Below are 53,670 nucleotides of genomic sequence, written 5' to 3'. Positions count from 1 at the left end.
CTCCCAGTACGTCCTCGCCGAGTCCCAGCGGGTCCAGCGCGACATCGCCGTCGAGATCGCCCAGGCCGAGATCCACGAGCGCGTGGAAGCCATCCACCGCGCCGCCGCGACCTTCCACAAGCTGTCCATGGCCGTCCGGGACCGGACGGCCGAGGTCGAGGGCATCACCGGCCTGGAGGCCAGCCTCGCCCGCTACGACCAGCGCGCAGCCGCCCCCAAGGTCATCAGCGGCATGTCGCTGGGGATCCTCGCCGTCGACGAGCACTGCCTGGGCATCCACGACGGCGAGATCTGCACCTGGGCCGCCCCGCCCAAGGGCGCCAAGTCCTGGACCTCCACCCACGTCGCCCACACCGAGTGGAAGCGCGACCGCGTCACCGTCCTCTACACGCTGGAGAACAGCGTGACCATGAGCTACGACCGGCTCGCCTGCCAGATCTGCTGCGTCGACTACCGCGAGTACCAGAAGGGCACCTGCAGCCCCGAGGAGATCGACCGCGTCCGCGAGTGGCTCGCCGTCAACGCGGCCGACCTCCGCGACGGCCTGCACATCCTGTCCCCGGACGCCGGACGGCGCACCCCGGCCGCCCTGATCCGCCAGGCCCAGTCCTACGGCGCGAAGTCGATCATCATCGACCAGCTCAGCCACATCGAGCACCCCAGCCCCGACCCCCGCCGGGCGCAGCACCAGAAGATCGCCGAGATCATGGCCGAGCTGTCCACGATCATCACCACCGGCCGCCAGCAGGTACCGATCTTCCTGAACGCCCAGATCAATCGCGAGGGCGTCGCGGCGGCCAGCAAGGCCGGACGCCTGGAGCTGCAGCACCTCGCCGAGTCGGCCGCCATCGAGCGCTACAGCTCCTGGGTGTTCGGCCTGATGCGCTCCGAGACCGAGATCGCCGCCGGGATGGCCACCCTGCAGATGCTCGCCTCCCGACGCATGGACCTCAAGAACTGGCGCATGGCCTGGGAGCCCTGGTACGGCACCCAGCACTCCCTCGGAGAGGTGACCCTGTGACCGACCCGATCCAGCACGAGCTGACGACGGTGGCCATGATCTCTGGCGACGAGTTCTTCGACGTCGGGGAGTTCATGAGGCGCGACCTCGTCCGGCGGCTCCTGCACGACGCCCCCTGCCTGGGAGGCCGCAAGGAAGCAGTCAAGGTCACCTCGGAGCCGTGTCCCGAGGCCTTCGCTGCAGACAGTTACCCCCACTCACGCCTTCTGCGCGCGAAGGCCCTCTGCCCCACCCCCGACACCTGCTCACTCCTGCGAAAGGCGGACCGGTGACCACTTTCCCCTGCACCACCGCACCGGCGCTCTTCGACACCATGGGCGGCCCCGACCACCCCACCGTCCGCGAGGCCAAGTCCCTCTGCCTGACCTGCCCGGCCATCTTCATGTGCCGCCAGCAGGGCCGCGACGGCCGCGAGTGGGGCGTCTGGGGCGGCGAATCCCAGGTCGAGCGCAACCAGGCCATCGGTCAGGTTGAAGACGACGATCGGCCGGAGTGCGGCACCTACCCCGCCCTGATGCTCCACCGGGCCCTCGGCGAGAAGTGCGAGATCTGCCTGGAGGCCCGCCGCGAACGCGAGCGCGCCTACGACGCCAAGCGCCGCGAGGGAAGGAAGCTCGTCCAGCCCGTGAAGAAGCGCGGCGGCGCCCGGGTCAAGTCCAAGTGCCCCTCGTACGGCTCCTACAAGCGGCACATCAAGCTCAGGGAGGACCCCGGCCCCTGCGGCTGCCGCGAGGCCTACCGCGTCGCCCGGGCGGCCGAGCGCGCCGCCAAGCCGAAGAAGGAGCGGGCCCACGCCGAATGCCCATCCCCTGCCGCCTACCGGCGCCACCGGCGCCAGGGAGAGTCCGGGATCGAGTGCGGCTGCCTGGAGGCGAACCGCAAGGCCAACAGCGAGCAAAAGAGGGCCAAGAAGGAGGGATCGGCCGCATGACCGACCGCTTCTGGCTCCGCCCCTTCGGCGGAGAACCCGAGGGCCGCTGCCCCAAATGCCTGGTCAGGCCCACCATCACCGAGTACCACGACACGGTCGTCGCGGGCATGTGCCAGGACAAGCGCGCCGTCGCCGTCGCGATGGCCGACGACCCCGCAGACATCCCCGACGAGACCACCGAGCACCTCTGCCGGGCCTGCACCTCGTGCGGCTTCGAGTGGTGCGAACGCCCGGCCACCGCCGAGGACATGGCCCGGGTCAAAGCCGGACTGGTGATCCATGCCGAATGACCTCGACCAGCTCACCGCCCTGCCCGAGGCCCACAAGGCCAAGCTCGCCCGCGACGCCCTGGCCTCCATCGGCATCGACGTCCTGCGCGAGCAGGGCGACGAGCTGATCATCGCCTGCCCCGTCGGCGGCTACCACAACGACCAGCAGCGCAACCCCACCGGCGCCCTGAACGCCTCCAAGCTGCTCTTCAACTGCCTGGGCTGCCAGGCCCGGGGAACCCTGCTGTGGCTGATCGCCACGGTGCGCGGCGACGAGGACATCGAGCAGGCCCGCCAGTGGCTCTCCGGCGAGGCCGGACTCACCCGGGCCATGGACCTCCCGGTCCTCCTCGACCTCTTCGACTCGCTGTACACCGAGAAGACCCGAGCCCCCCTGCCGGTCTACAGCCCGCGCATGCTGGAGCGCTGGCTCAAGGAGGGCATCCCGGACTACATCCTCGACGAGCGCAAGGTCTGCATCACCACGGCCGTCCACATGGGCATCTGCACGGACCCCGACGGCTTCATGGGCCCGCCGGAGGCCCGCGTGCGCACCGGCCCCCGCGCGGTCATCCCGCACTGGTGGAAGGACCAGCTCGTCGGCTGGCAGTCCCGGCGCCTGCCGGGAGCCGACCCGGACGGCCCGAAGTACCTGAGCACCCCTGCCTTCCCCCGCGACGAGACGATCTACGACCACCGGCCCTACCGCCGGGACGTCATCGTCGTCGAGTCGCCCATGAGCAACCTGCGCCACCAGCACCACGCGGACATCGAGGCCACCTTCGGCAGCGTCGTCACCGACCTGCAGATCCGCCACCTCGGCGAGGGCCGCCGAAAACTGATCTGGTGGATGGACAATGACGAGGCCGGATGGCGCACGATCGAGGGCTACCAGCCCGAAGGCAGCCGCGTCCGGTCGCCCGGAGCCCCGCAACGCGCCAGCGCCTTCTGCGACAACTGGGTCGTCCAGAGCCCCTTCGCCTGCGACCCGGCCGACCTGAGCGACGACGTCTTCGACCTCGTCCTGGAGACCGCCGTGCCCTGGCCGGTCTGGACCCGGCCGGAGCAGCTCTTCTGCCACCGCTGCCTCAACGCCGCCCACCGGGGAGCCTGTCGGGCCTGACTGCGAGAGCCCAAGGGGTGACCCGAAGGAGACTCGCATGCTCAAGAAGCACGGCACAGGCACTCTGATTACGGACGACACCGAGGAAGGCCGTATCGTCCGTACGGCCGTCTCGCTCACCGAGGCGCAGCGCGCAGGCATCCTCGTCGAGGGCGAAGAGACGGACACCGAGGGGGAGTAGGCGTGGCCGAGCAGCCGCCTCTCCAGCTCGTCGGCCGCCCGGACACCGCCATCGTGTCCACGAGCACCGCCCTGGTGCCCGTACGGGCGGCCGTGGTGTGCCACGACGTCAACGGCTACTACCGGGCCCTCGGCGTGACGCCAGGGGCCACCAGACGCGAGCTGCTGGCCGCCTACACCGCCCGCGACGGCCAGAGCGACGCCCGGCTGACCTACGTCTTCCACCAGCTCCTGAACGCCGACACACGGGCCCGCTACGACGCCGCACCCCTCGGCCAGCCCTTCCCGGACCGGTACGTACACGCCGAACTCCTGCGCCGGGCCAGTCGGTTCGCCTCCGCGCACAACGCCGTCCACGGCACCCGGGACACCGCCGCAGACATTCTTAAATCTCACGGACTGGGGCCCGAAGAACCGAAGAACGAATTTCTTGATTCCACCCCCGGGGACCGCTTTAGTGATGACGGGACGAGGGACCGCCAACCCTCTCCCAGCTCCTCGGAAACCCGGCCGTACTCCTACCTGCTCCTGGCCTCCACCTGCGACGACGTGTCGAGGATGGACCAGTGGAGGGAAGGGCTCGGCAGGGCCCTGGCGGCCAGGAACTGCCCGCGATTCGCGGTCGGATTCCACGGCATTCCAGGGCAGCCGTTTTTCGTGGCGAAGGACCTCGGGACCCCCGTGTTCTTTCTCCACGAAGGCCAGCCCGTGACGGAGGAGTTGATCGCGGCAGCCGCCACTGCCGCAGTCGGATAACCGACATCACCCGCCATCAGAACATCAGGAGCATTCGTGACCGCCAACACGAGCCCCGTCATGACCTTCCGCAAGGGCGGCAGCGCCGCCCAGGAAGCCGAGAAGGAGTCCAACGCCAGCGGCGGACGCCGCGACAAGAGCCCGGACTACTTCTCCCTCAAGGAGGACCAGGCCTCCACCGTCATCCGCCTGCTGACGGACCACGACGACTGGATCTACGTCGAGCAGCACTCCTTCGTGCCGACCAAGGCGGCCCCCAAGGGGGTCGAGAAGTGGCCCAAGGCCATGACCAGCGTCTGCCGCAAGGACCCGGCCTTCGACGGCCACTACGGGGACTGCTACATCTGCGACAGCAAGGCCAAGAACTCCTTCGGCAAGGTCGCCTCCTCCCGCATCCGCGTCTGGGCCCTCGCGGTCGAGCGTGAACTGGTGCGCGGCGACGGCTCCGACGCCCTCGGCGGCCCGTCCAAGAACGGCGTCGTCATCGGCGTCCGGGACAAGATCGACGAAGTCGACGAGCTGAACGCCGAAGGCAAGCCGACCGGGAACAAGGTCAACTATCCGCGCCTGCTGGTCATCAACCAGCCCATGAAGGGGTTCTTCGCCAACCTCAAGGCGCTGCACGGCCTCTACGGCACCGTCTCCGACCGCGACTTCGCGGTCACCCGCGACGGCACCGGCACGGACACGAACTACAAGATCGTGCCCATCGACCCGATCCCGGACCTCAAGCCCGGCACCCCGGCCTGGGAGCTGTACACCCGGACCGTCTCCGAGCGCCAGGTCGTCCTCGAAGCGATCGTCGCCGAGAAGGCCTCGGACGAGTACTACGCCCGGTTCTTCGACCCCTCCAAGGAGGTCGACAAGGACGGCAACGTCACCGACACCGGTGCCGCTGCAGCGACGGCAACGGGAGCCGTCGCAGTCGGAGGAATGATGAACCTCCAGAGCCCCGTATCTGACGCGGGCCTCTCGCCGGACATGCGCGACAAGATCCGCAACCTCGGCGCCCCGACCGGCGGCTGATCCAGCCCCGGTCCCCTCGTCCGGCCTGCCTCGGGTGTCTGTCCTGTCCACCCCCGAGGCGGGCCGGTCCATCAACCCTTCCTCGCGCAAGGACCCACCACCGTGCTGCGCCTCGTCACCTCCTACGCCTCCGAGCGTTTTCCAGGAGCCGAACACAGAGTCGGCGGCCTGACCCTCCACCTGCCCGCCCTCGTCGAGCACGACGAAGACGGCACCCGCTGGCTCCTCGTCGCGGGCCACACCCCCCTTGACGTCACGACGTCAACCTGGCGCCGTGCGCTGACCGACGGCGCGGCCGGGATGCTCTTCCCCCTGCAGGACGGCATCTGCGCCGCCCCCTCCCACCTGGTCGACGAGCACGCCCGCGACCTGGGCAACGGCCACCTGCGCATGAACCACGCCCACACCGCGATCTTCTCCGACGCGGACGGCATCCCGACCTACCACGAGGTCCTCGACCAGCTCGAAGCCTGGGGCAGCACCCGGCCCGAGCGCCCGGCCGGATTCGTCCACCTGCACGTCCACAGCGAGTACAGCCCCCTCGACGGCCTCTCCCGCCTGGACGAGATCGTCACCGAGGTCACCCGCCACGGCCAGACCGCGATCGGCCTGACCGACCACGGCAACTGCTCCGGGCACCCGGCCCTGCAGCGCGCGGCCGACGCCGCCGGGATCAAGCCGATCTTCGGGATCGAGGCCAACCTCACCGACGACCGGCTCATGCGCGGCGACACGATCCCCGACGACGACCCCCGCTTCCACGGCCACACCAAGACGGACGACGACGGCAACGAGAAGCCCGTCCCGCCCGCCCGGGCGCTCCAGAACCACTACTGGCACCTGTGCCTGTTCGCCGAGAACAACACCGGCCTGCGCAACATCTGGGCCGCGAGCACCGAGAGCTTCCGCGACGGCTTCTACGGCCGCCCCCGCATGGACTGGGACACCCTGGCCCGCCACAGCGAGGGCGTCATCGCCTCCACCGGCTGCCTGCGCGGCCCCGTGGCCGTCGCCCTCAAGGCCGGGGACACCGAGCTGGCCCGCGAGCGCCTGACCCGCCTCATGGACATCTACCCCGGCCGCCTCTATGTCGAGCTGCAGCCCAACGACATGCCCGAGCAGGTCCTGGTCAACAACGCGATGGTCGAGCTGGCCCGTGAGTTCAAGCTGCCGCTGCTGGCCACCGTCGACAGTCACTTCCCGACGGCCGACGACGCCCACGCCCACCAGGTATGGATCGCCTGCCAGACCCAGAAGGACGTCCAGGACGAGGCCGACCTCTTCGCAGAGGACCTCGGCCTCTACATCACGGACGAGGACCACGTCCGCTCCGGCCTGGCCTACCTCGGCGCGGCCGTCGCCAACGAGGCCATCGCCAACACCGTGGTTCTGGCCGACCGCTGTACCGCCCGCATCGAAGGCGACCAGGTAACCCCGAGCTTCACCGGCGACCCGAAGAAGGACGTCGAGCGCCTGCGCGAGCTGTGCCGGACCAACTGGGACCGCCTGCCCATCTACAACGACGAGCAGCACCGCGTCTACAAGGACCGCTTCTACCGCGAGATGGACCTGCTGGTTGAGAAGGGGTTCTGCGGCTACTACCTGATGGTCGCGGACTACGTCGGCTGGGCCAAGGAGAACGGCATCCTCGTCGGGCCCGGGCGCGGCTCCGGCGGGGGATCCCTGGTCGCCTACCTCGCCCGCATCACCTCGCTGGACCCGATCCGGCACGACCTCCTCTTCGAGCGCTTCCTCACCAAGGGCCGCAAGGGCCTCCCCGACTTCGACGTCGACTTCCCCGCCAGCAAGAAGGGCCAGATCCTCGGCTACCTGCGCCAGCGCTGGGGCGCCGACCGCGTCGTCACCATCGGCTCCGAGGGCCGCCTGAAGAACAAGGCCGTCCTCGACAACCTCCTGCGCGCCATGAAGTCCCGGCTGCCCGAGGGCGCCGAGGCCGACCTGAAGGCCGTCAAGGAGCTGATCAAGGAGGCCGAGGCCGGGACCGCCGGACTGGGCATGTCCTGGGAGGACCTGTGGGTCCAGCACGGCGACCAGCTCCAGCCCTACGCCGACCGCTACCCCGAACTTTTCGCGATGGCCGAGAAGTTCGTCGGCCGCCTGAAGAGCTACGGCCGCCATGCTGCCGGGGTCGTCATCTCCACCTCCGTGCCGATCGCCGAGTGGATGCCCATGCGGGCGATCGAGGACGTCGAGCAGATGGTCACCCAGTGGTCCATGGACGACGTCGAGGCCATCGGCGGCATCAAGTTCGACATCCTCACCCTGGGCACCCTCGACACCATCCAGCTCTGCATCGACCTCGTCCAGGCCCGCTACGACATCCGCATCGACCTGGAGGCCTGGGACAAGGAGTTCGAGGACCCCGACGTCTGGGACGAGCTGCAGCGCGCACACACCCTCGGCATCTTCCAGATCGAAACCCCGAGCGGCACCCGGCTGTGCGAGCGGATGCGCCCGAAGAACATCGCCGAGCTGTCCGACATGATCACCATCGTCCGGCCCGGCCCGATGAACTCCGGCCTCACCGACGCCTACCTGCGCCGCCGCGCCGGAGAGCAGGCCGTCACCTATCCCGACCCGCGTCTGGAGCGCGTCCTGGCCCCCACCTACGGCGCCATGATCTACCAGGAGCAGGTCATGGCCGTCACCCGGATCATCGCCGGGTACGACGAGTCCGAGGCCGACACCGTCCGCAAGATCCTGGGCAAGAAGAAGGTCGCCGCGATCGAGTCGGCCGGGCAGGAGTTCCTGGCCCGCGCCGACATGCCCCAGGCCGACGCCGCCCGACTCTGGGCCCAGATGGCCGAGTTCAGCAAGTACGGCTTCAACAAGAGCCACGCGTACGCCTACGCCTTCCTCGCCTACTGGACCGCGTTCCTCAAGGTCAACTACCGGCGCGAGTTCCTCGTGGCCGTCATGAGCGTCGTCAAGAACGACCGCCTGCCCGAGTTCGTCCGCGAGGCCCGCCGCGTCGGCGTCGCCGTCCAGCCCCCGCACATCAACCTCTCCGGCCGGGGCTTCTCCGTCGACCCCGACCAGTACGCGATCCGCTACGGCCTCGACTCCGTCAAGGGCGTCGGCGAGAGCGCAGTCGACGACCTCACCCCCTACCAGCCCTACCTCGGCTGGGACGACTTCCAGGCACGCAAGGGCGCCAAGGCCCACGCCGGAGTCGTCGCCCTCCTGGCCCGGGTCGGCGCGCTCGACTGCCTCGTACCCAACCGGCGCGGCCTGGAGGCCAAGCTGCTGGCCGCCAAGACCGGCGAGGACGCCCGCTGCGTCTTCAAGGACGAGTCCCTGGCCGTCGACAACCTCGAAGCCAAGCTCCTGCCGTGCAGCTTCGACTGGTCCACCGAGCCGGTCCCGGTCAACAAGCGCACCGGCAAGAAGCTCAAGGCCAAGCCGCCGCCCAAGCGCTGCACCAAAGCCTGTCGCCAGTACACCCCGCGCCCCGCCATGGACATCGACGAGGTCGAGCCCTACACGGACGAGGACATCCGCCAGATCGAGCTGGAGATGCTCGGCTGCTTCCTCTCCTCCACGCCGTTCGACCGGCTCACCCCGGACGACCGCCAGGCGTGCCTGCACAACGCCACCGTCATCGCCGACGGCCCCAAGGGCAACTACGTCGTCGCCGCGATCGTCGCCGGAGCCCGCCCGCACCGCTCCATCCCCATGGGCTTCGTGACCTTGGAGACCGAGGTGTCCACCCTCAGCGTCGCGGTCTACCAGGACGCCTGGGCCGTCGAGAAGCACCGCCTGAACAAGGGCCAGCTCTGCTTCGCCGAAATCCGCAAGACCGACCGGGGCTTCAACCTCGTCGCCTACCAGCCCGTCTGACCGAAAGGCCCACCCATGCTCCGCGACCTGGGCGCAGGCGCCCGCGCCCTCCTCTACACCGTGCTCGGCATCCTCGCCCTCGCGCTCCTGACCGCCCTCGGCATCTACGCCTTCGGCACGGTCCAGAACGAGACCGCCGACTACCGGGGCCGCCGCGACGTCCGCGAGAAGACCGTCGCCAACGCCGACTTCCGCATCGGCACCTACGAGCAGTTCTTCGACCTCTGCCAGTCCACGCAGGCCGCAGAGGCCGCCATCAAGAACGCGCTGCAGGAGCTGGACACCACCAACCCCTCCGACGACCGCAAGGCGCAGCTGCAGCAGGTCATCACGGCCCAGCGCAACACCCGCGCGGACTCGATCACCACCTACAACTCCAAGGCCTCCCAGAACCACCGCGAGGCCTTCCTCGACGCCGACCTGCCCTACCGCCTCGACGTGAACGCCAAGGAGACCCAGTGCGCCGCCTGACCACCACCATCGCCGCCGCCCTGACGACGGCCGCCATCGCCTTCAGCGCCACCGGATGCCTCGGGGACGGCAGCAGCAGCCCCAGCGCCCGCACCCGCGAGAGCACGTCGGTCAGCAGCGACTACGACCGCCTGGTGACCAACCAGCCCGCCCACACCATGAAGTACTCCCCGACCCGGGACACCAAGAACTTCTGGATCGACACCTGGGGCCAGAGCCCCGGCAAGCTCTCCTACGTCTACCTCCAGGACTCGCAGGGGCGTTGGGGCTACTTCATCCTCAAGGGCCTGCCCGTCACCTACTGCGTCTCCCTCGTGCCGCCGGAGAAGAAGGTCCGCGCCGACCTCGGCCAGTACGACGGCGACGCCTTCGTCCAGAGCCCCTCCATGGACGGCACCTACAGCAGCAGCTCGAACTGCACCTCCTACTACGGCAAGGACGCCACATCCGGCGCCTACGTCGAGTGGTCCGTCGGTGCGAACCAGTCCTACCTGCTCTACAGCGAGCCCATGAGCCTGCCGCAGTTCAAGGACGCCACCCCGCTCGGCAAGTCCACCTTCGCCACCGTCAAGCACTGAACCACCGGCGGGGGCCGACCACCCGGCCCCCGCCTCCCGAACGGAGCCCCTCCCATGGCCAACGTCATCGCCGACATCCGGCACCCCTACTGGGCCAACCTCGGCACCGCCGTCCGCGAGACCCGCACCCGCCTGGCCCTGTCCCAGATGCAGGTCGCCGGAGCCGTCGGCCTGTCCGTCCGCGACCTGGCCGCCCTGGAGTCCGGGTTCGTCCCGCCCGAGATCGCCGACATCCTCGGCCGCGTCGAGCTGACGGCCTTCGACGACGTCCTGGGCTGGGAGGAAGGCACCGCCCGCAAGCACGTCGTCGAGGCCTTCACCATCCCCGCCGACTCGCCCTACGCCAAGGACGTCGTCGGCGCGGACCGCTCCATCTACACCCGCGCCGACTGGACCCGCCTCGGCAAGGCCGTCCAGGTGGCCCGCACAGCCCTGCGCATGACCAAGCCGGTCCTCGGCTACGCCATCCAGTCCACCGGCAAGACGATCCTGCGCCTCGAAGAAGGCCTCGTCTACGGCGACCCGCGCACCGCGCCACCCGCCAACTACAACTCCGAGAAGTACATGCTCAAGCGCCTCGCGCTGCTGGAGATGGCCCTGGAGTGGGAAGCGGGCCAGGCCCGCCAGATCCTCGACAACATCATCACGAAGTAGCACCAGCACCACCGGCCGACCGCCACGGCCGCGAACACCTCCTACCGCCAGGGAGACCGCACATGGCCTCGAAGGGCCTCTCCAAGCTCCGTGCCGACCTCACCAAGACCTACGGCGACCGCGTCACCCGCCGCGACCAGATGGTCCCGCCCACGTTCATCCCCACCGGCAGCCTCACCCTCGACTACGCCATGGGCGGCGGGTTCGCACTCAAGCGCACCCACGAGATCCTCGGCCCCGAGGGCATGGGCAAGACGTCGCTGGCGAACCTCACCATGGCCAACGCGCAGCAGATGTTCCCCGACCGCGCCGCCGCCGTCATCGACATGGAGCAGGCCTACGACTTCGACTGGGCCGAGAAGCTCGGCGTCGACCTCGGCGAGGACCGCTTCTACCACCTCTACCCCGACCACTCCGAGGACGTCTCCGACCAGATCGCCATGCTGCTGCGCAGTGGCGAAGTCTCCCTGGTCGTCGTCGACTCGATCGGCGGCATGGAGTCCAAGGCCGCCTTCGAGAAGAAGGCCGAAGACTCCGCCATGGGCAAGAACGCCCAGGTCATCTCCCGCATGGTCAAGCGCGTCGCGGGCCTGTGCCGCGAGAACAACGCGGCCGTGATCTTCATCAACCAGTACCGCGCCGACATCGGCGGCCGGATGGCGGGCGCCCAGAAGCCCGCAGGCCCCAGCGCGCTGAAGTACAACACCACCAGCCAGCTCAAGATGAGCCGCACTGGCGAGACCACCCGCAAGATCACCCTCGCCGACGCCGTCTCCGAGGCCCCCAAGGAGCTGGAGGTCGGCCGCCAGCTCCGCGTCAAGGTCACCCGCAACAAGCTCGTCCCCCAGGGCCGCTCCGCCGACTTCTGGTTCTACAACGTCGCCACCGACAAGTACGGCCCCGTCGGCATCGACCAGATGGACGAGGCCGCCGTCCTCGGCATGGCCACCGGCGTCATCAAGCGCCTGTCCAGCGTGAGCTACGAGTTCCCCGACGGCGGCCAGGTCAAGACCGGCCGTGGCGGCGTCCTCACCTACCTCGCCAAGCACCCCGAACTCGTCGGCCAGATCCGCGAACTGGCCCTGAAGACCATCTCCGGCGAGATCAAGTCCGAGCACACCGTCTCCTACGACGACGAGGAAGCCGCGTGAACGTGAGACTGCCCGACCTGCAGACCGCCCTGCTGTGCATCTGGATGGTGCTCACCACCGGCCTGGTCGTCAACACCCGCCTGGAGCAGCGCAAGGAACAGGCGCAGAAGGCGAACCGGACCCCGGCCCCGGCCGTCGACCCCGCCAACCCGCCGACCCCCGGGATCTTCAGCTACGCCCCCGGCGCCACCAGCCTCGTCCGCTGCTACTGCCACCAGCACCCCATCCGCGAAGGCCAGCCCGTCATCTGCTGGCCCCAGCCCGCCGAGTACACCTGCGCCGACGAGGAGACCCCGAAGTGAGCGACATCCACTACTGCAACCTGCCCCACGCCGGTCAGGGCGCCGTCTCCACCTTCACCTGCCCGGACTGCGGCGCCGAGTACGAGCTGGTCTACACCGGCCTGTGGGGCATCCCGCTCCGCGTCAAGCGCCTCTTCCAGGCCCTCGGCCGCAAGATCAAGGGCCTGCGCCGATGAACGTGCAGAGGCGCGAATTCCACATGTGCCGGGCCCTTCCCCTGCCCACCGCCGCCGTCACCAAGTACGTCCGCTGCCCCACCTGCGGCCAGTTCTGGAAGCGCTCCAACAACGTCTACTGGCAGCCGGTCAAGGGCTTCACGGCCTGGCGCCTGCGCCGCCAGATGCGCGCCATGGAGGTCAGCGATGTCCCTCAATAAGGACATGGGCGACGCCCACGAGGCCCACCTCGCCGAGACCCTCGGGATGCGCCAGTCCCGGGGGTCGGGCAACCAGTGGCGCGACCCGATCGACGCCCGCCACAACCGCCTCGACACCCAGTACGCCTTCGCCGTCGACGGCAAGTCCACCCTCGCCAAGTCCCTCAGCATCACCCGCGCGATGTGGGACAAGGCCGTCGAGCAGGCCGGGGGAGAGCGCCCCATGCTCGGCCTGCGCTTCTACGACGACAACGCCCGCAAGGTCCACGCCGACCTCGTCGCCTGCGAACTCCTCGACTTCGCCGAGCTGCTGGAAGCCGCCCGCCAGTGGGAGAGGGCCAAGCCGGTCCTGGAAGCCATCAGGGAAGCCGCGCCGCGCTGCGTCCCTGTCATCACCAGCATGGCCCACGCCGTCCTCGAAGCGGGGTCCGGAGCATGATGAACCCCGCCTGGAGCTACGTCCTCACCCTGATCGGCTGCACCGGCCTGCTGCTCGCCGGACGCAAGAAGGCCCTCGGCTGGGCCATCGGCCTCGGCGTGCAGAGCCTGTGGGCCTTCTACGGCGTAACGACCGGCCAGTACGGCTTCGTCATCGGCTCCCTGGTCTACTCCTACGTCTACGCCCTGAACTTCTGGACCTGGGTCCGTGACAGGAAAGAGCAGCCCGAGGAGAAGACCCCCGAGCAGCAGCTCTTCGACCTGGCCCACGAGATGCTCGGCCTCGCCTCCCCGGAGGTCTCCCTGATCGACCGGGCCCGCTATGCCGAGATCCTGGTCCGCTTCTCCAAGACGGCCGTCGCCTGGGAGAAGGAGAACGGAGCGCCGGAGCGGCCGAAGATGGCTCGGACGAGGCGGCGCCGGTGACCGCCTTCACGCCCTCCTTCCGCCGCGTCGTCTCCCTCAGCCGCGACCTGGTCCTGATCCCGCTGATCGAGAACGCCGTCCAGCAGTGCGCGTTCCCCAAGCAGTTCGCCGTGACCTTCGAGAGCTACAGCGCGACCCGGGCGCCGGACGGCTGGTTCCACCCCTCGACGCACCCCACGATGGACGCCCGCCGCCTGTACTACTACATCGCCCACCCGGACCGCTGGGTCGAGGACGAGTTCGAGTACGGGCCGCGCATGTCCGTCCTCATGGGCTCGGCCATGCACGACATTTTTCAGCACGTCATGACCAAGATGGGCCTGCTCCAGCAGCCCAAGGGGACCTGCGTGTGCTGCGGGAAGACCCACGGCCGCCGCAAGGGCCAGTGCAACGAGTGGGGCGTCCGCGACGACAACCTCGGCCGCCGGGGCCACATCGACGGCCTCCTCGACCTCCCCGGCTGGGGCGAGACCGGCGAGGGGATCTTCGACCTGAAGACCTGCGCGCCGCCGGTGATCCGCCACATCGAGAGCCACGACCTCGACGCCTTCAAGATCAAGTGGCCCAAGTACTACGGCCAGGCCCAGGAGTACATGGCCCTGACCGGCAAGGTCCAGACCATGATCCTCTTCCTCGCCATGAGCGAGGGCTGGGAGATGCGCGAGTTCACCATCCCCCGCGACGACGCCTACATTGCCCGCCTGGAAGCGAAGTACCGCATCGTCCGCGAACACGTCGCGATGGGCACCCCGCCACCCGTCGCCTGCTGCTCCACCCGAGCCGCCGCCCGCAAGTGCCCCGCCAGCGCCTGCCCCGTCAAGATCGGACTCGCAGCATGACCCGCACCCCGCTCAAGAAGGCCCCGTACGACCGCAACGGCAGTCTCATCAACTGGGTCTCCAGCTACCCCGACCACGTCCACGAGTGGCGCGAGAACAAGCCCTTCCCCGCATGGCTCACCGTCCAGGGTATCCAGCGCGGCATGTCGGCCGCCCGCTTCACCTGGACCGACACCGACGGCCACACCTTCCCCATGTTCATGACCGACATGGTCGACCTGCTCAAGAGAGCCCCCGACATCCGCCACGGCCACACCTACACCTGGTGGATGGTCCAGAAGCGCGGCAAGAACTACGGCATCCGGCTGGCCACCGTCGAGGAACTCCAGGCAGCCGGTCACGACACCAAGGGACTGGGTCTGCCGCCCTACCCGACGTCGGGCCCCGCCGCCGACATCTGACCCACCCGCCTCTCTGACCGCCAACGGAGATTCCCATGAACCAGCTCGCCATCCCCGGCCTGGAAGACCTCACCACCCGCAAGGGCTGGACCCCGCCGCTCGCCCCGGGTGACTTCGCCTACGGCACCGTGCAGGCCTTCGACCAGGCCCTCGCCAACACGGGCATGGTCGTCGTGAAGTCCAACGAGGCCGGAGTCCACCTCCTGGTCACCGCGCTCCTGCGGCCCCCGGCCGACGTCCAGGAGATCAAGAGCCATGAGGGCAACTTCGCCCGCGCGGACAGCCTCTACGCGGCCGTGTGCCGCAACCGCTCCGGCTTCGCGGCCAACGCCGACGCCATCGTCTACGAGCGCCCGCCGGTCTCCGGCATGCGCACCGAGTCCATCACGCTGGCCGGACGCGAGATCCACCGCGCCACCGGCGGCCGGGCCGTCATGGTCGACAACCGGCACGCCAAGTCGGTCATCATCGGCACCGCCGGATCCCGGGTCAAGAAGGTCACCAAGGCCCACGTCAAGGCGGCCGTCGAGCAGTACGTCCTGCCGCCCGCCGCCCAGGGCAAGGACATGCCCTGGAACGAGCACGTCCGCGACGCCGTCCTCCTCGCGCTGACCTGGCTCCACGACGAGAAGCTCCGTCAGGACCAGGCGCGCCTCGCGGAGACCTTGGAGTCGGCGGCGTGACGCCGGAGCAGCACTGCCACGGCACCGACTGCTGCTGGCAGTGCTTCAACGGCCGGGCCAGCCACCTGGCCACCCGGGACGGCGAGCCCGGCCCCCACTGCGACGAGAACTGCCCCACCGAGGATGAGGAACAGCAGGCATGAGCAGCGCCGAAGAGGTCGCCGAGTTCTCCCAGTGGGCCGATAACGCCCAGGCCGTCGACCAGGCGCACCGCGTCATCGGCGAGATCGCCCGCGAGGCCGACAAGCCCGTCGCGGTCGACATCGACCCCGACCGCTCCCGCGAGACCGCCACCACCGGCTTCGCCCGCATGCGCACCGACTGGCGCCCCGGCGAGGGCGCCGAGATCTCCGGCATCCTGCAGCAGGCCTCCGGGATCATCCACCGTATGTTCCCCGACGCCTACCTGCTCATGAACGAGCTGTGGGAGCTGGTCCGCAACCCCGTCGTGATCATGCCCTCCGGCGAGATCAAGACCGACATCTTCGGCTGGCCCGAGTGGGAGAAGCTCCCCTCCGGCGCCTACGTCGAGGACTACACCCGCCTCACCGCCCGCGAGAAGGAGGACTTCCTCCTGCGCATCACCACCGGCCTGCTGGAGTGGGAGCAGAAGGCCTCCACCACCTGGCTGGAGGCCATGCTGGCCAAGGGGCGCTGGGAGGAGGCCATGGCCACCGGCTTCATCTCGCCGACCGGCAGGGTCACCGTCGAGGAACGCACCCAGCGCGGCCGGGCGTACGCGGCCGAGGACCGCTACCACGCGATCTTCCGGGCCGCCGTGAGCCGCTCCGCCGAGCAGCTCGTCCGTTCCCTGGAGCGGCTCGGGCAGCGCCTCAAGGACTCGCTGACGGCGTGACGAGAAGCGGGCCCCGGCAGGTGCCGCAGGCCCGTCTCGTGCGCCCAGCCGCCCGCGAAGGAGGCTGGGCGCATCCAGTCTAGGGACCCGGTCCTGTCCAGTGGCAAAGTTCGATCGACGAATTAGTGGAACGGGCTGTAGGCGCCTGCCTATGCTGAGCAAAATCCGGCGATCTTCGCCCGCCAGAGGGTGCCGGAGACGTGACCGCCACACGTCAGTGCAAAGGACCCGCCTGCATGACAATTCCCGTGCGCACGCTCAGGGAACTGTTCCGACACCTCCAGGCATGGAATGCCCTCTACGAAACAGAGGGTAAGGACACCATCACTGGACCGGACGGTACCGAGTACTGCATCCACGACATCGTCCGCCTCTACAACACAGCGATTAACGGACGCGGCGCAAGAGGAAAACATCTCCTTTCGCCGCGCCAGCGCGAGGCCATTCAGCTGTTTCTCATCGAGAACAAGGCCGAACGCGAAGTCGCCCGCATCATGGGCGTCTCCGAGGACAACCCGGTCGCCTCCTACGCCACCCAGGGCCTGGTCCGGCTCAACGAGCTGATCGAGGCCGGAGTTATCTCCGGCGACGGCCTGCAGATCGCCGTGGAGGAAGCAGCGTGAGCCGCCTGCGCCACGGCGTCGACCCGGAACTGGAGGCCGCCGCCGACGAGCTGCTCAAGGAGTCCTTCCTCGCGGACCCCGACCCCGACGCCAAGGCCCTGATCCTCACCCGGTACATGCTCCAGAACCGGCTCAAGCGCGAGGTCTACACCACCGAGGGGACCCCTGACGGAGCCGTCCGCCGGGGCAACTTCCACCGGTCCCTGAACTCCAAGCACCTGCACCTCAACGCGATCGAAGGCGCTGTGGGACCCCAGCACCGCATCCCCCGGACGGCAGGCGACGAATGACCGACAACCTGCCCGCCCGCATCGACAGCGCGGACGACGACAGCCCCTCCAGCATCGTCATGGTCCGCGTCGGCGGCCGGACCGTCCCGGCCAAGACGAACTCCAAGTGCCGGGTCTGCCAGTCCCCCCACCGCGTCCAGATCGAGAAGTGGACCCTGGAGGCCTACACCCGCCCCACGATCCTGGCCTACCTCAAGGACCTGGAAGCCGGGCCGCTGGGCCACCCCTCCGAGAAGTCCCTGCGCCTGCACGCCGACAAGCACATGGCCCTCGGCGACCGCGCCCAGGCCGCCATCCTCGCCCGCCGCGCGGAACAGCTCGGCGAAGAGATCGAAAAATACGGCGGCCGGGTCGCCGACCATCTCTCCGCCCTCGACATTGTCGTCCTGCGGGGATTCGACGCCCTCCAGCGCGGCGACATCAAGGTCGACGCCGCCACCCTCATGAAGGCGATCGACCTCAAGCACCGGATCGACCAGTCGCTCGACGGGGGAGTGGACGCCAACGTCTGGCGCGACGCCCTCATGGAGTACATGCGCATCGCCCTCGGCTTCATCCCCACGGACCGGCGTAAAGAATTCGCCGCCGCCCTCAACGCGAGCCCCGTACTCGCCGCCCTTCAGAAAAACGCCCAGTCCTCATCACATTAAAAAATCCGGACCCGCCACCGGACTGAATTCCTTTCCGCCAAGAGGAGAACACCCCGCCATGTTCCTGCGTGAGCCCGCCACCCGCACCCTCGCCGACGTCTACGTCGACTGGAAGTCCCGCGACCGCAGCTGGAACTCCGATGCCTGCGCCCCCGCCGTCGACTTCGAGAAGGGCGTCGGCATCGCCCCCACCCTCTTCCTCGGCGACCACGAGATCAGCCTCGACGACGAAGCGGTCGAGCAGCTCTGCTCCTTCTACGAGATCCCCCGCGCCTTCTTCGGCCGCCTGACCCCCGGCGAGAAGCACTTCGTCATGAACTCCCGGATCGACTACGCGACCGGCGAAGTGACGATCGACTACAACGACAAGGGCGTCACCGACGTCCGCAAGCCCTCCCAGCCCCGCCTGGACGTCGAGCAGTTCGTCCGCATCGCCAGCAAGATCTTCCCCTCCGGCGCCACCGTCCTCGATGACTGGTTCAACGCCGACGACCTGCGCCTGGACGTCATCAATCCGCTGCCCACCATCGGCACCGGCGGCGCCGTCTACGGCGGCCTGCGCCTCGCCCAGAACCGCAAGAACAACCTCGCCCCCACCGTGCACCCGATCCTCTACGACCGGGACACCACCAGCGTCGTCCAGATCCCCGACTGGTCGCTGAAGATCGACGCCCGGGGCGTGTCCATCGAGAAGATCGCCGAGCGCCTGGAGGCAGAAGCCCTGCGCGCCGACGCCCGCCTCAACAACGACATCGACCACCTCTTCAAGCTCCAGCACACCTCCATCGCCGGAGACCGCATCACCCGCCTGCACCGCATCGCCGCCGAGCACGGCCTGCCCGTCCGCCCGCTCGCCGACGTCACCGTGGCGCTCTCCCGCACCGAAGAGCCCACCATGTTCGACCTGGTCCTGGCCATCGCCAACGTCGCGAACTCGCCCAAGCTCGCCGACGCTTCCAAGGTCACCTCCCGCACCAAGCTCCAGGCCATCGCCGGAGCCGTCGTCACCGACGAAGCCGCCCGCTGTGGCATGTGCCACGCCACCCTCACCGCTGCCTGACCCGCCACAGGAGCCCGCCCATGTCCGACAACACCCGCCGCGTGATCACCACCCTCGCGTGGTTCGCCCTCTGCGCGTTCATCTTCTGGATGGGCCGCCGATGACCGAGAGCCTGCGCCAGCGCCCCGGAGACCAGCCCCTGCCCACCGGGGGCGAGGAGAACGTCCAGGACGCCCTGATCGCGCACATCGAGAAGCGCATGGCCATCGGCCTCCAGCGCTACGGCCAGCCGGTGAAGACCTTCAACGGCCGCAACGCCCCCCAGGACCTGCTCGAAGAACTCCTCGACGGCGCCACCTACGCCATGCAGGTCCTCCTGGAGATGCAGGCCCTCAAGGGGCGCATCGCCCTGGCTCTCTCCCGGCACACCACGGACCCCCTCACCGGGCTGTGCACCAGCTGCTCCGAGCCCGCTCCGTGCCAGACCCGCACCGACCTCACCTCCAAGGAGCAGACCCCGTGAACACGCCCCACCAGTCCGGCCTCATCCTCCCGCCCGGCGTCAAGGGGTCCCCGGCCGCCAAGCCCGGCCCCGACCGCTTCGACCGCGAGTACGGCGAGGTCGGCCAGCGCAGCGAGATGGCCCAGGGCGACATCCTCGACAGCGAGATCCTCCAGCTGGAGGCCATCTTCGCCGGGATGCAGGAGCGCTACGGCGCCCGGGCCTTCAACGTCGAGGAGTTCGAGCGCGAAGCCAAGGAGCGCGTCCACAGCGCGCTGGGCCTGGCCATCGACATCTCCTGGAAGAAGGTCGTCGACGGCACCGGCCGCGTGATCGAGGGCGTCGCCAGCCCCAAGATCGAGATCGTCGGCCGCGTCGAGAAGAAGACCTTCGACCACGACGAGAAGGTCTTCGAGGTCACCCACGACATCGCAGGCCTCGGCACCCAGGGCGTCATCAAGTCCGACGCCGCACGAGGAGGGCACCCCCACTGATGACACGCATCATCGAACACGGCAAGGACTTCGTGCTGGTCGGCATCGTCCCCCAGGACTGCGGCAGCTGCGGCGGGCGGGTCGACAGTGTCCGGCTCTCCCTCGACGTCGTGACGTCAAGCGGTGGCGACTTTCTCGGCATCCGTTCTCTGGCCACCACCCCGTGCTGCGGCGGCAAGCGCAGTGCCCCCTACCCGGTCGAGTACCTCGCCCGGCTCCTCGATCACCTCGACGACTGCGAAAAACCCCACTGACGTCGTGACGTCAGACGGCCCTCCTGGAGTACGGGAGGGCCGTTTGCTGTACGCGGGCCCCCGAGCGCCCTCAAGGGGCGAGGAGGACGCCCATGCCCAGCAACGAGGACCGCTCACCGCTTGCGAACTTCGACCCCACAGCGATCCACCAGCTCTTCCTGGGCCTGGACGTGCCGGACCCGATTACTTTCGTGGTCTCCCCGAAGTACCTGAACCGCCCGAACCTCTACCCGCGCCAGGCCACCCTCCTGAAGGTCTTTTTCTTGCGCGAGGACCTCTTCACCCCGTACGACTACCGCGTCGTCGCCGAGTGGGACGAGCAGTACCGCACCGCCAGGACCACCAACGAGCAGCGCGCCGCCCAGGCCCAGCTCGACCTGGTCGCCGAACTCGCCGAGGACCCCGGCCTCGCCCAGGCCATGGCCGACCTCGACTCGCTGGAGCAGAACGAGGACCGGCCCAAGATGCCGATCGGCGGCACCCCGGACATCCTGCGCCGGATGCGGGCCGCCAAGGCGCTCGGCTACCAGTGGTTCCGCGAGATCCTCCTGGTGATGGGCCGACGCGCGGGCAAGGGCCACATCAGCGCCCTGGCCATGGCTTACGTCCTGTGGAACTACATGGCCAAGGGCGACCCCCAGGACCACTACGGCGTCGACCGCGACAAGAAGCTCGCCTGCCTGATCTTCGCGGGCAAGCGCGAGCAGGCCAAGGCCAACCTGTGGCGCGACCTCGTCAACGTCGTCACCGGTGGGCCGTGTTTCGCCCCCTACATCGCCAGCTCGCTCGGCGAGAAGCTGAGCGTGTACGCGCCGCACGACTTCATCCGCATCGACGAGATGATCCAGCGCGGGATCAAGACCGCCCTCGACATGGCCACCTTCGAGATCCTCCCCAAGGAGTCCACGCTGATGGCGGGCCGCGGACCGGCCTCGTTCATCATGGGGTTCGACGAGATGGCCCACGTCGTGGCCTCCGGCGCGAACCGCTCGGCCGAGGAGGTCTACACGGCCTCCGTGCCCTCCCTCGACCAGTTCAAGAAGGACGGCTTCCTCATCGAGCCGTCCAGCCCCTGGCAGATGACCGGCCAGTTCTACGCCAACTACGAGCGCGCCGTCGCCCTGGAACCGGACGGCGAGCCCTCCTACCCGGCCATCATGATGATCCAGCTCGCCTCCTGGGACATCTATCTCGACTGGCAGGTCGCCCACGAACTCCCGCTGCTCCCCGAGGGGTTCACCGGCGACAACGGCGAGTACGAGGACGAGGAACTGCCCCGCTTCCGCGTCCTGAAGAACGCCATCCAGACCTTCGACGACCAGATGCGCAAGCTGGAGAAAGCGGACCCCGACACGTTCGCCGTCGAGCGCCGCGCCCAGTGGGCCACCGTCATGGACGCCTACCTCGACCCCGACAAGGTCGACGCCGTCTTCGGCGCCTGGGCCGGACGCCCGCCCCAGTACGGCGGCCAGCTCATCCTCCCCAGCACCCAGGGCATCCTCGCCGTCGACTACAAGGGCCACGCCGACCCCTCCAGCGTCAACTGCCGCTTCGGCCTCGCGCTCGCGCACGTCGAGTACGACCTGCAGGGCCGCCCCCACGTCGTCTTCGACAAGATCCACCACTTCGACCCGGCGGACTTCCCCAACCACACCATCGACTACGAAGAGGTCGAGGACTGGATCTGGGACGACATGATCGTCCCCTTCCAGCCCTCCGAATTCACCTTCGACCAGTACAACTCCGTCGGCTCCACCCAGAAGCTCGTCAAGAAGATCGCCAAGGAGCGCCTGCCTAAGAAGGTCCAGGTCTTCATCCGCGACGCGAACGCCACCTACAACTGGCAGGTCGCCGAGTGCTTCAAGGCCGCGATCAACATGGGCCTGGTCCACGCACCGGCCGGAGAAGGCTCCTACGAAGAGGGCTCCCTGGAGCTGAAGTTCCTCCAGAAGGCACCCAGTGCCAACAGGGTCGACCACCCCACCGTCGGCCCCGTCCAGACCAAGGACATCGCCGACGCCATCATGATCACCACCTGGTCCCTGATCGGCGAATGGATCACCGGCTACAAGGAGATGCTCGGCGCCGCCAGCGTCCACGGCGCCATGCAGGGCGGCCTGCACGGCTCCAGCATCAACAGCCCCGATGCAGCCGCCCCCGACCTCGACGGACAGGCCCAGTTCGACGCCCTGCGACGCTTCAGCCGCACCCGGACCGGCCGCGACAGCTGGGAACGCAACCTCGGCCGCCACCGCAGCGGCTACCGCAGGTAGTAGGGGGCTCGACCTGGAAGTGATAGGGGTTTCACACCCGCACGCAAGGGGGTGCGCCTTGCTGAGCGCCTCCCGGCATGGCACGATGGGCCACGTAACGTCTCACGAGAATGCTGCAACGAAAGGCGCAGTTGGCGGCGTGGGGACGCGGCAGACCGAACAGGTCGGCGTCCTGTGAGCTGGGTCTATCTTGGCGGGTAAACCCCCTCGTAAATACGCACGTGAGACGTCCAGGCCCCCCGGTTTCTAGAGCCGGGGGGCCTCATTCGTGTCCGCCCGCCCCCCTCCACCCCCAAGGGCTGGAGGTGCACGGTGACGGACATCAGCGCGACGGACTTCTTCCGGCAGGCGACAGGCGAGACCCACACGGCCGCCCTCGCCACCACGGCGGCGGTCCAGGACGGCGACGACATCCCCAGCCGCTTCCTCAACCCCCACGGCCACCACATCCGCGCCAACGTCGGCGGCTACACCAACGTCGAGATGGTGCCCCGCCACGAGGTCGAGCGCTACGCCAGCCAGGAGACCAGCCCCGAGCACGCCAAGGCCGTCGGCGCCCACCTCGCAACCAGCGGCCAGATGGAGCCCCTGATGCTCCACTACCACCCCGCCACCGGCGAGGCCTACCTCGGCGAAGGCAACCACCGCCTGCGCGCCGCCCGCGCCCTCGGCATGGACCACGTCCCCCTCCGCGTCCAGCGCTCCCACTCAGGCCTGCCCGGCCCCGGCGTCAAGGTCCCCCAGGACCACCCCGCCCTCGCCGCAGGCACCCACATCCCCGCCGACATCCACCCCAGCCACATCGGCTTCACCACAGTGGACAAGCCCTCCATCCCGCAGCACGAGCTGGACACGGCCCGGGCGGAGTACCGCCTCACCGGCCGCCCCCGCATGGCCGCAGCCACCAAGCCCTGCCCCTGCTGCCAGGGGTTCGGCGAGCACGGCACCGGCTTCGAGTGCTACCACTGCGACGCGGGCATGACCGTCCCCGCCGACAGCCCCGACGACGTCACCTGCGACGGCACCCTCCCCGACGGCGGCCACGGCAAGACGGCAGCCGTCAACATCGCTGGCCTCCCCGGCGACGACTGGCACTCCTCCCTGAACGTCCCCGCCGAGCACGCCTTCCACAAAGCCGTCCCGCAGCGCCCCGTCGACATGATGGAAGCGCAGAAGATCGCCAACCACGTCTCCGACCGCGAGGGCGTCCCCCGCCCCATGGTCGGCATCCGCCAGGACGGCGGCGACGCCAGCTATTACGCGCCGCCCAAGCCAGGCAGGTCATGGAGCAGGGGCGAGATCATGCTGGCCCAGAATCACCAGCACGAAGGCGTCGTCCTCCACGAACTGACCCACCACCTGCTCCAGCATCGGGGCGTCACCAGCGAGGACGACGCAGGATCCGTCCACGGCCCAGAGTTTGCAAAAACTCACGCCCGAGTCCTCGCGCAGTACCACTCCACCCCCGGCGCGAACATCTACATGAACCAGGCCCGCGCCCGCCGCGAGGCCGACATGCGCGACGAGCCCTACGACCACCCCGACGCCCCCGAGAACACCTGGACCAGCGACGCCCTGCAGGCCAACAAGGACAAGCCCCACCACCAGCGGTTCCCCGGCCGCTCCGTCCCTCTGCCGGAGCGTGAAGCCTCCAAGGCGGAAGAGAACTTCTGCGAGACCCAGGCCACACCCGTCCCGGACAATCACGAGCCCTACCGGCACACGCACGACTGGCTGCCCCACGACCACTTCTTCGCCCCGGGCAAGAAGGACCTGGACGAGCGGCTCTTCGACGGCGACCGCATGCGCCCCGAGGTCCGCCGCCACATCCTCGGCCTGATCAACGGCCTGTGGGCGCCCCGCTACGGCGACTCCTGGCAGACCTGGGCCCGCGTCTACCTCGCAGGCTCCGAGGCCTCCCACTTCTACGGCAACAGCGACCTCGACGTCCTGATCGGCATCGACCACGAGGCCCTGAACCAGCACTGCGACGCCTTCTGCGGCGAGCCCGACGCCACCGTCGACGAGAAGCTCACCGACGAGCTGCGCGAGCACCTCAACGACGACCATCGGATGCTGCCCGGCCCGGGCGGTGAGACCGGCCCCTGGGAAAGCACGTTCTACGTGAATGCGGGCAGTTACGACATCCGCGACATCAAGCCGTACGCGGCGTACGACATCACCCGCGACGAGTGGGCCGTGCGGCCCGTCGAGGTCCCCGACGACTTCGGCCCCGAGAAGCTTCCCGAGTCGACCTGGGACACCTTCGAGGCCATCAAGACCCTGGTCAAGGCCGTCGCAGAACTCCCCGCCGGAGTCCGTGAACGCGAGGGCGCCGCTCTGTACGATTACCTCCACGGCGACCGCCACGCCGCCTTCGGCCCCGACGGCACCGGCCTCTACGACCCGGCCAATGCCACCTGGAAAGCCCTCGACAAGGCCCCGGGCAAGCCCCTGCAGCAGCTCATCGACTGGAAGCACGCCCACGACGGCGCGACCGCCCCGGAGGCCGCAGCATGACCCAGCACAGCGCCAGCGCCTTTTTCCGGCAGGCCGCCGACATCCCGGACGACGCCCCCAAGGGCCTGGCGACCAGCGAGCAGACCTGGGGCCACTACCGGGCCGAGCACGCCGCGTTCAAGGACTCCGGCCAGCGCAAGTACAAAGACACCAAGGCTGCCCAGCAGCACGCCGACGAGATCTGCGACAAGGAGGGCCTGTCCCGCGTCAAGGTGCGCATGCATCGCGCTCAGCAGACCAACTACTCCCGCTACGACTCCAAGCTCTGGGTGAAGCCGGAGCGCAAGTACATGCCCGTCGTCTCCCTCGGCAAGGCCTCCTACAACGAGGGCACGCTCATCCACGAGCTGGCCCACCACAAGCACCTCACCACGACCTTCCCCGATGGCGAGATCACCCCCGAAGGGCGCGAGAAGTACTTCGCCGACGACGAGGGCGGCCACGGCGGAGGCTTCCAGCAGCACTACCACCAGATGATCTCCGACCACCACAGCGGCGGTCAGGGCTTCGCCGACGCGGTGCGCGGCCACGCCCAGGAGGGCGGCTTCTGGAAGGCCTCCGTGCTGCAAGCCGAGGCGACGGGCGAGGAGGGACCGGGCAACAAGTCGGTCCTGTGCCCGTCCCCGGCCTCCGGCAGCCCGAAGGAGTGGTTCCACGGCTCCGGAGCCCAGTTCGACCACTTCGAGTTCGGCAAGGACCGCAGCGACCCGTACGAGAACTACGGCCCCGGCGAGAGGGAATGGAACTCCCGTCTGGGCGCCCATTTCTCCGGCGAGCACCGCGTGGCCACCGACCTCGGCCAGGACCTGCACGGCCACGCCTACCACGTCCACCTGGACATGAAGAACCCCAAGCACTACACCTCGGAGAACGACCTCGACTCCGAAGGGCGTGCGTGGGCCCTGGCCAACGGCCACGGCGACCTCGCCGACCCGGACCGGGGGCCCGCCGACCCGCCGCTGACCGTCCACCCCCGGGGCCAGGCAGCCGCCGACGGCTTCCGCCAGCACCTCCAGGCCCAGGGCCACGACGGCATCACCTACGGCAACCACTACGAGGGCACCGACGGCCACACCAGCGCCATCGCCTTCCACCCCGGCCAGGTGACCATCACCCACTCCCACAACGCGGACGAGCCCTGCGAGTACAGCACCGCCTGCGAGCACTGCGGACGCCTGCGCTACCCCGCAGACGGCGAGCACTCCTGCCCCTACTGCGTCCACGGGTCCCGCACCGCCACGGCGTTCTTCGCCCAGGCGGCCACGGACCGCTACACTGCGACCACGAAGAAGGAGGGGGAGCATGCACCCCGAGGTACAGGCGGAGATCCAGCGCCGCGCGGCCACGCCGGAGGACCGGCGGCGCGTGAACCTGAACGAGATGCGCTGCGCCGTCGCGAAGCGGCAGCAGAGGGCGTAGAGCCCCACCCCGAGCTGCAGGGCGACCTGGACCGGCTCGGGGGAGGCGCACGCCACGTCACCGACACCATCGACGCCCTCCACAGGGGCGGCTCCGGCGTGACCACCTACCCCCTGTCGCACCCGCTGGAGGGCTGGCACGCCGCCCTCACCCCCGGCGGCCACCAGGTCGTCCACCGCCACGAAGGCGACACCCTCCACGTCGGCTACGCCGGGCACAACATCACCGACGCCGAACAGCGCCTGGGCGACCAGGGCTCCAACGCCCTGCCCGTCCACTTCCACGGCGGCGCCGAGAAGGACTTCGACTCCATGCCCTCCGACGTCCAGGGCAGCGTCCTGGACACCGTCGACCGGCTCTCGCGCCGCGAACCCCGCGCCACCGACCACGCGCTCGGCCTGCCGCTGCGCGGCTGGAGCGCCGCCCACGTCCCCGGCCACAAGTCGCACCGCGTCACCCACCGCTACGAGTCCGCCGACGGCACCACCACCACCCCCGACCGCGCCGAGCGCCTGTTCATCGGCCACATCGGCCCCCACAACTACAACGACGCCATCAAGCGCCTCACCCTCCGCGAGGTCACAGCTCTGTTCACGGAGGCCTTCGAGCGGGACAACCTCTCGCGAGGCATGAACGTCACCCTGCCCCCCGACAAGCACGCCTTCGTCCACGACGAGCGCCAGCCCCTCCCGGCCCGCGCCCACCTGCTGCTGTCCGAGCTGAAGAAGCCCTCCGACCGCATCAGCAACGAGGACCTCACCGGCGCCAGCGGCGGCCTGGGCGAGTTCTGGACCCGCAACCACGGCGTCGCCGACGACGCCGCCCTCGCCCAGCACGAGACCCGCCCCGACGGCCAGCGCTCCACCAACGTCACCCTCCACGCCCGCCACCCCGGCACCCAGCACTTCTGGAGCGAGATGGCGGGAGGCCACGGCGAGGACTACGAGGGCAACTACCGCGTCCCCCTGCACCCGGGCACCCCTCTCGACGTCCACGCCATCTCCTGGGGCGAGCCCGGCGGCGCCCGGCACCACTACGACTTCAGCGAGCCCGTCGAGAAGCACGCGGCTCAGGCTGTCAGTGCGGTGCGGCAGACTGCAGGCGTGGACGACGGCAAACTGACGCACCGGGCCCCCGGCCCCAACGATGCCCCCCTGCACGACCCGACGCGTCCAACAGCAGAGGGCGGGCGTGCCCACGAGCAGGAGAACCTCGACAACCCGGACTGGGGCGGCATGGGGGAGCCCCATGAGGAGTCCATGGCCGCCGTCCATCGGGCCCGGGGCAATTCCGAGGCGCCGGTGACCATCTACCGGGCGGCCCCTCACGGCGTGAACCGCATCCGCACCGGCGACTGGGTCGCCACCTCCGCCGAGCACGCCCGCATGGAGGCGGCAGAAGGCGGCAAGACGGACCACGACGGCCCATACGACCCTGACTACGACTGGCCGGTCCTCAAGGCCACCGTCCCCGCCAAGCACGTCCGCACCGACGGCAACGACATCAACGAGTGGGGCTACAACGGCCCCCACATCGACCACCCCGCCGTCCACGGACCTGACGAGGACTGGACCGAGCCCCACGAGCACAGCCCCCGCCACGCCACCTTCCAGCAGACGCTGCTGGCGGAGGCGGCGGCCGTCGACAACTCCGGCGGCGTGATGGTGGCGTTGGTGCCGCCGCGCGAGATCGCCGAGCAGCTGGCCATGAAGGACGGCCAGCCCGCCGACGACCTCCACGTCACCCTCGCCTACCTCGGCAAGGCCGCCGACTACACGCCCGAGCAGCTCAAGATCCTGCCCCAGGTGGTCAGTTCGTGGGCTCTGCGCCAGAAGCCGTTCGGCGTCCGTATCGGCGGCACCGGCAAGTTCGCCAACAAGGACGAGCACGTCCTCTACGCCAGCATCGACTTCCCGCGCCACTCCGAGGTCCACACCGACCTCGCCCGCTATCTGCGCGGCCACGGATACGAACTGCCGAGCGAACACGGCTGGACACCGCACATGACGCTGGCGTACGTTGACCGACACTTCCGTTTCATGCCACACCTGGAAGAGCACCGCTGGACGGCCGAGGAGGTCGTCACCGAGATCGGTGGGACCCGCCACCACGCCCGTCTCGGTACCATTCCCAGCGGACGACACGCGCTCTAGACGCCAATCTGGAGCCTCAAGGGAGACCGCCACCCATGACCGTCACCACGCCTGCACAGACCCAGCTCCCCCCGCTCCCCTCGCACATCCAGGAGGCCGTCGAGGCCGCCCAGAGGGTGGACTGGAAAGTCGTCTGCAGCCTCAGCAGCGTCTCGATCACCCCCATCGGCCACAAGCGTGGGATCAGCTTCTCCCTGACCAAGCCGCCCACGGCCGAACAGGTCCGCATCCAGATGGACCGGTGCGGCATCAAGGGCGCCCTGAGGAAGCTGGGGGCGTCCGAGACGGCTACGCTGCCCGAGCCCGAGCCCGTGCACAGCAGCGCCGAGGAGGACCAGGTGGAGGCGAAGAAGCTGATCTGCCCCGAGTGCGACAGCGACAAGTTCACCCGCCCCGCCAGCCTCGCCTCCCACCGCAGCAAGGCCCACGGCGTGGCCGGGTCGTCCCAGAGCACCAAGGAGCGCCGCGCCGCCCGGGGGAAGACAGCGGCGGCCAAGACGGCGAAGGCGCCGAAGCCCGCCGCAGACAAGGCGGCCCCGCCCGTCTTCGAGGAGCCCGCCCAGACGAACCGGCCGGTCGCCGAACCGGCCTTCACCGGCACCCCGGAGGTCACCGCCGCCGCGCAGGCCCTCGTCGACGCCGTCACCAAGGCCGCCCAGAGCAGCATCGCCCCGCTCCAGCAGAAGATCGAGGAGCAGGCCGCCGAGATCGCCGGGCTGCAGCAATTCAAGGACGACGTCCAGGCCCAGGTCTCCAACGGCCACCAGGGCCCGATCCAGACCCTCGCCAACATCATCGCCCTCGGCGGAGAGGGCTTCGGCACCCCCAAGGCGTGACCCGCGACGACCCCCGCCTTGTAGCGCACTAATCAGTGCGCTAGGGTGGGGGTCGACCGCTACCGCCAAGGAGGCGTCCCTATGAACGCCGGACTCGATCTCGACGACGTCCCCATGACCCCGACCATGGAAGCCCTCAGCGCCGTCGGCCTCACCGCCCGAGACCTCAAGAGCGCCCTCGCCTTCTTCAACACCCTCGCCGTCGACGCAGCCGAAGGCGCCTGGGCCGAAGGCCACCTCATCCACAACGTCCTCAAGGTCCAGGGGCGCCCGTCCACCGACCGCGCCTCGTTCGCCACCCGCCTGCGAGCCCGGGACATCGACACCGGCGAAAGCCGCCACCACCGCGTCCGCGCCTCGTTCGCCCAGCAGCACGTCCCCGAGTACCTCAGGGGCGACGACGTCCTCCGGGCCGTCCAGCTCGTCCGGGAACTCTCCGAGACCATCGGGCGGATCGAAGCCGGGCGCAAGAGGCAGTACCCCGACTACCACGAGCACACCCAGGCCGTCATCGACGAGCGCAAGTCGCGGCTCCCCGTAGCCAGCTGACCCCGGACACACCAACGCCCCCGCCGAGATCCATTCCACCGGACATCTCGCGAGGGCGTCGATAGAGCCTGACCCGCCACACCGCCACAAGCCCGCCAAGGCAGGACAGAGGAGCAGAGTTCAGATGGCCCGCACCAAGCGTACCCGCAACAACGACGTCGTGTCCGCAACCCGGCGCCCCAGCCTCAGAGAACGCCTCGCCGACGTCGACTGGGACACCCGCCTCACCGACATCCTGATCTACGCCATCGCCCTCGGCGGCTTCTACGGCGGCTTCCAGACCCTCTACACCATGGCCCTCAAGGTCGGCATGCCCTCCGACCAGGCAGCCGTCGTCTCCGCCATCGCCGACCTCTCCGTCCTCGCCTACTCCCGCAAGGCCGTCCAGGAAATCCGCGAAGGCCGCTCCGCCTGGGGCATCCGCCTCATCGTCGCCGGATTCTCCCTCGCCACCTTCAGCCTGCAGATCCGCTCCGCCTGGCCCAACCCCACCGCCGTCGCCTTCCACGCCCTCTCCCCGGCCGCCTGGATCATCGGCCACGAGATGATGCTCCGAGGACGCCTGCGCAACGCCAAGGCCGCCCGCCGCCGCGCCGAGATCCTCGCCGGACTGCGCCCCGCCCAGCTCCCCTCCATCCGCCTGTCCTGGTGGTTCCTCGCCCCCTTCAGCACCTTCAAGGTCTGGCGCCGCGTGAAGCTGTGGGAGCTGGCCCCCAACGTCGTCGTCCGCCAGCTCGCCGACGACTACAAGTCCAGGGGCGAGGCCATCCCCGCCGCCTGGGAGAGCGTCCTGATCACCCCCGTCCCCCTCCCGGCCGCCGAGGAGAAGCCCGCCCTCGAAGCCACCCCCGAGCCCGAGGCCGAGGAGAACGAGGAGGTCGTGATGTGGCGCTGCTTCCTGCAGGCCCTGCCCACCGCCCCGCCCAAGGGCCGCACCGCCGAGCAGACCCTCGCCTACGTCGACCGCGTCAAGCAGATCGCCGGAGAGTTCGGCGTCGAGTGCAACGACAAGACCATCGCCGGACTCCTCGACGTCCACCCCAGCCGCATCTCCAAGATCCGCAAGGACCTGGTCCCCACCGGCAACTGACCCGCTAGGATCAACCCCATCACCCTGCCCGTCGAGGCGAGCAGGCGCGAGGCCCACCAGCACACAGCAGGTGGGCCTCTGCTCATCTCAGCTGCTGAAGTACGCCGCGTTGTCCTCGTACACCCCGTCGGCCACCGTGGCCAGCAGCTCATCACTGGAAGCCTGGTCACATGCCTGGCTCATCCACAGCTCGAAGTCCTGGACGTCCTTCGTCCTCGGCGGCCGGTCGCCCTTCGTGCCGTCGAGCCCCTTCGCGTTCACCAGCAGCACCCTCGCCGCGTCCCAGCGCGCGCCGTCGTCCATCTGACCGGCCCAGTCGGCACACGTCCGCGTCCCCACGGCGCGCCCCGAGCCGCCACCGGCGCCGCTGTCCGAGCTGCCGCCGACGAAGGCGACCACCCCCGCCAAGGCCGCAACCAGCGCGCCCCCGACCGCAACCTGCACCATTCTGCTCATGATCCCCACCCCTCCGCCGGGGCCTCCCCGGCCACCGGTATTACAGCACTTGCCGAAAACGGCCACTTTCCCGTGCAAGGAAAGTGGCCGGATCGGGCAAGTTCCAGGGCGTCAGCCCGTGCGCTCGACGTCGCCGGTGGCCGCCAGCGACAGCTCCTCGCCGTCCTCGAAGATGACCACGTACGGGAACGGCGTCACGTGCTGCTTCACCCGCACGATGCGCCCCGGCGTCCCGGCCGCCACGTCGTAGTGGACCCAGGCGTCCTCGCCCTCGTCCTCCAGGCCCTCGTGGATGTAGGAGCCGCGCAGCCGCCGGGCGGCCTGGACGGGATCTCCCTCCTGCAGGGTGAGGGCGCCGACGCGGACGCGCCGGTTGAGTTCGAGCTTCTCCTCCAGCGTCAGGCTGGCGAGGATGTCGTCGAGTCGGGCGAAGCGGGTCTCGGTGGTGGTCATGACTGCTCCTCGCGGTCGGGGTGTCCGGCGGGCAGCCAGCGCTGCCGTTCGCTGCTCCGTGCCTTCAGGGGGCTGGCCGGGATGAACCCGCCGGGGAACGGCACGCCCCACGGCTCGCCGTTCTCGAAGACGGTGATGACGGTGCTGAAGGTCGGCAGGCTCCTTCCCAGGTGAGGGAACTCCTGGTCCTCGACCCAGCCGATCAGGACGCCGTCCTCGAAGACCTCGGTGCGCCCTTCGCCCTCGACGACGTCCAGTCCCTGGCCGGGCCAGGTGTCGGCGGGCTCTCCGTACAGCTCCCGGAGCTGATCGGCGGTCAGTTCGGTCAAGGGGTCCTCCTGGGCTGGCAGCCGCACCGACAACGTGGGTCGTTGGGCTGGCGTATGCGCACAGACAAAAGGCTGGCGGGCGGGACCCTACGGTACAGATCCCAGGCATGCGGGCGGGCGACTTCACCACGTTTGATGTAGCGGCCGTACACGGATTCGGCCTGGTTGCAGCCGGTGCAGAGAAGGCCGCGCGACAGCTCGGTGTCGTGGTCGTGGTCCCGCACCAGGGGCTCGTCAGTTCGGCCGCACCAGGCGCACCGGCCGTCGTGGAAGGCCTTGAGGTACTCCCGGTCGCTCTGCCCGGCTGCTCGCGACGGGATTTGCCACGTGAGGTAGACGTTGCCCTCGCTCATGTACTGCGCTGTGGCTTCCGCCATGCGGGCGGCCTTCTTGGCGACGACGAGGGACCTCTCCTCGAAGGTCAGGTGGCGCCAGCAGGAGGGGGTGGAGTTCGGCAGGCGATACCTCTGAGCCTGCTGGCAGGGGCGGCCGTCGCCGTAGTGACGCTGGCACAGGTCTGTTCTCACGGAGGTTCCTCTGGTTCGTCCCACAGGCCGGTGTGGGCGACGGTGTCGGCTGTGACGGGCGGGCGGCGGTCGGCGAGGCGGGGGCGGGTGTCGGCGATGGCGCGGACGATGTCGTTGGGGGTGCGGCTGCGCAGCGGGCGCCGGAGGCGGGAGAGCAGGAGGGTGTGGATGCCGGGCTGGGGTTCGGGGCGGTGGGGGAGGTAGTCGCGGACGGCGTCGCCGACCATGGGGTCGAGGACGATGTGGCGGCCCGGGCCGTCCACGGCGTCGGGGAGCTGGACGTGGTAGCCGAGGTCGGGCTGGGGCTCCATGAGGCGCATGTCGAGGCGGACAGCCTGGGCGGGGCGCAGGCCTCCGAGGAGGAGGTAGGCGAGAAGCCGGTCGCGTTCGGGGGCGGTGGAGTTGGCCGGTCCCCAGGCGCCGACGGCGCCGAGGAAGACGGCGCGTTCGCGCGGGGTGAGGCGGCCGGGGGCGGTGACGTTGCGGTCGAGGCCGGAGCGTAGGTCCTGCAGGTGGGGTTCCTCCAGGACGAGCTTCTGTTCCTTGGCGGCTTTGTAGTACAGGACGAGGATGGTGATGCGCCGGTCGTGGCTTTTGACGAGGCCGGGGTTCTCGCTGGCGAGGATGGCCAGGGCGCGGGGTCCGTCGAAGGGGAGGTCGCCGAGGGCATCCTGCAGGAACTCCTCGTAGGCCCAGCGGGCGACGTGCTCGGGTCCGATGTGCCAGGGGTGGACGGCCGGGTTGCGCTGGGCGGCGCACCAGGCGAGCCAGCTCTGTACCTCCCTGCGGTATTCGGCACGGGAGGAGTGGCGCAGGGAGGAGTTCTCCAGCCAGGTATCGAGCAGCACGAGGGGGTCCACGCCTCCTTATCCTGCCGGTCCACCCTCACAGGTCAACCGTACAAAACCTCGGGAGCCCACCACCCACTAGGGGAAGTCGCGCGCGCCGCCCCTCCCGCACTTCGCGTCTCTACCTCGGCCGACGGCGAGAGGGTGGGCCTGCCTGAGGTTTTGTACGGTTGACCTGGGGTGATGCACACGCGGAACCAGAGTCCTTGAAGACGGCGGTACGGCGGCGGAACGTGGCGGTGCGGCGGAGCACCCATCCTGCCACGCGAACGGGCCCGCACGGCACCGCCGCGCCGCTACGCTGAGACCCTCAAGCCCGCCACCACGAGGAGACACCGTGCCGGACCAGAACTCCGCCCCCGCCCCTGACGACATCCCCGACATCGACGCCCAGGTCGACGGCGCCGTCGCCGAGCTGCAGAAGCTCGACGGCTACAAGCGGGCGATCCTCGCCGAACTCGGCGAGAAGGCCGACGGCGCACACATCGTCATCGCCCACCAGGTCGGCGACGAGATCCGCAAGACCCGCGTGGACAGCGAGGAGTAGAACGCCATGCGCAGCACCGAGCCCGACCAGCCCCTCGACGTCGACGACATGCCGCCCGAACTGAAGGCGGCCCTGCAGAAGATGAGCGAGCGGCACGGCGGCCGACGCGTCATCGACCTGGCCACAGGCAAGGCTGTCGCCGAGGACGGGCACCTGATGGTCGCCTGCACCACCCCGGGCTGCGAGACGGCCGCACAGCGGCCTGCAGACGGCCAGTGGGCGTACCTCTGGGAGAGGGGCTGGCGCTGGCTCGGCACCCAGAACGTCGTGTCCTGCCCCGACTGCCCGCCGGTGGTCATCACCGGTACCGACGGCAGCCACCGGCTCGGGCCCGGCGGGGGCCTCGCCCGTACACCAGCGGGGGAACTGGAGGGGTAGTACGGACGGGACCCGACCCGGCCTGGCGGGACGCCGGGCTGCTGTCCGCCTACCTGATCCCGGCCGTCCCATTCCCCCCTTCACCCGTACGAGTGAACACACGAAGGCCCCCGCCACAACCGTGACGGGGGCCTCGCGCTGGGGCCTTCGCCGGTCCTACCGGCGAGGAGGCAGCGGACAGGCGACCTTGGGAAGGAACAGGTTGGGGCAGCACACGACGGACATGCTCAGCAGGCTCTTGGCCGGGGTGTAGTAGCACCAGGTGGTGTCCACCCCCCGGGGCAGCCCGTCGTAGGCGTACGCGATCCGGTCGTCCAGGGAGAGGTACGCCTGCAGGCCGTCGGCCCGCTCGAAGGGCGGGTTGTCGGTGTACTGCGCCTTGAGCCACTCGACGGCATCGGTGAGGTCCGTCCAGGTCCGCTCTGCAGCCGCCCTCCCCATCCTCACCAGCCAGTGGCCGGTCACGATGGGCGGCACGTCGCCGGTGGAGAACTCCACGGCCGCCTCGCGGTACCGCTCCTGCAGGCGGATGCCCGCCTTGTCGTCCTTCCCGGCAGGAGGCGCCGGGGGAACGGGATGCGCAGGACGCCGGTTGCCCTCCGCGTGGTAGACGGCGGGCGATCCGATCCACGGGCCGAAACCGTGCCAATGACCGGCCCAGTTCTGGCTGGTGAGTTCGGGTTCCTGATGTGTTTGCGTGGCGGCGGTCACGGACGCAGACCCTAGCGCAGCAGCGGGGCTGCAGAGGGCGAATCGGGCAGGGCCGACCGGCGCAGGAAGGTGCCCAGATCCTCGTCGTCCATCGCGGCGAGGACGCCGAGCACGCAGGAGCGGACGGCCTTGGCCGTGGTGGGGCTGTCGTCCAGGAGGGCGGCGGGCGTCAGCGGCTGGCGGCCGTCCGGGTGGCTCAGGACGCGCTGGGCGATGAGGGGGGCGAGCTGGCCGACGGCCCAGTGCAGGTTGCGCGGCTTGAGCGCGATGGTGAGGTGGAAGCTGGGGACGTCGCCGTTGCGGTTGTGCGGGGAGTGGACCCAGCCCTGCGGCACCCACAGCACGTCGCCGGGGTGAAGGGTGTAGGTCTCGAAGGGCGCGGTGGTGGCCTGGTGGTGGCGCTCAAGGTCGGTGAAGCCGCGTACGCGGAAGTCGCCGTACTCCTCGACCGGGAAGTCGACGACGGGCCGGTGCAGGGGCCACTCCTTGCCTCCGGCGAGCTGGGCGATGATGCTGGTGTAGGGGTCGTAGTGGAAGCGGAAGCCCTGCTCGCCGGGCGGGGTGAGGTAGCCGCTGATGTGGCCGGTGTAGCCGGTCTCCGCGCGCAGCTCCTGGTAGAGGGCTGCGAGGGCGGGGAAGGTGGTCTCCATCAGGCGCAGGGAGAGGGAGCCGCCGTCGTCGAGGTGCTGGCGCAGCGAGCCGGGGGCGGGCATGTCGCCGTCGCGGGTGTAGGTGCTCTCGTCGATGATCTTGCCGTTGCGGCCGATGAGGCGGACGGTGCGGCAGGGCAGGCAGTTGCTGTCGATGAGGCGGTCGATCTCGTCGAGGGTGATGAGGTGGTCGAAGGTGCCTGCCGGGTGCGGGTGCAGTGAGGGGGCTGCGGGCCAGGCGCGCAGCATGTCGGCAGGGTCGCCGACGAGGTCTGATAGCGGCATGAGTCGCTCCTGTCAAGACGTTCCGGGGCGGTGGGTAGAGTGACAACGGTGCCCAGGGCCATCCACCGGCCCTGGGCACCGTCACCATCTAGCGGTTACTGCGACGGGTCAGCCGCCGATGCCCGGGATGGCCGCGAGCTGGCGGTAGAGGCCCTGGAACTCCTTGAAGCTGCCGCGCACGTTGTGGCCCGCGTCCTCCGGCTTGTTGCCGACGAGGGAGAAGCCGCCGCCCTCGACGGGGGCCAGGCCCAGGCACGACTCGTTGGGGTTGTCGCCGCCCGCGCCGCCGCACAGGAAGCTGTACTCGCCCACGACGGGCGCGGCGTAGAGGTCGGTGGTCGGCTCGGGAGAAGCAGCCATGGTGTGTCCTCCTACTCGGTTGCCCGGCCCCGGGTGGGCCGGTCATACGGCAGCACAATGTGATCACGCGTAGCCGTTTGATCACGCTGCGTGCCTACATGGAGGAAGTTATGACAGATTCGCGGTTCTGGTAAGTCGCAGCGCCGAAGGTGGCATATGCCGTCCTGCAGGGGTGCTGTCGCGGAGCGCCCCAGGGGCTCCAGGGGGTGGAGAGGAGCCCACCCGATGCCCAGAGCCCGTAAGCCCGCGATCACCGAGATGCGCCTGCCCGTGTGGCCGGAGCGCGCCTGCCGCGACAGCGTCAACGGCGAGTACGCCATCCACAGCTGCGAGGTCGTCGAGTCCCACCTGGGTCCGCACGCCTCCCGCTCCGTGCCGGAGTCGGTGCGCCAGCGGCTGCTGTGGGAGAACCGCAACCCCGGCCAGCGCGAGCCCTCCACGGCCGCCGACCCGTTCATCACCGCGTGAGCGCGCGCCTGCCGGGCTCGTTCCCGGCGCCGCCCGCCAGCGACCCGGCCGCAGCCCTGCACAGCGAGGCGGTGGCCGCGCTGCAGCGGCTGCACAACCACCTCGCCGTCACCCGGCCGCTGGCCCTGTCCGAGGCGGCCGACGGGGAGAGCGCAGTCGACGTCGCGATCCGGCTGCTGGGGCGGCTTCCAGCCGAATGACGGCGATGACAGGTACTCAATTCTGAGAAACTGTCACCCAGTTGGCCTATCTCGTGCATACTGAGGGACACCTCGGCCCTTCCGGCCCTGGGAACTTGCCACCTCCCCGAAAAGACGCAGCTCGCCCGGTGTGCTTCAGCCGCCGCGCCCGCTGCGCACAGAAGGGCCCCACTGCCTACCCAGTGGGGCCCTTCGTCTTGCCCGGGTCAGGAGGAGTGCGCCCGGCGGGCGAGGCGGGCCAGCGGGTGCCGCTTCGACTCCTTCTTCCACTGCGGGAAGTGCTCGCCGAAGACCTGGTCGACCTTCGCGTTCCGGCCCAGAGTGATCTTCACGGCGTAGCCGCCCTTGCTGATCTCGAACGGCCGCCGGAGCTGGGCGAGATGGTCCAACCGGGTACCGGCCGGGGACTGGGCGTCGAAGTAGGCCGGGAGCACGAAGTTCGACACCGCCACCGTCCGGCCGCCGACGCGGACCTCGTACGAGCCGTCCTCGACCGCGTCGCACGCCTCATAGGCGTACAGGCCGTCGCCGCCGTCGGAGGCCCACAGCTGCACGTGCGGGTCGACGACCGTCTCCAGGACCTCGTGGGACAGGACGGCCGACACCGACAGCTCGCCCTGCAGGACGGTGCCGCCGTTGTCGAGGACCGGGCTGGCGAACACCTTGCCGTAGATGGTGCCGTCGCCCTCCTCGGAGTGGTAGCCGAGGGCGTCGGCCTGGTCGGCGTCGTCGTAGATGCCGATGGCGTACGACCCGGCCGGGACGGCCGCGCCCAGCGGCAGGAAGACGACGGCCGCGTACTTCTGGCCCCAGGCCGGAGCGACGTCGTAGCGGACCTGATGGGCCACGGCGCGCACCATCAGCGCGGCGTCGGCGTCGGACACGCGGGCGGAGTGATTCTGGACGGCGACGAACACGACAGCGCCTCCTGCAGACAGGGGACGGCCCGCAAGGGCCCTTCATCCCCTGGGGTCCTCTGCAGGAGGCGCCACAGGTAAGAGGGGGATGAGAACGTCAGCCCTCGTCGGACTCCTCACGCATGGTCTCCAGCTCGTTCATTAGCTTGCGGTACAGGACGCCCATCTTCGGCTGAGCTGGCACCCCTGTCTGGGCCGTCGCCCAGCGGGCCAGCTCGTTCGCGGCGTGCTCCTCGCGTAGCAGTACCCGCCACAGGGCGAGCGAGGTCCGCTCGAAGTTGAAGAGGTGCGTACCGTGGCGGGCCTGGAAGCCGCCGACGTGCAGGCCCAGCTCGCCGGGCACCCGGACCGTCTTGGCCCGGCGCACCAGCGGTGGCGCACCGACCGGCCGGAGCAGATCTCCCGGAGGGACCTGGAAGTTGATCTCTCTCCTCATCCAGTCCCGGCCGTGGACCTCGGGGAGGTTCTGGACGTCCTCGTCCTCGTCGACGATCTCCGCGTCGAGGATGTCTTCGAGGGTGGCCGGAGGGGCAGCAGGCGGCGGGGCCTTCTTCGCGGGAGGAGGGCCTGGCTTAGGCCTGGCCGCCTCCTCCCGCGCCTTCTGGCGGCGTTGCCTGCGGGACTCGCTCTCGCCCATGGTGGTGATCTCCCTGATGGCGTGGTGTGCCGCCATGCTATCGAGGTCGACGTCGTGACGTCACATCGCCACCGGCCGCAGGGCAAAACGAAGAGGGCCCCGTTTCGAGATCGGGGCCCTCTTCTCACCTCCGCTGGCGCGGAGAGAACTTCTGACCGCTTGAGCCCCAGGGGACCAGCCACGGATCACCCCCGCTCACGCGGGGACAAAGTCAAGCACTGAACCGGAACACCCCCACATCGGTGGGGAAGCGATCAGGCCGTTCTCAACCCGGTCTGAGCACTGCGGTCGCGCACGGTTCCCCGTGCTCTTCCACCGGTCCACCCCCACATCGGTGGGGAGCAAAGCATGTCCTCTTGTGCATCAGGACCATCCCCGCATGCGCGAGGAGCAGTACGGCGACCCCCCTAAGGCTGGGGCCATCCCTGCAGGTGCAGGGAGCAAAACCACAGGCGACAGGCGGTACACCTCCGCTCGCGCGGAGAACACCCGTGCCCTTGAGACACACCCGCTTGCGCGGGCAGGCAATGCATTCCGAACTCGCGGCTGCGCCGCGCACTCGGGACACCCCCGCTCACGCGGGGAGAGCGGCCGGGCCAGAGCCATCCTGGTCCGTACACTCGCCGTCCGAACCGGCTGATACCCCGGTTCGGGCGACTGAGAAAAACCTTAGCAGCCGTCGCCGACAGTGCGCAGGCGTTCACGGAGCATCCGCCGTCTCCAGCTGGTCCAGCCGGTCGAAGAGCCTGGTCACGGCCTTGCCGGAGGGGCGGGCGTAGCGGCGGTGCAGGGTGCCGGGGTTGGTGTGGCCGGAGATGGCCATGAGCATGGGGGTGTCGACGCCCTCGCCGGACAGGTAGGAGAGCCGGGAGTGCCGCAGGATGTGCAGGGTGATCCCCGCGTATTCCTTGAGGATGTGCTCGGCGCGGTCGTAGGAGAGGCGGCAGCGGCGGCCGTCGGGGGCGAACTCCCCGGGTGCCCGGGTGCGCCAGTCCCTCGGGCGCCGGTCTGTGAGGAACACCGGGCCCCGGGTGCGGTCGCCGATGTACTCGCGCAGTAGCTCGGCGCCACGGCGCTCGAAGTAGACCCAGATGGTCCGGCCGCCCTTGATGACGGCGCGGGCCTTGCGGGCCTTGAGGCTGACGTCCTCGACGTTCAGGGCCAGGACGGCCTCGGCGCGCGAGGAGGACTCGTACAGCAGCCTCCACAGCGTCCGCTGGCGCAGGGCGACCCTGGCCGGGTCCCAGAGGTGCTCCAGCTCCTCGGGGTCGACGGCCTTCGTCTCGTCGATGACGACCTTCCGGGCCCGGCACAGCGCGGGCAGCTCCACCGTGGCGACCTTGGCGTCCCCGAGCCAGCGCAGGAACGTCTGGACGGTGGCCCGGGTGCGGTTCCAGGTGTTCGGCGCGCTGCGGCCCCACAGCTCGATCAGGACGTCGTGCCAGTCCTCCCCGTCGACGTCGGCCGCCGCCCGGTCCCGGCCCAGGGTGCTGGCGCAGCGGCGCAGGGTGAGGGCGTAGGACGTCTCGGTGGTGGCGGCCTCGGGGTAGTCGCGTACGAAGGCCTCCACGGCCCTGTGGAGGGTGGTCACGCGACGATCTTCCAGGCGGCGGCCAGCACGTCCTCGAAGGTGACCATCCCCCAGTGCTCGTCCTCGTCCGACACGCTGATGTCGCGCCTGCGGATCAGCCGGTCGACGTACTGGAGGGAGGTCGTGGAGCTGCGGGGCAGCCAGTGGAATCGCACCCGCTCGACCTGGTCGCCGAGGGCCTCGATCAGCTCGACCAGCTGAGGCAGTGGCTCGTGGTTGCGGGCTCGCCGGGGGCGCATCTTCTTCGCTCCGGTCATGGAGGCCAGCAGGTGCTCGGCGGCCTGGAAGTCGGTGAAGATGACGGGGTGCTGCTCGCCATCGGCCACGGCCAGAGTGTGCGCCGACAGGGCCCCGAGGAGTTCGAGCTGAGGCGTGCTGAAGTTGTCGGTCTCCAGGGCCATCAGGCGGGCCGGGCCGTCCAGGTGCCCGTGGGCCGTGGACGGCGCGAAGGCGAGCCGCGTACGGGCCTCCTTGATGCTGACGGTGGCGTCGGTGGCCCAGAAGGTCATCCCCTCCTCGAAGCCACTGGTGTCCACCGCCAGGATCTGGGTGTTCTGCGACCCCTTGCGGTGCTTGACCCGGCTCATCGGTCCCCCTCGACCTGGGTCATGGTGACGCCGTCGCCGAGGAAGCCGTGGAAGGCCTCGGGGGCGTTGGGGCGCGGCTTGACGTCAAAGCACTCCCACGAGCAGAAGCCGGAGGTGTTCTGCGGCTCGGGCGTGTACGGCGTCCGGCACTCCAGGCACTTGAGCATGTGGCCCCTTCAGAGATTTTTTTATGCCAGTGAATAGTTTATTCACTGGCACACCGCTGGGGGAGCGGATGCTAGGTTCTTGGCCAGCCGCCTGGAAGCCCCGGGCAGCGACCGACAACAGCGAGGCCGGAAGCCCCGGTCTCGGCATAGAGGAGTGATCCCATGGGATTCGTCGAGCAGTGTTCCCTGCCCGTCACCGTCCGCCCGCTCAGCGAGGACGAGATCGAGGCCCTGACGCCCGACGACGAAGTGCTCGTCCCCGCGTCCGATTTCCAGGCCCACACCGGCCTCCTGGAGCGCGCCAAGGTTGTTGCTGGGCGCCACGGGGGCTGCGGAGGGGACAAGGTCCGCATCCTCACCGTCTACGGCTCTGAGCACTCGGTGGGCGCCGTCTACGTGCCATCCGTGGTCGGCGCGGAGATGCGGCTGATCAACGACTCCGGAGCGCGCGTCTCCACGACGCTGTTCATCCCGGGCCTGGAGGCGCCCCAAGCGGTCGAGCGGCTGCGTAAGGCCCTGCGCGCCGAGTTCGGTGCCGGTGTCGTCGAGGTCTGGAACGAGCGCTCCGGCCCGGTGCGTGACATCCGCTGGGACGTCTACGAGGTACGCCGCGACCTGGTCGAGGTCGAGCGGGCCCCGTACCGCGTCGGCAATGAGCCCAAGCGTGGCCGGGGGCGCAAGGAGTGGGTGGAGGTTGAGAGGCGCATCCTCGCCAGCGGTGTCCGGGACGGCCACCAGCACCACTACATGGGCAAGGAGCGGATGGGCTGGAGCTTGGACATCAAGCTGCACAACCCCGAGATCAGCACGGTCGACACCATCTGACGTATGGTGTCCGCGTACTGACTCCCCGGCCAGTAGCTGGCGCGGGTGGTGCTAGGTCATGAAGAGGCCCGTACGGCAGTAGTCCCCGTTGGCGCGGGGTGCCGTGCGGGCCTCTTTTGCCTGTCTGACAAGGGGGCTTGACGTTAACGGTCGTTTGCTCGATATCTTATGCGGAAGTTCGAATTCCCACACATCACTCGAACGCAAGTTCGATAGGGTGTCGGGAGAACCGATGGACTGCCGACGACGTCAGTGAAGGAGGTGAAGGCATGGTGCGCGACCTGGGGATTCTTTGCCCGTACCCAAGTTATGGGGTAGGTTCGCTCTCAGTAGTCAATCCGACTCCGACTCTCGTTGTCGATGCACAGTCAGCGCTCAGAAACCCGCCTCAGAGCGCGAGCCCCCAGCTCATGCCCGGGCCCTGGCGTGCGTCAGAACAGGGAAGGCAGGTTATGAGTGGGGACCAGCCACGTCCCTCGCCGTCGCCTCGCGGTGAGCCGCCGGACGACGAGCCTCCTCGATCCCGGATCCCCCTGCGGGGATACGCGCTGGCGGCCGGGGCGCTCTTCGTGGGGATCTTCGGCGGTTGGTCGATGGGGGCCGACTCCATCCCTCCGGCCTCCGCCCCCGGGGCGCTCACGGCCGCGCAGCACCCGACCCGCCTCACGGTCCCCGGTGACGGAACGTACTGGGTCGGCGCCGACGTCAGGCCCGGCCTGTACCGGTCACTCCCGAACAGTGACCGATGCAGCTGGACCCGGGCGAAGGACGCGACCGGCGAGCGCACGTCGGTGCGGGCCCACAAGGCCTCGACCGGCACTCTGTACGTCTACCTCTCGCGAGGGGACTTCTTCGACACCCGGGACTGCCACACCTGGCGGCGGGTGAAAATGACCTCGCGGCGCCAGCCGTAGCGCGGTCTTGAGGAACGGCCCGAACTGGCCGAAGCTGATACAGAGAAGGACCCCGGCACTCATGGGTTGCCGGGGTCCTTCTGCGCGTACTGGGTCAGGCCGCTGTGGTCCTGACGTCGGCGATGAAGCCGAGCCAGGCTTCCCGGCCGAAGGCGAGGACGGGGCTGTCGCTGGCGAGCTTGGTGTCGGCGACGCCGACGAGACCGGCGGCCTTGTCGGCGCCCTGGATGACGCAGTTCTCGCCCTCGCCGCTGCTGTACGACGACTTGTGCCAGCCAGTGAAGGAGGTGTGGGTCATGCGGGCCATGCCTTTCTCTCGGTCAGGTCGTCACAGCGATGCGAGGACCATGTGCAGGAATTTGCGGGTTTCTGCGATGGAGAGGGCCTGGCTCTGGAGCCGCTCGAAGCGCGCCTTGTACAGGTGCACCAGCTCCTCGGGGATGAACGTCCCGTCGCCGTAGCCCTCTTTGAACACCAGGTCCAGATCATCGAAGGTGATGATGCTGAACGGTCCCGACAGGCCGACGTGCAGACCCGTGGCCAGCGGGAGTACTTGGATTGTCGCCTTGGTCTCGCCCAGGTTGAGCAGGTGCTGGATCTGGTCGCGGTGGGCGTCCGTGTCGGCGACGCTCGGCGGGGTCCGGATCGCGGCCTCGCCGATGATGGCCCAGATACGGGGAGGGTCCTCGCGCTCCAGGATCGCCTTACGGGTCTGCCGGAGGTTGATGCGGGACTCGATCTCCTTGGTCTCCGAGGGGAGTTGCCCGGGCAGCACCGTGGCGGCGGTCGTGATGACCTCCTCGGAGTACTGCTTCGTCTGCAGCAGGCCTGGGATCAGGTTCAGCTCCAGGACGCGCAGCTCGCGGGCGGCGTCCTCGGCCTCCGCGTAGTCACTGTGGGTCGGGCCGACGATGCTGCCGGAGGCCGCCCACGGCCCCTTGAGCTTGGCCCGCCGGGCCCACTCCGTCCACTGCTCGACGGTGTCCTCGTCGGTGACGCCGTAGAGCTTGGTGAAGTAGGGGATCATCGTGGGCTTCACGGCCACGTGGCCGGACTCCTGGCGGTAGATCGTCGCCTCGGACACCGTGGTCTGAGCGGCGACCTGCACGATGCTCAGCCCTGCGGCCTCGCGGGCCAGCCTGAGCCTGCGGCCGAGGATCTTGCTCCTGATCGTCGGCCGTCCGTTGTACGGCACCGTTCCTCCCCTGGTGAGCCGCCATGTGGGGGACAGTCTGCACCCTGTGGGCCGTTCGGGGCCACTGGACAGACTTGCGAATTATCAGTTTTGAGGGGTTGCAGAAATGGAGATCTTCCGGAACGGTGGGTACCACCCTGCTTACTCCAGGTATTACAGGGATGTGAGAGGGACTCATCAACCGTCCATGCAACGGGAGTTACGCCAATGCACTCCCCGTCCCACCAGGCCCCTCCGCCACTCGGGGCCCTCAAGCACCTCATCTACCGCCAGCGCTACCCGGGCGATCCCGCCAATGTCGCCCGTGCCCGGCACCGCCTCGCCGGGGCCGCCGATCTGGCGGGCCTCGATGCCGACCTCGCCGAGACGGCGCTGGTATGCCTGTCCGAGCTGACGACGAACGCCGTCGTGCACGCCCAGCTCCCCTTCAACGTCATGGTCTCCATCGGCGGCCAGCGAAGGCGCTACCTGCAGGTCGGCGTCCACGACACCGACGAGGATCACCTCCCGCACCTGCCCAGCAACCGGGACGACGCGGAGGAGTACCTCGACGATCTGAGCTACGAGCAGGAGACGGGCCTGCGCGGCCTGGCCATGGTCGTCATGCTCGCCGACCGGTCCGGCGTCGAGAGCGACGTCAACGGCAAGACCGTGTGGTTCAGGCTCTACCTGGACCGCAAGGGCGTGGCCGACGTGCCGGGCCCCCGGGAAGGAGCCGCCTCATTCCTGCGATAGCCGTGCTCGACGTGGCCCACTTGTAACGCACTCGACAGTGCGCTACGGTGGGCGCCACGCAAGGGGTCACGGACAAACACTGGCAACAGGCGAGTTGTTCGATAACCTGCGTACCTGCTCGCGCCCGTCCCGCCAATACAGCGGGCGCCAGCGGAGGTTACCCGCCACCCGTCCCGCCACCCTTGGAGTCCCTCATGGACCCCGTCGCTCTTGAGCCCCTCCTGTACGCGCTGCGTTCCGCCGACGCAGAGACGGTCACCGTCCCGTTCGCGTCGCTGACGCCGGGCAGTGTCATCGCCGAGGGCCCCTGGTCGCGCCACCTCGTCACCAAGCGGCCCATGCCCGTCGGCGGTGGCCGCCACACCGTGACCATCCGCCACCTCTTCGGCGGCCACAACATCACTCACGGATCCCGCTCCGAGGCCCTCGTCACCGTCTACGCCCAGACCCTCGACGCCGGGCAGATCAGCCGCGTGCCCGTCGTCCCGCGCTGCGCCGTCCCCGAGGTCCCCCAGGCCGGAGACCGCGTCTTCCAGCACTTCCACGAGGTCGACCGCCTGGGCGAGGGCCGGTTCTTCGAGTACAACGGCACCCAGTGGCAGCAGGTCCGCGACATCGCCGACGGCCGAGGCAAGGTCAGCACCGTCGTGCAGACCTGGCCCAGCATCCGCCACCTCGTCGCCAACCCGGTCGACCCCAGCCCGCTGTTCTGGTGCACCTACCTGCCCGCCGGACACCGGCCCTTCCTCTACGTCGACGGCAGGCCCATGCCCGCCCGCACCGTGGACGAACTGACCGTCGGCGACACCATCCTCATCCCCGGCGGCGGCAGGCTCCGCGTCACCGACGTCCGGCGCACCAGGTCGGCCGCCACCCTCTCGCTCACCCTCCTGCGCGCCTCGGCCCACACCAACGCCCACTTCCTGTGGGACCGCACCGAGGGCGCCGTCATCGAGCACCACGACTCGGGCCGCACCCGCAGCCTGTACGCCACCGAGCCCCGCGCGGACGAGCTGATCAGCGCCGTCGACCTCCAGCTCGGCGACACCGTCATCACCTCCTACGGCCTGCCTTACAGCGCGGTCGCCGTGATAGAGCAGGTCTGCGGCCAGCCGTTCCTCCAGCACATGAACGTCTACAGCACGGCCACCGACGGCCGCCCCCTGCGCGCGGTGACCGGCCTGGCCAGCCAGTACTACCTCCTGCACCGCAGACAGCCCACGGCCTCCCACGCCCGTGGCGGATGGGACGTCCGGGCCCGGGCCCACGCGTGAACACTGTGCGCTCCTCGATCGTCGACGGCCGCCGGATCCTCGGCGGCCCCGACGCCCCCGTCCACTTCGCCTACGTCCGGCCCGGCCTCTACGAGTCCGACGACCTCGGCGACCCCGAGGGAGAGCCCTTCCGCTACCGGCTGCAGCGCCTGGGGCGCTGCCTCGCCGACGAGCGCGAGGAGACCGGCTGGTACCTCTCCGGCGGAGACCACCTCGACGAGTGGTGCGCGGCCGACGTCTACGCCGCCGTCCATGAGGCCAACGTCCACATCATCGCCAGCACCGGCACCCCCTTGTAACGCACTACAGAGTGCGCTAGGTTGGCACTGCCCGCCAAGGAACCCGCACAGGAGAGCCCCATGAAGACCCTCGTCAGGCACGTGCCGACCCCGGCCGACGTCACCGAAGCCCTCACCGGCGCCGTCCGGCCCATGAGCAGCGGTGACATCATCTACAGCATCGCCATGGAACACGCCCCCGTGAGCCCTTCCTCCGTGGAGGAGGCCCGGGAGGCGGTCAGCGCCTACACGCTGAACATCGTCCTCGGCGAGATGGTCGCCGACGGCCGCGTCGTCGCCCGCACGGGCCGCGAGTGGTACGGCCACCGCCTCCAGCGGGCCGGGAGCCGCAAGCGACTGATGGGTACCGTCTTCTACGTCCTGCGCGAGACCGCCGACGCCTGGGCCGTCGAGGACCTCAAGGAGGCCGAGAAGCGCCTGGAGGCCAAGGCGGCCACCCTGGCCACCGCCGCCCTCATCGCGGCCCACCACGGCGAATACACGGCCCTCTACGCCGACATGCTGGCCAAGGTCATCGCCGGGGAGTCCCAGTGAGAGAGCCCCGGGGCTGCGACTCCTGCGGCCGGGAATGCGAGCGCGGGGACTACCGGGTCAAGTGCAAGGCCTGCGCGGGCTTCGTGCACCGCGCCTGCCGTGACATCACCGACACCTGCTACGCCTGCCGCTACCGGCAGGCCCGGGCGGGCGGCATCGCGGGCGACATGCTCGCCCCGCAGCACGCCGAAGAACGCCCGTTCGAGACCAACCAGCCGACCACCGCCGCCAAGGGAGTGCAGCTGCCGCCCCTGGCGGGCGTGTACGTCCGCTACGGCGCGAGTGCCAACGCCCTGCGCATCATGACCACCGCCCTCTACCTCGGCTGGCACCTCGAAGCCTGGGAGGGCGGCGGCGCAGACTACTTCACGCTGCGCCAGCACCGCCGGGGATTCCTCCGCGTCTCCCTGAACGGCACCGGCCGCGTCATCAGCGCATCCACACCGCGCAAGTACCTCACCCCCAACACCACCCGGATCCTTCGCTACTTGGAGAAGCCGTGACCAACCGTCGCAAGGTCTGGCCCGCACCGGGACAGCACTGCAGCTCCACGAAGGGCCAGCGCCCCTGTTACGACCCCGCCGTCTGGGTCGTGTTCTACGCCGACAAAGAGACCTGCGAGACCAAGCACGCCAACGCGTGCGGGGGCCACCTGAACCGGCTGTGCGACGACCTCACGCCGCAGGCCGAGTACTCCCGCGAGATGTTCCGCGTGCTCCCTTGGGCGGCCATCGTCGCCGCACACGAGGAGAAGCGGGCCGCCACGTGACCGGCGAGACCTGCGGGGCGCCGTGCCCCGAGGACGACCTCATCGCATGTGACCGCGAGGCCCACCAGATGGCAGGCTTCCACCGCAACCGCGCGAAAGGGCGCGTGTGGGAGGCCGACCCGCTGCCCGAGGCCCCGCCGACCGGCAAGGGCGCCCTTGCGTCCATGGCCGTCCGTACGACCCGCTCCGGCCGCACCGGAGCCCCCGCCGACGCCGTCACCACCTGGAAGGACAGCCATGGGTGAGAAGCCCGCGAAGTACAAGCCGACCCCGGAGGCTCGGGCCGACCAGGCCAAAACCCGCCAGGAGACGGCCGAGCGGCTTGCGACGAGCATGCTGATCACGAACCACCCGGGCGAGTACGAGCGGCTCGTGGACGAGTGCCTCGCCTCCTGGGACCGCTCCATGTCCAAGGAAGGGCAGAGCTGATGCCCGAGAAGATCGAGAAGCGGGCACCCACCCGCGATGACGTCCTGACGCCCCGCATCTGGCAGGGCTGGAGCGGCGTCCAGACCCGCCCGAACGTCGTCAAGGGCATCGTGGTCGACGCCTGGAAGATCGAGGGGGTCTACGACACCCGTACGGCCGCCTGGTACGTCAAGGCCGCCGCCCTCGACGCGATCCTCGCGGAGCTGGTCGCCGACGGCACCCTCGTCACCATGGACGGATGGGCCCTGGAGGAACTCGACCCGAGCCTCCCGATCACCCGGACGTGGACGTACTACATGCTCCCCGAGCGGGCGCAGGAGCTGCGCGACGCGGACGCCGCGCGCAAGGCTGAAGAGCACCGCGCCGCCGCCGACGCGTACGCCCGTGACCGGCTCGTCGAGAAGCACCCGCAGGATTACCTCGGCTTCATCCAGGACTACGAGAAGGGCGCTGGCCGCTGATTGTCGGTGGTGGTGCTTAGGGTGGCGTCCGGCGTTCAGGCCGGGCGCCATCTGTGTTTTCCGGACCCCATTGCGAACGCACTGCAAAGTGCGCTAGGTTGGCGTCACAGCCCGCCGAGGAGGACCACATGAACGAGACGCCCACCGCCGAACAGCTCGCCGCCATGACGCCGGTCGAGGTCGACACCCAGCTGTACCGGATCTGGAACGAGGAGGCGCAGGCCGACCACAGGCGCCTTGCCCTGCAGACCGCCCTCCACAAGGCGGTGGGCGACGAAGGTCGCCGGGCGAAGGTGTCCGGGCGGCTGGTCTTCGCCCTGTCCTGGGAGCAGGTCCTGGAGAAGGCCGTGCAGAAGGCCCTCGCCCCGCACACCGAGTTCGAGGCCACCATCGCCCGCGACGTCCACCAGGCGCTGACCAACTGGGCCATGGCGGCCCGGGAATTGGAGGCGCTGGCGGCCGAGGCCAGGGTGTACACCGACGAGTTCCGGCGTCGGGGCACCTGGAACCGCGTCTTCCTGGCGAAGAGCGTCGGCGGCCACGCCCACAACGGGCAGGAGTGCTCCACCTGCCACAACGGCGAATTCCGCACCGAGTTCGCGTGGCTGGTCCGATACTCCGGCCAGACCGAGGCGGAGATCGTCGCCGACGCCGGGTGGCGCGCCTGCACCACCTGCTACCCGAGCGCACCGGTCGGCGACGAGAACACCCTGCCGACCAGGATGTTCACGCCGGACGAGGAGACGGCCGCCAAGGCCCGCGAGGAGCGCGAGGCGGCCAAGGTCCAGCGGGACGCCACGAAGGCCTCCAAGGGCATCACGGCCCCCGACGGCAGCCCCCTGCGGAGCGGGAGCACCCGCATCGAGACCGAGCGGGCGGCCGTCCTGGAGGCGACGTCGCACCTGACGGAGCACTACAAGAACCGGCGGATCGAGCAGATCATCGCGGCCGACCCCGCCCTCGCCCCGTTCTACCAGGACGCGGAGCAGCGGGCCCGCATCGAGGACCGCTACCGAGAGAAGGCGCTCACGCTGGTTGAGGCCATCGCGCACAAGCGCGGCGTCCCGGCCGCCGACGTGCTCGCGGAGCTGGAGCCCAAGGCGTACGCGAAGATCAAGCGCGACATGGGCGGCAAGGCCGCCGAGGTCATCGCCGGTTTCCGTTACTCCGCCTCGTTCCGGCCGGAGCTGTACGACGCCTACCTCGCCCAGTGCGAGAAGGACGGGCGCAAGCCCTGGGCGGCCGTGGTCATGCCCTGGTACAGGCTCTGACCCGCTCGGCCCGCCCGGTCACCCCGGGCGGGCCACCCCCACTTGTAACGCACTTCAGAGTGCGCTAGGTTGGCATCACAGCCCGCCGAGGAGGACCACATGACCGAGCCCACCGCAGGTAACCGCCCGTCCGTCACCGCCGTGATCGCCTTCCTGAAGGCCACCGGGTTCGCCCACTCCCGCTACCGGGAGTCCATGCAGTCCACCGTCGGCGGCGGGTTCTACGTCACCAAGGGCTACATGCGGGACAGCGTGATGGTCACCTACCGCGAGGGTGACGCCGCGTTCGACAAGCGCATGGCTGACCTGGGCATCTCCAAGGTCACCGACATGCCGGAGGACCCGGAGCGCGCGGAGCGCATCAAGGAGTACGCCGAGGCCCTCGCCCCCCGCTACCGCGTCGAGATCTTCGGCGGGACCAGCCTGTACCTCCACGCCCGCGAGACCCTGCCCGCCCGCCCCAAGGGCGTCCCCACCGCCGTGACGGTGCGAAAGGCACTCCTGGCCGCTGGCGTGACCCAGTACAAAGACGGGTCGGCCATCATCGAGGGGGTCCCGGGATACGTCCACATCGCGCGGGTCGTCGACCAGCCCGACCACACCCGCGTCACCGTCTCCGAGAGCGCGTTCCTCGACCGCGTCCGGGCCGCGCTCGCCGCCGAGGGCTGGACCGTCGAGGAGTCCGAGAACGAACTGCACTGGATCCTCAAGATCACCGGCAGTATGCCCGACCGCCGCGAGCGCCTGCGCAAGCTGCGCCAGCAGCGCGAGGCCCGCGAGATCGACCGGGCCGGGAACGCGGCCGTGGCCAAGGTCGAGGCGGGCATCGCGCGGGCGAAGGCCGAGCAGGCCGCCGAGGGGATCCTGGAGGCGTCGGCGGGCGATGTGGTGCGCATCCTCGCCGACGACGACACGTGGGTCGAGGTGCCCCGGCACGAACCGAAGGAGGCCGCGCCCGCACCGCCCGCGCTGGTGCACTACAGCCGCGCAGGAGTGGCCTACCGCGTCGGCATGCGGGTCACCTACCGCACCCGTGACGGCTTCTGGCAGCACGGCAAGGTGGTCAAGATCGAACCCGACGAGGAGGGCGTGCAGCGCGTGCACTTCCACCAGGACGCCTACCAGGTCGCACCGCAGCGCCGCGCCCCGAAGTACATGAACAACACCCCGGGCAAGCGCCACAAGGGTGTCACCCTCCACACGGATCCCGTACGGGTCGTGGCCCTCGACGACAAAGACCTGAGCCGCGAGATCGTAGCCTGACCGCCCATGCTCCAGGGCCCCTCCGGACGTCCGCCGGAGGGGCCCTGGCCTGTTCCCGGGAGCAGGTAGACAGCGCACTCGACAGTGCGCTAGGTTGGTCTCACCACCCGCCAAGGAGGCCAGCATGACCGCCATCAAGAAGCCCAACGCATCCGCCGTGAGCCGCGCTCTCGCCGCGAAGGCGAACGGCATCACCGTGCACTCCGAGAACAGCCGCACGATCCGGTTCGCCGAGCGCCCCGTCGGCACCGGCTTCCCCGCCGTCCGCGTCGTCGACATCACCGACTCCGAGGGCGACGTCGCCGAGCTGCACGCCGCGAAGCTCAACTCCCTTGGCTACCACGCCGAGATCCACACGCTCACCGTGCAGACCTGGGGCAACCGCACCCCCGAGACCTACCGCGCCGTCATCGTGTTCTCGCAGGAGGAACTCGACGACCGCGTCGCCCGCACCGAGCGCGCCGCCAACGCGACCGAGGCCGCTGAGAACCTCGTCCCCAAGGCGCCCCGCATCCTCGTGCGGGAGCGCGAGTACCCGACCCATGCCCGCCGCTCCGCCGTCCTCACCCGCGAGGACGCCGTCAAGGGCGCCGCCGACGCGCTCGCCGCACCCACCACCGACGTCCTCACCGAGCGCGGCGTACAGATCGCCCTCGAATACTTCGAGCGCGGCGACGCGCACCGCACCACCGGCCTGACGGTCTACCCCGCAGCGGGCGGCCGGACGGTCTACTTCTTCACCCCGACCGAGGAGCCCCTGACCATGCCCGAAGAGCCCACCACCACCGAGGACACGCCCCCGACCGTCGAGGAGATCGTCGCGGCCGTCCGGGCCAGCGAGCGCCGCGACACCGTCCTCGACCGGCTGCGCGAGACCAGCGACCCCCGCGAGGTCGGCCGCGCCGTCGTCTTCCACGCCTACGGCATGCACGACCACGAGAGGGACGCCGTCGACTGGACGGCCGTCCGCACGGCCCTGCTGGCCCCCGAGCGCCTCGCCGTCGGCACCCGCGTGCGCCACGTGAGCCAGCAGTGGGCCACGTCCGTCGTCGCCCCGAAGGGGACGGCCGTCGTCGTCGCCGTCGGCCGCGAGCACCACGACGGCACCTGTGAATACGAGGTGATGGCGGGGCAGGACTTCTCCCGCCGCGTCGGACCGGACAACCCCATGACGCGCCCGGCCGAATGGAACTCGAACGCCGTCAAGGCGGTCACGACGCCCCCGGTCGCCATGACGCGCGAGGAAGCCATCGTTGCGGGCACCCTGCCGACCCTAGACGGGCACACCGTCCGCGCCACGCTCACGGGCACCATGTGGACCGTCGCCCTGTACGAGGACGGCAACCCCGAGCCGCTCTACACAGACACCATCGGCGACCACGTCACCAACGGCCCCGGGCAGGCCGCCAACGTCCTGATCTTCGCCCGCGAGCAGCAGCTGAAGGAGGCCGCCGCGCTGGCCGCCCTCGACGACGCCACCCTTTACCAGGTGTGCGAGTACCTCACGAGCGCTCCGACCGGCGACCCCGTCACGATGACCGGCTCCGAGGCCCGCGCCCGCCTCCAGGCCGCCCGCACGGAAGCGGGCCCCGAGCCCATCCGCAGCTACGGCGCGCCGCGCTTCACCCTGGAGCACTCCGGCGTCCACTGGTGGGCCACCACGCACGCCTACAAGAACGGGCGGCGGGACCAGTGGAACCGGCGGCACATCTCCGTGCGCCCCCTGGTCGTGGCGCGCGCCGCGCACGTGATCATGGAGGGCACGGGGGACGGCTGCCTGTCCCCGGTGGAGAAGCCGAGCACCAGGGCCTACGGCCCGTGGGTGCGCGCCGTCGCCGGGCACGCCGATCGGGTCGTCGTCGCCCGCGTGGCGACCGGGTTCCACGGGCGGCCCAGCGACCCCGAGGCGGGCGCACGCTGGGACGAGTACATGAGCGCGTACCGGGCCGCCCTGGAGGGCGCCGGGTGGACGCACGTGGAGCGCACCGAGGACGGCGACGTCTACAGCGCACCCCGCTGACCTGCCCCGATGACCTTTGTGGGGCCAGCCTTCCACACCCGCTTGTCAACGCACTTCAAAGTGCGTAAGGTTGGCCCCACGCCAAGCAGGAACCCGCCACACAGAGACGAGACCTACATGAGCACCTTCCTCAACCTGACGCCCGCCGAGGCCGTGGCCGCCAGCGGCAACGACGCCCCGGGATACAAGCGGATCGACGGCCTCAAGGGCATCGACGCGGACCGGGTGCCCGGCATGGTCACCCGCACCGCCGCCGGTCAGGCCCGGCAGCCGGAGCAGCCCTGGATCGCGCACAGCCACCTGGACGACTTCAAGGTGATCTCGCGGGTCGAGTGGGCCAAGGATGCCGACCCCGGCACCGCAGAGGTGTTCTACACCGACGGCTCCACCGAGCTGATCAAGCGGGGCGACCTGCTGTGCGTCGAGCAGCCGGTGACCACCCCCGAGGAGGACAAAGCGGCCATGAAGGACGAGTCACTCCCCGTCGAGGCCCGCCGCGCCGCCTTCCGCCGCCACAACCGCCGCCACACCTCCGAGACGGCCGCCAGCACCGAGGGCTGACAGCCCCTCGCGGG

Annotated in this window: 70 protein-coding genes (1 of these 70 only partly in view); 55 read left to right on the top strand and 15 right to left on the bottom strand. The window is 69.6% G+C overall.

Translation table 11 applies throughout. The annotated features are described in order from the left end of the window. The 36 genes from ACH4S8_RS37490 to ACH4S8_RS37315 all read left to right on the top strand — a co-directional run. On the top strand, positions 1-1,021 hold the 3' portion of the coding sequence (locus ACH4S8_RS37490; RefSeq protein ID WP_398402385.1) for a DnaB-like helicase C-terminal domain-containing protein. It extends 287 nt beyond the left edge of the window; only the last 1,021 of its 1,308 coding nucleotides appear in the window; its start codon lies off the left edge, out of view; it ends in the stop codon at positions 1,019-1,021. Then, positions 1,018-1,293, top strand: a complete 276-nt coding sequence (locus ACH4S8_RS37485) for a hypothetical protein (RefSeq protein ID WP_398402383.1) — start codon at positions 1,018-1,020, stop codon at positions 1,291-1,293. The genes ACH4S8_RS37490 and ACH4S8_RS37485 overlap by 4 nt, the downstream gene beginning before the upstream one ends. After that, positions 1,290-1,952, top strand: coding sequence for a WhiB family transcriptional regulator (locus ACH4S8_RS37480; protein WP_398402381.1), 663 nt, complete (start codon positions 1,290-1,292; stop codon positions 1,950-1,952). The genes ACH4S8_RS37485 and ACH4S8_RS37480 overlap by 4 nt, the downstream gene beginning before the upstream one ends. Beyond that, positions 1,949-2,242, top strand: a complete 294-nt coding sequence (locus ACH4S8_RS37475) for a hypothetical protein (protein WP_398402379.1) — start codon at positions 1,949-1,951, stop codon at positions 2,240-2,242. The genes ACH4S8_RS37480 and ACH4S8_RS37475 overlap by 4 nt, the downstream gene beginning before the upstream one ends. After that, positions 2,232-3,344, top strand: coding sequence for a hypothetical protein (locus tag ACH4S8_RS37470; protein WP_398402377.1), 1,113 nt, complete (start codon positions 2,232-2,234; stop codon positions 3,342-3,344). The genes ACH4S8_RS37475 and ACH4S8_RS37470 overlap by 11 nt, the downstream gene beginning before the upstream one ends. 37 nt (positions 3,345-3,381) lie before the next feature. Further along, positions 3,382-3,525, top strand: coding sequence for a hypothetical protein (locus tag ACH4S8_RS37465; RefSeq protein ID WP_398402375.1), 144 nt, complete (start codon positions 3,382-3,384; stop codon positions 3,523-3,525). A gap of 2 nt (positions 3,526-3,527) precedes the next feature. Next, a complete protein-coding gene (locus tag ACH4S8_RS37460) occupies positions 3,528-4,280 on the top strand; it encodes a hypothetical protein (RefSeq protein ID WP_398402374.1) in 753 nt (250 codons plus the stop codon). 36 nt (positions 4,281-4,316) lie between these two features. After that, positions 4,317-5,306, top strand: coding sequence for a hypothetical protein (locus ACH4S8_RS37455; RefSeq protein WP_398402373.1), 990 nt, complete (start codon positions 4,317-4,319; stop codon positions 5,304-5,306). A gap of 102 nt (positions 5,307-5,408) precedes the next feature. Next, the gene (gene dnaE / locus ACH4S8_RS37450) at positions 5,409-9,167 is read left to right on the top strand and encodes a DNA polymerase III subunit alpha (protein WP_398402371.1); all 3,759 of its coding nucleotides are present in this window, start codon (positions 5,409-5,411) and stop codon (positions 9,165-9,167) included. Between the two features lie 15 nt (positions 9,168-9,182). Beyond that, positions 9,183-9,638, top strand: a complete 456-nt coding sequence (locus ACH4S8_RS37445; protein ID WP_398402369.1) for a hypothetical protein — start codon at positions 9,183-9,185, stop codon at positions 9,636-9,638. Then, positions 9,626-10,216, top strand: a complete 591-nt coding sequence (locus ACH4S8_RS37440) for a hypothetical protein (protein WP_398402367.1) — start codon at positions 9,626-9,628, stop codon at positions 10,214-10,216. Before ACH4S8_RS37445 ends, ACH4S8_RS37440 begins: the two co-directional genes overlap by 13 nt. A 54-nt stretch (positions 10,217-10,270) precedes the next feature. Then, positions 10,271-10,870: a helix-turn-helix domain-containing protein gene (locus ACH4S8_RS37435; RefSeq protein WP_398402365.1), complete on the top strand. Its 600-nt coding sequence runs from the start codon at positions 10,271-10,273 to the stop codon at positions 10,868-10,870. A 62-nt stretch (positions 10,871-10,932) separates the two neighbouring features. Beyond that, the gene (locus ACH4S8_RS37430) at positions 10,933-12,021 is read left to right on the top strand and encodes a hypothetical protein (protein WP_398402363.1); all 1,089 of its coding nucleotides are present in this window, start codon (positions 10,933-10,935) and stop codon (positions 12,019-12,021) included. Next, positions 12,018-12,323 (top strand): hypothetical protein, encoded by a 306-nt coding sequence (locus tag ACH4S8_RS37425; RefSeq protein ID WP_398402361.1) that lies wholly within the window; start codon positions 12,018-12,020, stop codon positions 12,321-12,323. The genes ACH4S8_RS37430 and ACH4S8_RS37425 overlap by 4 nt, the downstream gene beginning before the upstream one ends. Continuing rightward, positions 12,320-12,499: a hypothetical protein gene (locus tag ACH4S8_RS37420; RefSeq protein ID WP_398402359.1), complete on the top strand. Its 180-nt coding sequence runs from the start codon at positions 12,320-12,322 to the stop codon at positions 12,497-12,499. Before ACH4S8_RS37425 ends, ACH4S8_RS37420 begins: the two co-directional genes overlap by 4 nt. Next, complete coding sequence (locus tag ACH4S8_RS37415; RefSeq protein WP_398402357.1) at positions 12,496-12,699, top strand: hypothetical protein; 204 nt, start codon at positions 12,496-12,498, stop codon at positions 12,697-12,699. Before ACH4S8_RS37420 ends, ACH4S8_RS37415 begins: the two co-directional genes overlap by 4 nt. Then, a complete protein-coding gene (locus tag ACH4S8_RS37410; RefSeq protein WP_398402355.1) occupies positions 12,686-13,138 on the top strand; it encodes a hypothetical protein in 453 nt (150 codons plus the stop codon). The genes ACH4S8_RS37415 and ACH4S8_RS37410 overlap by 14 nt, the downstream gene beginning before the upstream one ends. Next, positions 13,135-13,563, top strand: coding sequence for a hypothetical protein (locus ACH4S8_RS37405; RefSeq protein WP_398402353.1), 429 nt, complete (start codon positions 13,135-13,137; stop codon positions 13,561-13,563). Before ACH4S8_RS37410 ends, ACH4S8_RS37405 begins: the two co-directional genes overlap by 4 nt. Further along, complete coding sequence (locus ACH4S8_RS37400; protein ID WP_398402351.1) at positions 13,560-14,402, top strand: hypothetical protein; 843 nt, start codon at positions 13,560-13,562, stop codon at positions 14,400-14,402. Before ACH4S8_RS37405 ends, ACH4S8_RS37400 begins: the two co-directional genes overlap by 4 nt. Next, complete coding sequence (locus ACH4S8_RS37395) at positions 14,399-14,803, top strand: hypothetical protein (protein WP_398402349.1); 405 nt, start codon at positions 14,399-14,401, stop codon at positions 14,801-14,803. Before ACH4S8_RS37400 ends, ACH4S8_RS37395 begins: the two co-directional genes overlap by 4 nt. 35 nt (positions 14,804-14,838) lie before the next feature. Next, a complete protein-coding gene (locus ACH4S8_RS37390) occupies positions 14,839-15,486 on the top strand; it encodes a hypothetical protein (RefSeq protein WP_398402347.1) in 648 nt (215 codons plus the stop codon). Then, a complete protein-coding gene (locus tag ACH4S8_RS37385; protein ID WP_398402345.1) occupies positions 15,483-15,629 on the top strand; it encodes a hypothetical protein in 147 nt (48 codons plus the stop codon). The genes ACH4S8_RS37390 and ACH4S8_RS37385 overlap by 4 nt, the downstream gene beginning before the upstream one ends. After that, a complete protein-coding gene (locus ACH4S8_RS37380; RefSeq protein WP_398402343.1) occupies positions 15,626-16,342 on the top strand; it encodes a hypothetical protein in 717 nt (238 codons plus the stop codon). The genes ACH4S8_RS37385 and ACH4S8_RS37380 overlap by 4 nt, the downstream gene beginning before the upstream one ends. A 236-nt stretch (positions 16,343-16,578) precedes the next feature. After that, positions 16,579-16,965 (top strand): RNA polymerase sigma factor, encoded by a 387-nt coding sequence (locus ACH4S8_RS37375; RefSeq protein WP_398402341.1) that lies wholly within the window; start codon positions 16,579-16,581, stop codon positions 16,963-16,965. Continuing rightward, the gene (locus ACH4S8_RS37370) at positions 16,962-17,255 is read left to right on the top strand and encodes a hypothetical protein (RefSeq protein WP_398402339.1); all 294 of its coding nucleotides are present in this window, start codon (positions 16,962-16,964) and stop codon (positions 17,253-17,255) included. Before ACH4S8_RS37375 ends, ACH4S8_RS37370 begins: the two co-directional genes overlap by 4 nt. After that, positions 17,252-17,905 carry a hypothetical protein gene (locus tag ACH4S8_RS37365; RefSeq protein ID WP_398402337.1) on the top strand — a complete coding sequence of 218 codons (654 nt, stop codon included), beginning with the start codon at positions 17,252-17,254 and terminating at the stop codon, positions 17,903-17,905. Before ACH4S8_RS37370 ends, ACH4S8_RS37365 begins: the two co-directional genes overlap by 4 nt. 58 nt (positions 17,906-17,963) lie before the next feature. Continuing rightward, positions 17,964-18,965 carry a hypothetical protein gene (locus ACH4S8_RS37360; RefSeq protein WP_398402335.1) on the top strand — a complete coding sequence of 334 codons (1,002 nt, stop codon included), beginning with the start codon at positions 17,964-17,966 and terminating at the stop codon, positions 18,963-18,965. A 100-nt stretch (positions 18,966-19,065) separates the two neighbouring features. Next, complete coding sequence (locus ACH4S8_RS37355; RefSeq protein ID WP_398402333.1) at positions 19,066-19,428, top strand: hypothetical protein; 363 nt, start codon at positions 19,066-19,068, stop codon at positions 19,426-19,428. Further along, complete coding sequence (locus tag ACH4S8_RS37350; protein ID WP_398402331.1) at positions 19,425-19,901, top strand: hypothetical protein; 477 nt, start codon at positions 19,425-19,427, stop codon at positions 19,899-19,901. The genes ACH4S8_RS37355 and ACH4S8_RS37350 overlap by 4 nt, the downstream gene beginning before the upstream one ends. Continuing rightward, positions 19,901-20,155: a hypothetical protein gene (locus ACH4S8_RS37345; RefSeq protein ID WP_398402329.1), complete on the top strand. Its 255-nt coding sequence runs from the start codon at positions 19,901-19,903 to the stop codon at positions 20,153-20,155. The genes ACH4S8_RS37350 and ACH4S8_RS37345 overlap by 1 nt, the downstream gene beginning before the upstream one ends. A 92-nt stretch (positions 20,156-20,247) precedes the next feature. Next, positions 20,248-22,428 carry a hypothetical protein gene (locus ACH4S8_RS37340; protein WP_398402327.1) on the top strand — a complete coding sequence of 727 codons (2,181 nt, stop codon included), beginning with the start codon at positions 20,248-20,250 and terminating at the stop codon, positions 22,426-22,428. A gap of 312 nt (positions 22,429-22,740) precedes the next feature. Continuing rightward, positions 22,741-24,948 (top strand): hypothetical protein, encoded by a 2,208-nt coding sequence (locus ACH4S8_RS37335; RefSeq protein WP_398402325.1) that lies wholly within the window; start codon positions 22,741-22,743, stop codon positions 24,946-24,948. Continuing rightward, complete coding sequence (locus tag ACH4S8_RS37330; protein ID WP_398402323.1) at positions 24,945-28,520, top strand: 2'-5' RNA ligase family protein; 3,576 nt, start codon at positions 24,945-24,947, stop codon at positions 28,518-28,520. The genes ACH4S8_RS37335 and ACH4S8_RS37330 overlap by 4 nt, the downstream gene beginning before the upstream one ends. 35 nt (positions 28,521-28,555) lie before the next feature. Beyond that, the gene (locus tag ACH4S8_RS37325; protein ID WP_398402321.1) at positions 28,556-29,356 is read left to right on the top strand and encodes a hypothetical protein; all 801 of its coding nucleotides are present in this window, start codon (positions 28,556-28,558) and stop codon (positions 29,354-29,356) included. An 81-nt stretch (positions 29,357-29,437) separates the two neighbouring features. Then, a complete protein-coding gene (locus tag ACH4S8_RS37320) occupies positions 29,438-29,905 on the top strand; it encodes a hypothetical protein (RefSeq protein ID WP_398402319.1) in 468 nt (155 codons plus the stop codon). A gap of 124 nt (positions 29,906-30,029) precedes the next feature. Continuing rightward, positions 30,030-30,995, top strand: coding sequence for a DUF2637 domain-containing protein (locus ACH4S8_RS37315; protein ID WP_398402317.1), 966 nt, complete (start codon positions 30,030-30,032; stop codon positions 30,993-30,995). Positions 30,996-31,082: 87 nt separating this feature from the next. On the opposite strand, the gene ACH4S8_RS37310 is transcribed toward ACH4S8_RS37315, so the two are convergent. The 5 genes from ACH4S8_RS37310 to ACH4S8_RS37290 form a co-directional block, all read right to left on the bottom strand. Further along, positions 31,083-31,451 carry a hypothetical protein gene (locus ACH4S8_RS37310; RefSeq protein WP_398402315.1) on the bottom strand — a complete coding sequence of 123 codons (369 nt, stop codon included), beginning with the start codon at positions 31,449-31,451 and terminating at the stop codon, positions 31,083-31,085. Between the two features lie 111 nt (positions 31,452-31,562). Further along, positions 31,563-31,904: a hypothetical protein gene (locus tag ACH4S8_RS37305; RefSeq protein ID WP_398402313.1), complete on the bottom strand. Its 342-nt coding sequence runs from the start codon at positions 31,902-31,904 to the stop codon at positions 31,563-31,565. After that, the gene (locus tag ACH4S8_RS37300; RefSeq protein ID WP_398402311.1) at positions 31,901-32,233 is read right to left on the bottom strand and encodes a hypothetical protein; all 333 of its coding nucleotides are present in this window, start codon (positions 32,231-32,233) and stop codon (positions 31,901-31,903) included. Before ACH4S8_RS37300 ends, ACH4S8_RS37305 begins: the two co-directional genes overlap by 4 nt. After that, positions 32,230-32,760 carry an endonuclease domain-containing protein gene (locus ACH4S8_RS37295; RefSeq protein ID WP_398402310.1) on the bottom strand — a complete coding sequence of 177 codons (531 nt, stop codon included), beginning with the start codon at positions 32,758-32,760 and terminating at the stop codon, positions 32,230-32,232. Before ACH4S8_RS37295 ends, ACH4S8_RS37300 begins: the two co-directional genes overlap by 4 nt. Next, positions 32,757-33,620 carry a hypothetical protein gene (locus ACH4S8_RS37290; RefSeq protein WP_398402308.1) on the bottom strand — a complete coding sequence of 288 codons (864 nt, stop codon included), beginning with the start codon at positions 33,618-33,620 and terminating at the stop codon, positions 32,757-32,759. The genes ACH4S8_RS37295 and ACH4S8_RS37290 overlap by 4 nt, the downstream gene beginning before the upstream one ends. Before the next feature lie 325 nt (positions 33,621-33,945). Here ACH4S8_RS37290 and ACH4S8_RS37285 point away from each other — a divergent pair, with 325 nt between their 5' ends. Continuing rightward, entirely contained in the window at positions 33,946-34,155 is a 210-nt protein-coding gene (locus ACH4S8_RS37285; protein ID WP_398402306.1) for a hypothetical protein, read from the top strand. A gap of 6 nt (positions 34,156-34,161) precedes the next feature. Next, positions 34,162-34,533: a hypothetical protein gene (locus ACH4S8_RS37280; RefSeq protein ID WP_398402304.1), complete on the top strand. Its 372-nt coding sequence runs from the start codon at positions 34,162-34,164 to the stop codon at positions 34,531-34,533. 156 nt (positions 34,534-34,689) lie between these two features. On the opposite strand, the gene ACH4S8_RS37275 is transcribed toward ACH4S8_RS37280, so the two are convergent. From ACH4S8_RS37275 to ACH4S8_RS37265, 3 genes are all read right to left on the bottom strand, one after another. After that, the gene (locus ACH4S8_RS37275; RefSeq protein ID WP_398402302.1) at positions 34,690-35,244 is read right to left on the bottom strand and encodes a hypothetical protein; all 555 of its coding nucleotides are present in this window, start codon (positions 35,242-35,244) and stop codon (positions 34,690-34,692) included. An 11-nt stretch (positions 35,245-35,255) separates the two neighbouring features. Continuing rightward, positions 35,256-36,179: a JmjC domain-containing protein gene (locus ACH4S8_RS37270; RefSeq protein ID WP_398402300.1), complete on the bottom strand. Its 924-nt coding sequence runs from the start codon at positions 36,177-36,179 to the stop codon at positions 35,256-35,258. 108 nt (positions 36,180-36,287) lie between these two features. Then, the gene (locus ACH4S8_RS37265) at positions 36,288-36,539 is read right to left on the bottom strand and encodes a hypothetical protein (protein WP_398402298.1); all 252 of its coding nucleotides are present in this window, start codon (positions 36,537-36,539) and stop codon (positions 36,288-36,290) included. A 225-nt stretch (positions 36,540-36,764) separates the two neighbouring features. Between ACH4S8_RS37265 and ACH4S8_RS37260 the strand changes: the two genes are divergently transcribed. Further along, the gene (locus ACH4S8_RS37260) at positions 36,765-37,007 is read left to right on the top strand and encodes a hypothetical protein (protein ID WP_398402296.1); all 243 of its coding nucleotides are present in this window, start codon (positions 36,765-36,767) and stop codon (positions 37,005-37,007) included. Next, on the top strand, positions 37,004-37,207 hold the full coding sequence (locus ACH4S8_RS37255; RefSeq protein WP_398402294.1) for a hypothetical protein: 204 nt from the start codon (positions 37,004-37,006) through the stop codon (positions 37,205-37,207). The genes ACH4S8_RS37260 and ACH4S8_RS37255 overlap by 4 nt, the downstream gene beginning before the upstream one ends. 206 nt (positions 37,208-37,413) lie before the next feature. On the opposite strand, the gene ACH4S8_RS37250 is transcribed toward ACH4S8_RS37255, so the two are convergent. The 5 genes from ACH4S8_RS37250 to ACH4S8_RS37230 form a co-directional block, all read right to left on the bottom strand. Further along, the gene (locus ACH4S8_RS37250; RefSeq protein ID WP_398402292.1) at positions 37,414-38,124 is read right to left on the bottom strand and encodes a hypothetical protein; all 711 of its coding nucleotides are present in this window, start codon (positions 38,122-38,124) and stop codon (positions 37,414-37,416) included. A 97-nt stretch (positions 38,125-38,221) separates the two neighbouring features. Further along, a complete protein-coding gene (locus ACH4S8_RS37245) occupies positions 38,222-38,797 on the bottom strand; it encodes a hypothetical protein (protein WP_398402290.1) in 576 nt (191 codons plus the stop codon). A 664-nt stretch (positions 38,798-39,461) separates the two neighbouring features. Next, entirely contained in the window at positions 39,462-40,352 is an 891-nt protein-coding gene (locus ACH4S8_RS37240; protein ID WP_398402288.1) for a tyrosine-type recombinase/integrase, read from the bottom strand. Then, positions 40,349-40,939 (bottom strand): hypothetical protein, encoded by a 591-nt coding sequence (locus tag ACH4S8_RS37235; protein WP_398402286.1) that lies wholly within the window; start codon positions 40,937-40,939, stop codon positions 40,349-40,351. Before ACH4S8_RS37235 ends, ACH4S8_RS37240 begins: the two co-directional genes overlap by 4 nt. Further along, positions 40,936-41,106: a hypothetical protein gene (locus ACH4S8_RS37230; RefSeq protein WP_398402284.1), complete on the bottom strand. Its 171-nt coding sequence runs from the start codon at positions 41,104-41,106 to the stop codon at positions 40,936-40,938. The genes ACH4S8_RS37235 and ACH4S8_RS37230 overlap by 4 nt, the downstream gene beginning before the upstream one ends. Before the next feature lie 162 nt (positions 41,107-41,268). On the opposite strand from ACH4S8_RS37230, the gene ACH4S8_RS37225 reads away from it, so the two are divergent. Together ACH4S8_RS37225 and ACH4S8_RS37220 are read left to right on the top strand one after the other, a co-directional pair. Next, on the top strand, positions 41,269-41,931 hold the full coding sequence (locus tag ACH4S8_RS37225; protein ID WP_398402282.1) for a hypothetical protein: 663 nt from the start codon (positions 41,269-41,271) through the stop codon (positions 41,929-41,931). Between the two features lie 452 nt (positions 41,932-42,383). Continuing rightward, a complete protein-coding gene (locus ACH4S8_RS37220) occupies positions 42,384-42,845 on the top strand; it encodes a hypothetical protein (protein WP_398402280.1) in 462 nt (153 codons plus the stop codon). A gap of 94 nt (positions 42,846-42,939) precedes the next feature. On the opposite strand, the gene ACH4S8_RS37215 is transcribed toward ACH4S8_RS37220, so the two are convergent. Together ACH4S8_RS37215 and ACH4S8_RS37210 are read right to left on the bottom strand one after the other, a co-directional pair. Continuing rightward, positions 42,940-43,143, bottom strand: a complete 204-nt coding sequence (locus ACH4S8_RS37215) for a DUF397 domain-containing protein (RefSeq protein ID WP_398402278.1) — start codon at positions 43,141-43,143, stop codon at positions 42,940-42,942. A 30-nt stretch (positions 43,144-43,173) separates the two neighbouring features. Then, entirely contained in the window at positions 43,174-44,040 is an 867-nt protein-coding gene (locus tag ACH4S8_RS37210) for a helix-turn-helix domain-containing protein (RefSeq protein WP_398402276.1), read from the bottom strand. Between the two features lie 207 nt (positions 44,041-44,247). On the opposite strand from ACH4S8_RS37210, the gene ACH4S8_RS37205 reads away from it, so the two are divergent. The 13 genes from ACH4S8_RS37205 (at position 44,248) to ACH4S8_RS37145 (ending at position 53,656) form a co-directional block, all read left to right on the top strand. Further along, on the top strand, positions 44,248-44,775 hold the full coding sequence (locus ACH4S8_RS37205) for an ATP-binding protein (protein WP_398402274.1): 528 nt from the start codon (positions 44,248-44,250) through the stop codon (positions 44,773-44,775). A 194-nt stretch (positions 44,776-44,969) separates the two neighbouring features. Then, entirely contained in the window at positions 44,970-46,049 is a 1,080-nt protein-coding gene (locus tag ACH4S8_RS37200; RefSeq protein WP_398402272.1) for a hypothetical protein, read from the top strand. Further along, positions 46,046-46,348, top strand: a complete 303-nt coding sequence (locus tag ACH4S8_RS37195) for a hypothetical protein (RefSeq protein WP_398402270.1) — start codon at positions 46,046-46,048, stop codon at positions 46,346-46,348. Before ACH4S8_RS37200 ends, ACH4S8_RS37195 begins: the two co-directional genes overlap by 4 nt. A gap of 60 nt (positions 46,349-46,408) precedes the next feature. Continuing rightward, entirely contained in the window at positions 46,409-46,882 is a 474-nt protein-coding gene (locus ACH4S8_RS37190) for a hypothetical protein (RefSeq protein WP_398402268.1), read from the top strand. Continuing rightward, complete coding sequence (locus ACH4S8_RS37185; protein ID WP_398402266.1) at positions 46,879-47,385, top strand: hypothetical protein; 507 nt, start codon at positions 46,879-46,881, stop codon at positions 47,383-47,385. Before ACH4S8_RS37190 ends, ACH4S8_RS37185 begins: the two co-directional genes overlap by 4 nt. Next, positions 47,382-47,651: a hypothetical protein gene (locus ACH4S8_RS37180; RefSeq protein ID WP_398402264.1), complete on the top strand. Its 270-nt coding sequence runs from the start codon at positions 47,382-47,384 to the stop codon at positions 47,649-47,651. The genes ACH4S8_RS37185 and ACH4S8_RS37180 overlap by 4 nt, the downstream gene beginning before the upstream one ends. Beyond that, positions 47,648-47,896, top strand: a complete 249-nt coding sequence (locus ACH4S8_RS37175; protein ID WP_398402262.1) for a hypothetical protein — start codon at positions 47,648-47,650, stop codon at positions 47,894-47,896. Before ACH4S8_RS37180 ends, ACH4S8_RS37175 begins: the two co-directional genes overlap by 4 nt. After that, a complete protein-coding gene (locus tag ACH4S8_RS37170) occupies positions 47,889-48,080 on the top strand; it encodes a hypothetical protein (protein WP_398402260.1) in 192 nt (63 codons plus the stop codon). The genes ACH4S8_RS37175 and ACH4S8_RS37170 overlap by 8 nt, the downstream gene beginning before the upstream one ends. Continuing rightward, positions 48,080-48,541, top strand: coding sequence for a hypothetical protein (locus tag ACH4S8_RS37165; RefSeq protein WP_398402258.1), 462 nt, complete (start codon positions 48,080-48,082; stop codon positions 48,539-48,541). The genes ACH4S8_RS37170 and ACH4S8_RS37165 overlap by 1 nt, the downstream gene beginning before the upstream one ends. Before the next feature lie 128 nt (positions 48,542-48,669). Continuing rightward, complete coding sequence (locus tag ACH4S8_RS37160; protein WP_398402256.1) at positions 48,670-49,812, top strand: hypothetical protein; 1,143 nt, start codon at positions 48,670-48,672, stop codon at positions 49,810-49,812. Positions 49,813-49,911: 99 nt separating this feature from the next. Further along, positions 49,912-51,075 (top strand): hypothetical protein, encoded by a 1,164-nt coding sequence (locus ACH4S8_RS37155; RefSeq protein WP_398402254.1) that lies wholly within the window; start codon positions 49,912-49,914, stop codon positions 51,073-51,075. 124 nt (positions 51,076-51,199) lie between these two features. Then, positions 51,200-53,095 (top strand): hypothetical protein, encoded by a 1,896-nt coding sequence (locus ACH4S8_RS37150; RefSeq protein ID WP_398402252.1) that lies wholly within the window; start codon positions 51,200-51,202, stop codon positions 53,093-53,095. A gap of 117 nt (positions 53,096-53,212) precedes the next feature. Further along, the gene (locus tag ACH4S8_RS37145) at positions 53,213-53,656 is read left to right on the top strand and encodes a hypothetical protein (protein ID WP_398402250.1); all 444 of its coding nucleotides are present in this window, start codon (positions 53,213-53,215) and stop codon (positions 53,654-53,656) included. The last annotated feature ends 14 nt before the right edge of the window (positions 53,657-53,670 follow it).

The sequence above is a fragment of the Streptomyces sp. NPDC021080 genome, assembly GCF_044333225.1.
In the GTDB taxonomy this organism is placed as follows: Bacteria; Actinomycetota; Actinomycetes; order Streptomycetales; family Streptomycetaceae; genus Streptomyces.
This window is presented reverse-complemented; position numbering and strand designations above follow the sequence as displayed.

Excerpts from the sequence above, each read along its gene's own strand:
- ACH4S8_RS37475 (WP_398402379.1), top strand. The coding sequence starts at position 1,949 with ATGACCGACCGCTTCTGGCTCCGCCCCTTCGGCGGAGAACCCGAGGGC.
- ACH4S8_RS37470 (WP_398402377.1), top strand. The coding sequence starts at position 2,232 with ATGCCGAATGACCTCGACCAGCTCACCGCCCTGCCCGAGGCCCACAAG.
- ACH4S8_RS37465 (WP_398402375.1), top strand. The coding sequence starts at position 3,382 with ATGCTCAAGAAGCACGGCACAGGCACTCTGATTACGGACGACACCGAG.
- ACH4S8_RS37445 (WP_398402369.1), top strand. The coding sequence starts at position 9,183 with ATGCTCCGCGACCTGGGCGCAGGCGCCCGCGCCCTCCTCTACACCGTG.
- ACH4S8_RS37435 (WP_398402365.1), top strand. The coding sequence starts at position 10,271 with ATGGCCAACGTCATCGCCGACATCCGGCACCCCTACTGGGCCAACCTC.
- ACH4S8_RS37430 (WP_398402363.1), top strand. The coding sequence starts at position 10,933 with ATGGCCTCGAAGGGCCTCTCCAAGCTCCGTGCCGACCTCACCAAGACC.
- ACH4S8_RS37415 (WP_398402357.1), top strand. The coding sequence starts at position 12,496 with ATGAACGTGCAGAGGCGCGAATTCCACATGTGCCGGGCCCTTCCCCTG.
- ACH4S8_RS37410 (WP_398402355.1), top strand. The coding sequence starts at position 12,686 with ATGTCCCTCAATAAGGACATGGGCGACGCCCACGAGGCCCACCTCGCC.
- ACH4S8_RS37405 (WP_398402353.1), top strand. The coding sequence starts at position 13,135 with ATGATGAACCCCGCCTGGAGCTACGTCCTCACCCTGATCGGCTGCACC.
- ACH4S8_RS37395 (WP_398402349.1), top strand. The coding sequence starts at position 14,399 with ATGACCCGCACCCCGCTCAAGAAGGCCCCGTACGACCGCAACGGCAGT.
- ACH4S8_RS37390 (WP_398402347.1), top strand. The coding sequence starts at position 14,839 with ATGAACCAGCTCGCCATCCCCGGCCTGGAAGACCTCACCACCCGCAAG.
- ACH4S8_RS37380 (WP_398402343.1), top strand. The coding sequence starts at position 15,626 with ATGAGCAGCGCCGAAGAGGTCGCCGAGTTCTCCCAGTGGGCCGATAAC.
- ACH4S8_RS37375 (WP_398402341.1), top strand. The coding sequence starts at position 16,579 with ATGACAATTCCCGTGCGCACGCTCAGGGAACTGTTCCGACACCTCCAG.
- ACH4S8_RS37365 (WP_398402337.1), top strand. The coding sequence starts at position 17,252 with ATGACCGACAACCTGCCCGCCCGCATCGACAGCGCGGACGACGACAGC.
- ACH4S8_RS37360 (WP_398402335.1), top strand. The coding sequence starts at position 17,964 with ATGTTCCTGCGTGAGCCCGCCACCCGCACCCTCGCCGACGTCTACGTC.
- ACH4S8_RS37355 (WP_398402333.1), top strand. The coding sequence starts at position 19,066 with ATGACCGAGAGCCTGCGCCAGCGCCCCGGAGACCAGCCCCTGCCCACC.
- ACH4S8_RS37345 (WP_398402329.1), top strand. The coding sequence starts at position 19,901 with ATGACACGCATCATCGAACACGGCAAGGACTTCGTGCTGGTCGGCATC.
- ACH4S8_RS37340 (WP_398402327.1), top strand. The coding sequence starts at position 20,248 with ATGCCCAGCAACGAGGACCGCTCACCGCTTGCGAACTTCGACCCCACA.
- ACH4S8_RS37330 (WP_398402323.1), top strand. The coding sequence starts at position 24,945 with ATGACCCAGCACAGCGCCAGCGCCTTTTTCCGGCAGGCCGCCGACATC.
- ACH4S8_RS37325 (WP_398402321.1), top strand. The coding sequence starts at position 28,556 with ATGACCGTCACCACGCCTGCACAGACCCAGCTCCCCCCGCTCCCCTCG.
- ACH4S8_RS37320 (WP_398402319.1), top strand. The coding sequence starts at position 29,438 with ATGAACGCCGGACTCGATCTCGACGACGTCCCCATGACCCCGACCATG.
- ACH4S8_RS37315 (WP_398402317.1), top strand. The coding sequence starts at position 30,030 with ATGGCCCGCACCAAGCGTACCCGCAACAACGACGTCGTGTCCGCAACC.
- ACH4S8_RS37310 (WP_398402315.1), bottom strand. The coding sequence starts at position 31,451 with ATGAGCAGAATGGTGCAGGTTGCGGTCGGGGGCGCGCTGGTTGCGGCC.
- ACH4S8_RS37305 (WP_398402313.1), bottom strand. The coding sequence starts at position 31,904 with ATGACCACCACCGAGACCCGCTTCGCCCGACTCGACGACATCCTCGCC.
- ACH4S8_RS37280 (WP_398402304.1), top strand. The coding sequence starts at position 34,162 with ATGCGCAGCACCGAGCCCGACCAGCCCCTCGACGTCGACGACATGCCG.
- ACH4S8_RS37270 (WP_398402300.1), bottom strand. The coding sequence starts at position 36,179 with ATGCCGCTATCAGACCTCGTCGGCGACCCTGCCGACATGCTGCGCGCC.
- ACH4S8_RS37265 (WP_398402298.1), bottom strand. The coding sequence starts at position 36,539 with ATGGCTGCTTCTCCCGAGCCGACCACCGACCTCTACGCCGCGCCCGTC.
- ACH4S8_RS37260 (WP_398402296.1), top strand. The coding sequence starts at position 36,765 with ATGCCCAGAGCCCGTAAGCCCGCGATCACCGAGATGCGCCTGCCCGTG.
- ACH4S8_RS37245 (WP_398402290.1), bottom strand. The coding sequence starts at position 38,797 with ATGGCGGCACACCACGCCATCAGGGAGATCACCACCATGGGCGAGAGC.
- ACH4S8_RS37235 (WP_398402286.1), bottom strand. The coding sequence starts at position 40,939 with ATGAGCCGGGTCAAGCACCGCAAGGGGTCGCAGAACACCCAGATCCTG.
- ACH4S8_RS37230 (WP_398402284.1), bottom strand. The coding sequence starts at position 41,106 with ATGCTCAAGTGCCTGGAGTGCCGGACGCCGTACACGCCCGAGCCGCAG.
- ACH4S8_RS37225 (WP_398402282.1), top strand. The coding sequence starts at position 41,269 with ATGGGATTCGTCGAGCAGTGTTCCCTGCCCGTCACCGTCCGCCCGCTC.
- ACH4S8_RS37220 (WP_398402280.1), top strand. The coding sequence starts at position 42,384 with ATGAGTGGGGACCAGCCACGTCCCTCGCCGTCGCCTCGCGGTGAGCCG.
- ACH4S8_RS37215 (WP_398402278.1), bottom strand. The coding sequence starts at position 43,143 with ATGACCCACACCTCCTTCACTGGCTGGCACAAGTCGTCGTACAGCAGC.
- ACH4S8_RS37205 (WP_398402274.1), top strand. The coding sequence starts at position 44,248 with ATGCACTCCCCGTCCCACCAGGCCCCTCCGCCACTCGGGGCCCTCAAG.
- ACH4S8_RS37200 (WP_398402272.1), top strand. The coding sequence starts at position 44,970 with ATGGACCCCGTCGCTCTTGAGCCCCTCCTGTACGCGCTGCGTTCCGCC.
- ACH4S8_RS37190 (WP_398402268.1), top strand. The coding sequence starts at position 46,409 with ATGAAGACCCTCGTCAGGCACGTGCCGACCCCGGCCGACGTCACCGAA.
- ACH4S8_RS37170 (WP_398402260.1), top strand. The coding sequence starts at position 47,889 with ATGGGTGAGAAGCCCGCGAAGTACAAGCCGACCCCGGAGGCTCGGGCC.
- ACH4S8_RS37165 (WP_398402258.1), top strand. The coding sequence starts at position 48,080 with ATGCCCGAGAAGATCGAGAAGCGGGCACCCACCCGCGATGACGTCCTG.
- ACH4S8_RS37160 (WP_398402256.1), top strand. The coding sequence starts at position 48,670 with ATGAACGAGACGCCCACCGCCGAACAGCTCGCCGCCATGACGCCGGTC.
- ACH4S8_RS37155 (WP_398402254.1), top strand. The coding sequence starts at position 49,912 with ATGACCGAGCCCACCGCAGGTAACCGCCCGTCCGTCACCGCCGTGATC.
- ACH4S8_RS37150 (WP_398402252.1), top strand. The coding sequence starts at position 51,200 with ATGACCGCCATCAAGAAGCCCAACGCATCCGCCGTGAGCCGCGCTCTC.
- ACH4S8_RS37145 (WP_398402250.1), top strand. The coding sequence starts at position 53,213 with ATGAGCACCTTCCTCAACCTGACGCCCGCCGAGGCCGTGGCCGCCAGC.